Genomic DNA, 57023 nt, shown 5'->3' on the forward strand with positions numbered 1-57023 from the left:
CGTTGGTGCGCATCAGCTGTTTCATGGTCTAGACTTGGATGACGGGGCGCGATTTGTCGAGGCCGCCCGTTGGGGGTGTGATGGGATTGGATCAGGCAGTGCCTTTCGGCGCATGCCTGGCGATGGCCGCGATCGTCGTGTTCGCCACGGCGGCGCGGCTGCCGGTGCCGATGATGCCCTGACAGCCCCGGCCCGGCGTGCGGGCAGCAGTTTCCGGCGCCGGCGGCTTGACATTTCGACCGGGGCGGGATCACCGAAGGCACGCAAGATGCCTTTGCACCACCTTACTGGATCCACGATGCCGCCGCCCGATCATATCCGCGTTCTTCTGTGCACCCGCAATGGCGAGAGGTGGCTACCCGACCAGTTGGACTCGCTCGCCCGGCAGACACATCCCGACTGGTCTCTCTGGATCAGCGACGATGGCTCGACCGACCGGACGATGTCCGTGATCGATGCCTTCGACCGCGAGCACCCGGGGCGGGTGGAGCGCGTGATCCGCGGGCCAGGCAAGGGCGCCGCCGCCAATTACCTGCATCTGCTCAACCACCCCGACCTGCCCATCGGGCCGGTGGCATTGGCCGACCAGGACGATGTCTGGCGCCGCGAAAAACTTGCGCGCGCCGTCAAAGCGCTCCGTGGCGGCACGCCGGGCGAGGAGACACCCCGCGCCTATGCCGCGCGCTACCTCGTCACCGACGCAGGTCTGCAACGGCCAAGGCTCTCGGCTGGCTGGCCGCGCGGCCCCTCGCTCGCCAACGCGCTCGTGCAGAACGTGATGTCCGGTCACACGACCGCGATGAACGGCGCCGCGCTGGCGCTGGTGCGCCGCGCCGGGGCGCCGCCCGTGCCCCATCACGACTGGTGGCTTTACCTTCTGTTCGCCGCCACGGGCTGCGACATCCACCTCGACCCTGCCGGCGTTCTTTACTACCGCCAGCACGCGGAAAACCATTTCGGCGACCGCCGAGGGCGGCGGGCACGGCTGGCGCGGCTGCGGTTCATGGGGGGCGACTCGCTCGCCGCGCGCTGGTTCGCGGCCAATGTCGACGCGCTGGACGGCGTGCCGGACATGCTGACACCCGGGGCGCGGCACGCGCTGGAATCCCTCCGGCAATTCCCAACGCGGCCCGGGCTGCAGCGGCTGCGCGCGTTTCGCCGCATCGGCGTGCACCGACAGTCATGGTTGGAAACCCGGTTCATGGAGCTTGCCGTGCTGCTCGGACGCCTGTGAACGCTGCTCCGACGGCCGCGCAGCGCCGGCGCGCCGGTCCGGAGCGTCGCGATACGGGCTGTCTTCCTCGGTGGCCGACACCACGAAGCCAAGCGCGGCAAGCATCGCCCGGCACAGCGCCCCATCACTTGCCCGGTCAAAGCCATGGAACATGGGATTGGCATTGGTTTCGAGATAGACAAAGGCGCCGGTTTCGGGACAGGTCTTGAAATCGGAGGCGCACCAGTCGAGCCCCATTGCATCGTTGAGCGCGACAAGCGGGGCCGCGATCTCGCCGGGGATGTCTCGCGGTACGATCCGTGCCGCCGGGTCGGTGCGATAGTCCAGCGCCCCGGAGCGGATTTCGAACCCGACCAGCCGCGCGCCGACGCGAAAGACACGCAGATCGGGCGCAACGAGCCGTGCCTGCGCCGTGACCGCCGGCAGGGCCCGCCCGCCGGCAAGGTGCGTTTCGAGCATCCCGGCGGTCAATGGCCGGCAATAGTTGCCGCCACGAAAGGGTTTCTGGACCAGCGGTCCACCGGCCAGCGCGCGCATGAGGGCATCGCCGTCATTACCCGACAGCGTTTCCGGCACGGCCAGCCCCAGCAGTGCCGCGGCCCGCAGCGCGGCGAGCTTGTTCACGCTGCGGCTTCTTCCGAACGGATCCCGGTTGAAACAGCGAACCCGCTCCGCTCCCGCCAGCCAGCCCCGCAACACGGCGAGGTAGCCCTCGACCTGCGCGGCGTGATCGCCGCTTGTCCTCCGGTTATCGCGGTTTGCTTGCGCGCGGGCCTCTTGCCCCGTCGTGCCCGCCGGGGCTGCTCCGCTGCCTGGATGGGTGGCGAACACGTCCCCGCGCAGGAACGCGGCCGACACGGGCACTTCCGGCCCCGGCGTTGCGGTATTGGAGGAAACATACGGCCTCTTGCCTTCTTCCCTGATGACACGGCCGTGCAGCCTGAGGCCGCCCGCGCCCGCATCGCAGCTGATGGCCGGTACGTTACCGGGCGCGGCGAGACCATCGACGACCGGAATGCCGTTTTCGCGGGCGGCCCGGGCCAGGGCGGCGAGACTGGGGTCCCGCGACCCGCCGGCGAGAAGCAGCGCCATCGCGTCTAGCCCAGGTCGTACCAGCCGCCATCCGGCAGAAAGCCCGGAACTGCCTGGTCGGGCGCGTCGGCCGTGGCCCCGTGGAAATGCCCAAGTCCATCCTGCGAAAAGGCGTTGTCCTGCCAGTGCCCGTTCCCCGTGTCCGGGGAGCCGATAATGTCGCCCCATCCGTCGAGACGGGAGACCGCCCACTCATCCTCTTCGCCCACGGCCATGGTCGTGCCCGTGGAGGCGATATCGGGCGCCCCGTCGGGCGACGCAGATACGGCCGCCTGCCCGAGACCGGCATCACCGGACCCCGGGGCATCATCGTTTACCCCGATAAGATCGGCATCGTTCTGCACATGAGGTGCCGACAGCATGTCGTCCTCCTCCCCGATCGCCATTGTCGAACCGGTGAGACCGGGATCTTCGGGCACGATGCCCGGCAGGGGGGTTGGACCGGTCAAGTAGGCGGCGTCGCCACTGCCGTCTCCGGCGGCGTCGCGGCCCGTACGCGGCAGGGCATTTCCGCCCGGCCGGAATTCGAATTGATCACCCGAAATGGTTATGGAAGTCCACATGAAAGTTTCCCGTCTGATTTGCCATAGCGTCTGGACCGGTCATACCAACGATTCGTAAGAACAGTCTTAACCGGCGCTGAAGCCTACGTGCCGGCAAGGCGGCTCATCCGCGGCACGGCTGGACGGGGCCCTACGCCACGCCGCACAACACGGCATACCCGTGGGCTGGAGCCGTCGGGAAACACGGCACTTTCTGCGGTAGCTTGGCCCCGGGCGCAGCGGTTGGCCGAACCCGTTGCCGCGGCAGACGAAGGGGGCCCGAAGGCCCCCTTCATTGGTTTGCGTGATCCTTGGCCGTTGGACGAGTGCGCGCGCCACCACGACGCGCGCCTGCCCTCACTGCGCGATGGCGCCAAGGGCCCTCATGTTGATGGCACTGACATCCAGCGTGTGGCCGGGGCTGTTCGCAGGCGCCTGCATGAACACGGCGACCTTGCCATGTGTGAACCGGCTGTCCGTTTGTGCGGTGCACACGGTGGTTCCGTCCAGGGCGAACGAAAGCTCGTTCCCGCGCTTGACGATCCGAAGAACGCGCGGACTCCCGAGCGAGCGGCCGAAAAAGGCATCGCCGCAAAGAACGTTGAAATCGCCGCCGCTGTCATCGGTGCCGGACCAGCCGCCAACCTCCGCGATTTCGACCAGCGTCTGATCGCCGTCCGGTCCTTCCGCGATGCTGTAGCTGAACATGAGCCCGGAGAAGTTGCCGGCGCCGTCAGCGTAGTTGCTGATGAAAACCCCGCTCGGCCACTCCAGCGTCGAATCGGGATCCTCGCGCTTCATCATCGTGTGGATCACGAGATCGTCGGCGCAGAAGGGTGACTGGGCCATGTACCACGTATGGTTCCGCGACGCGCTGACATGCATGGCGCGTCCGACGCGCATCCAGTTGCCCAGCACCTGGGTCCAGCTGTCGACCTGTCTGTCAGTGCGGAAATCCCACCTGCGTTCGAGCACAGGGTTCTGCAAGGCCACGTTGGCGTGCGCGGCCCTGAAGCGCGGACGCGGCAGGTTGACGGCCGTCGTCGGGACCCCCTTGCACTTGAGCGCACGTTCGATCTCCTCGACCGACGCATCGGGCTTGGCCGACTTCAGGAGCGCGAAAGCCCCGGCCACGTGCGGGGTCGCCATGGACGTGCCGCTCTTGGTCGTGAGCGCGCCCCTCGTACCGTCCGCGTCGGCCGCCTCGATCGAGCTGCCCGGCGCCATGATATCCACCATTTCGTCGTGGTTCGAGAAACTGGATACATCATCGGATTTCGTCGTGCTGCCGACCGTGATGGCCGCGGGGATGCAACCCGGCGCGTCCACGCCGTCGCTGTAGCCGGCGTTACCCGATGCGATCACGGTGGCCACACCGCGGGAGCGCAGGGTATCGATAATGGGCACAAGGGGGTTGTTGCTGCATGGGCTGGACGTACCGCCACCGCCGAGGCTCATGTTTGCCGACGCGATGTTGTACCGGTTGCTCCACTTTGCGACGAACTCCAGCCCTTTCATCTGGTCCGACGAAAAGGAAAGGGCGCAGGGCGAGCTGGACCCGCAATAAGCCGTGCTGTCGAACCGGCTGAACACCTGGACCGAGACAACGTTCGACTTGCGCGCCACGCCGTCATGTCCAAGATACCGGCCCGAGGCGATGCTGGCCACATGCGTTCCGTGCCCGCAGCCATTGATGCTCGTGTCACAATCCTCGCCGGCCACGCCATTGCTGCCCCGCCGCATTTCGTCCGCGCCGTCCGGGCAGAGGGTGGACGAGGGATAGGCGGAATCGGTCGTGGAAAAGCACGCAGACGCAACCACCTTGGAATTCCCGAAACGGTCGAACATGGATGCGTGCCGCCAGCGCACGCCGGTATCAAGCACCGCGACCGCCTGGCCGGTGCCTTCGATCCCGTCGGCCCAAAGCCTCGGTGCCTTCACGAGAGACACGCTTTCATCCAGGGCGGGCGGCACGGGGATATCCTCGTGGATGGATGTCACGCCCGGCGCGGCCATGATACGCTCAAGATCTCGCGCCCCGAGTTTCGCCGCGATGTAGGGCACGGTTTCAAAACGCGTCACGTCCTCTGCGGCGGAAAGCACCGCCAGGATCTCGTCCTGGCCGGCAGCGATGGCGTCACGTTGCCCGGCGAGCTCCGGCTCGCTCAGGTTGCCTTCCGGCTGGAAGTCCACATCGAATCCAACGATCACGCGCACCGCGCCGCGGTCGCGTGCCAGCGACAGGAGCGCGTCGGGACCCGCCGCAGTTGTCGCGCCTTTTTCGTCGCCTACGTAAATCGCCGGGCCGGCCATGTCGGACCCGGATGATTGTGCGTGCGCACCCGCCATGGGAACCAGCGCCAGGCCGGCTGCCGCGGCGACGGCCCTGCACCAGCGCGCTCGCCGCGCGAGGGAGCTCGTCATAGATTGCATACTTTCAAATCCTCTCTTTCGTGCCTTGCACGGCCGCACGCTATCAGAACACGCTCCCGAAAAAAGAGGCAAAATATCGCGAAAAACCGGGGTTACGCCTCCGGTTGACGCCCCCGGGTTCGTGGCGGTTGCCTGGGCCGCAGCGGAGGGGACGCATTCGTTCCGGCCCTTTTCATGAATGCTCGCCAACCCTCCGCGGAGCGCGCCATGACATGTCCAATCCGCCCGGCCCGATGAAAAAGGGGCCCCGCAGGGCCCCCTTTCGTGTCGCTTGTTCGGGACGGTTTACTGTGCCGCGGCTCCGGCAGGGGATGCGCCTGCCTGCTGCTCGGCCGTCGCCGTGTTGCCCATGGCCGCCGACATGTCGCCGGCAACCTCGACCCCCGCGATCCCGTCACGCCCCAGCGGACGCATGATCACGCGATCGACCGTCAGCACGTGATCGGGGTCGTTTTCCGGTGCGGCCATGACCAGCGATACGTGGCCATAATCGAACCGCGAGTCGACCATCTCGTCACACACCCTGTTGCCGTCGATCCAGAACATCAGGCGCCCATCCGGCCACTTTGTGACCTGCAGGTTGCGCGGGCTGCCCAGGGCCGGCCCTGCGAACCTGTCGGTCGAGCAAAGCAACGTGGCACTGCCGGAGTCGGCCGTTCCGGAATACCCGTTGACTTCCCACAGCACCCCTTGCGTCTGGTCATCGGGGTCCACGTTGTAGGCGAACCACAGGCCCGAGAAATTGCCGGCCTCGTCGGCGTGACTGCTCAGCAGGATACCGCTGTTCCAGTACTGGGACGTGTCGGGATCCTGCCGTGCCATCACGGCATTCACGACGACCTCATCCGTGCAGAAACGCGACTCGATGAGGTGCCAGACGTTCGAGGTGTTCGCACTGACCTGCAACGCATTTCCCGCGCGCCCCCAGTTGCCCAGGATCTGCTCCCAGTAATTCAACTGCCGGTCATTCCTGAAGGTCCAGATCTCGCGCGTGAACGGTTTGCGCAGCCGGAGTTCGGCACGGTCCATGTAAATGCGCGGACGTGGCAGGTTCACATCGCTGATCCGCTTGCCCGTGCATTCGAGCGCCCGCTCGATCTCGTCGACCGTTGCGGTCGGCACCGACGATTTCAGCAGGGCGACGGCCCCGGCCACGTGCGGTGTCGCCATCGAAGTGCCGCTCAGGGTTCTGAACGCATTGCGCGCGCCGTCGGCATCAGCCGCCAGGATGGAACTGCCGGGCGCCAGCAGGTCCACCATCTCGTCATGGTTGGAAAAGCTCGACACGTCGTCGGATTTCGTGGTGCTTCCGACCGTGATGGCGGACGAGATGCAGGATGGCGAACCGACCGAGCTGTTGAACCCGTCATTGCCCGACGCGATGACCGTCGCCACCCCGCCGGAGCGCAGGTTGTCGATGATCGCGGCCTGCGGTGCCGAGTTGCACGGCGCGTCGTATTCACCGCCGCCCAGGCTCATGTTGGCCGCGGCGATGTTGTACTTGTTCCGCCAGCGATAGACGAATTCCAGCCCGGCGATCTGGTCGGAGGTCCAGCTGAGCGCGCAGGGCGTGCCGGAGCAATCGAACTCGCTGAACACCTGGATCGGCAGGATGTCCGAGCCGCGCGCCATGCCGTGGTGCCGCGGGAAATAGCCGACGGCGATGCTGCCCACATGCGTGCCGTGTCCGCAGCCGGAGATGCTGGTGTCGCAATCATGGGCCGCAAACCCGTCGGCACCCCGTTTCATGACGTCCTGGCCATTGCGGCACAGAGTCGTGGACTGAGATGTCGTGCTCGAGAAGCAGGCCGACGCGACGGCCTTGAGCCCGGTGCGATCGCGGAAGGCCCCGTGCCACCAACGCACGCCGGTATCCAGAACGGCAACCGTTTGTCCCGTCCCCTCGATGCCCTGGGCCCAAAGCCGCTTGGCATTGACCAGCGCAACACTTTCGTCGAGCGTTGGCGGGACGGCGATGTCCTCGTGGACCGAGGTGACGCCCGGCGCCGACAGCACCGCTTCGAGATCATCCGGTCCAAGCGTTGCGGCCATGTAAGGCACGGTTTCGTAACGCCGAACGGTCTCGGCGTTGGAAAGCGCGCCCAGGATCGCCTCTTGGCTGGCGGCGATCGCGTCGCGCTGCCCGGCCGCTGCGGTTTCGCTGAGATTGCCTTCGGGCTGGAAACCGACATCGAACCCGATGATGACACGCACCTCACCCCGTTCACGTGCCAGCGACATCAGCGCATCCGCGCTTGTGGCCGTCGCGGTCCGTTTTTCATCGGCAACGAACACGGCAGGGCCTGCCGCATCGGATGCGCCCGATTGCGCTTGCGCGGCCGCTACCGGCAACAGGCCCAAAGCCGCGGTTACCGCGACCGCCTTGCACCAAACATTCGGCTGCGAAACGAAATTTTTTATTCGTCGCATTAGATTAATTCCTCTTTCAATAGAAACTCCCACGGCGAAACCTTAACATAACTTTTCTTGAACGGAATAGGGATAATGCCCGGCCGCACGCTCAAAGACCGTTTTTCCATCGAGGCAGGCAGTTTCATTCAGGATACCGGGCCTGCCGATGCCGCGGCGAGGTCGGCCGTCAGTTGCCGACCATGCTTTGCATGTCGAATATCGGCAGCAGGATCGCGAGCACGATCACGAGAACCATGCCGCCCACGACGATCATCGACATCGGCTCCATCAGCACGATCACCCGCTTGCGCTCGGTCTTGAGCCACGTCTCGGCCAGCACCGCCGCGCGCTCGCTCATGGGCCCCAGCCGCGCGGATTGCTCGCCCACCTGGATGAGTTGCCGCGCGACGGGGTGCAGGAAATCCAGCCCGCGGATGGCTTGTGACAGGCTTTCGCCCCGCCGTAGCGCCTCGCCCGCGGCCAGCGCCTGGTCGCGATGATCGTCGACGGCCAGCACGGCGCTGGCATGTGACAGCGCCTCGGTCAGCGGCAGCCGGCTGTTGATGACCAGCGCGAGCGTGCGCAGATACTGCGCCGCCGCGCCCATGCGCATGAACCGCCCGAAAAGGGGCAGGCGCAGGATCATCCGGTCACGGCGGCGCCGCCAGGCCGGGATGCGCGCCGAGGCCACGGCGAACAGCACGCCGCCGCCCATTGCCGCGACGATCCACGGCCAGTCGGTCTTGATGATATCGACGATACCCAGCACCGTAACCGTGAGCGGCGGCAATGGCCGGCCGGACGCTTCGAACATCGCCACGATCTCCGGCGCGACCGTCACCATCAGGATGCCGCACACCGCGACGGCCATCAGCGTCACGAAGGCGGGGTAAAGCAGCGCAGAGGCGACCTGCGCGCGTTCGCTGGCCGAACTCTCAAGGAAATCGGCAAGCGTGTTGAAAACGGAGTCGAGTTCGCCGGTTTCCTCGGCCGCCTGCAGCGCGGCGGTGTAATAGGCAGGCAGGTCCCGGCTGCTGCGGGCGAGCGCCACGCTGAGCGGTGCTCCCTCCAGCAGCCCCGCCCGCGCCTGTGCAGCAAGGCTTTGAACCTGCCGGTTCGGAGAGGCCGACTGCACCGACTCCAGCGCCGCCTCGGCCGCGAGCCCGGCGCTCAGCAGGACCGCCATCTGCCTTGTGAATACCGAGAGCAGGTCGCGACCGATCCGGTTCTGCCGCGACCACCCCGCCCGGCCAGTGGTGCCACCCGCGCGGGCCGCCGCGCCGCCGCGCTGTTCGGTGATATCGCCGGGCAAGAGCCCCTGTTCACTGATCCGCGCCGAGGCGTCGGTGATGTCCTCTGCCACCACGATACCGCGCCTGGGACGCCCCTCCGCGGTGTAGGCGGTGTAGGAAAAGGTCTTCACGGACCGTCACCGATGACGCGCGACAGTTCGGAAAGACTGGTTTCACCGCGGACGACTTTCAGCAGGCCGCGGTGATACAGGCTGCGCGCCGCATCGGGGTTTTCCTGTTCCAGCCTGACGCGCAACCCGTACTCGGACTGGCCGGCCTCGATCCCCTCGCGCAGGTTGTCGGTGATCTCGAGCAGGTCGAAAACACCCACCCGCCCGCTGTAGCCCGTCCCGTTGCAGCCCGCGCACTGGCCCGTGTCATCGAGGTCCGGGGCGTGAAATATCCGGTCGGGAACCCCCAACCCCTCCCGGACAAAGCACGCTGCCTCCTCCGCGGTCGGGGGGGCCGGCTTGGCGCAGCTCCGACAGAGCCTGCGCAACAGGCGCTGCGCGATCACGCCGCGCAGGGTGGCCGAAACCAGATAGTTCTCCACCCCCAGCTCGCGCAGACGGACCACGGTGGCCAGCGGGTTGTTCGCGTGAACCGAGGAAAAGACGAGGTGCCCGGTGAGTGCCGCCTCTGCGGCGACCTGAGCGGTTTCGCTGTCGCGGATCTCGCCCACGAGGATCACATCCGGGTCCTGCCGCAGAACGGAGCGCAGGCCACGGGCAAAGGTCATCCCGATCTCGCTGTTGACCTGACACTGCGAGATACCGGGCAATTCGTATTCGATCGGGTCCTCGACAGTGAGGATGTTCCGCTGGCGCCGATCGGCCAGCTGCAACAGCGAATAAAGCGTTGTCGTCTTGCCGCTGCCGGTGGGACCCGTGGCGAGGATGATGCCGTTGGGCTGGGCGGCCAGCTTGTTCAGCAGCGCCTGCCGTTCCGGGTCGAGCCCGAGATCCTCGGGCGCCATCAAACCACCGGAGCGGTCCAGCAGGCGCATCACCACGCGTTCGCCGTAAGGCCCCGGCAGGGTGGAGATGCGCACATCGACGGCCTTGCCCCCCAGGCGCAGGGCGATGCGCCCGTCCTGGGGCAGGCGCGTTTCCGCGATATCGAGGCCCGCCATCACCTTGAGGCGGGACACCACGCGCCGCGCGGGCACGTCCTGCCGGTCGAACGCCTGCTGGAGCGTGCCGTCCACGCGGATGCGCGCGCGCAGCCCCTCTTCGTGCGGTTCGATGTGCAGGTCAGAGGCCGCCTGTCTCACCGCGCGGCGCAGAAGCTGGTTGACAAGCTTCACCACCGGCGCCTCCGCGGCATCCTCAAGCAGGTCGCGCGGCATCGCATCGCGGGTTTCGCCGTCGATGTCGAATTGCAGCGCGTCGGCTGCGAACTGATCGCCGCCGTGATCGTACAACCGCGCAAGGCTGTTCTGGAACCCGGCATCATCCAGGCGCGTCACCCCTAGGGGGCGGCCCGCCACCGCGCGGGCCGCGCGCAGGCCGTCCAGCGTCGGCGCCGGCCCTGTCAGCAGCTGCGCGCCATCCACCGCCACCTGGTGATCGCGGGCGAATGCGAAAGGCAGTCGCCCCGCAGGCGGGGCCGCGGGTGCCGTTTCGGTATCCGTGTTACTGTCCGACATCCGTGTTCAACCTCGGCGGCAGCGCCGGGTAGAGCCGCTCGCGCACCGCCTTGTCGATATAGGTCCGGTCAAAGGGCTGGTTGAGATCGACACCGTCGAACGGAAACCCCGTGCGCCGCGGGTCCGGCCGGACACCGGGATTGCGTGGGTCGATCTGCCGGCTGATCTGCTCGGTTCGGCGGGCGATTTCGCCGGTGACGCGTTCGGCCTCGGCGTCCGAGCGCAGAACGCGGGGACGCAGCATCACCAGCAGAACGCGTTGCGTGTCCCGCAGGGCGCGGCCACGGAACAACCCGCCGATCAACGGCAAGTTGCTCAGCCCGGGCACCCGCTGGTCCGCGGTGCGGCCGCTTTCCTCCATCAGACCGCCGAGGATGATCACCCGCCCGTCGCCGACGAGTACGTTCGAGGACAGGTTGCGCCGGGTCGTGATCTCGCCCCCGGCAGCCGAGGCAGAGCCCGTGAGGTTGGAAACCTCCTGCGTGATGGCCATGCGCACCATGTTGTCCTCGGTGATCTGGGGGCGCACCTTGAGCGTCAGCCCCACGTCACGCCGCTCGATGGTCTGGAACGGCTGTTCCGGCACGGCGCTGTCGCCGACGGTGGAGAACGAGCCGGTAACGAAAGGCACGTTCTGGGCAACGACGATCTCCGCCTCCTGGTTGTTCAGGGTCAGCACCGCGGGAGTCGACAGCAGCCGTGTATTCTGTTCGCTGGCGATCGCCGTCAGCAGCCCTGCGAAGTCGTTGTGATGCACCCCTATGATCCCGCCATCCCCGGGCGACACGATCTCTCCGGAAATCGCGGAACTGATCAGCGTGATGAGCGATGAGCGACCGTCGAGCGAAAAGGAGGTCCCCCCGCCGATGGCATCGTTGAGAATCCCGCCGAACTGCACTGACAGGTCGGAAAAATCCTCGGCCGAGATCTCGAAGATGACTGCCTCGATCAACACCTGCGCGGGCTTTTTGTCCAGCGCCATGACCGAGCGCGTGAGGCTGTCGATCTCGTCCCCCGGAGCGTTGATGAGAATTGAATTGCTTTGCGGCTCGGCCACCACGGTCACCGTGGATGCGCCCCCTTGCTGGTCACCGGAGGAAGGCAGCGACTGGCGGATCACCTCCGCCAGCTTCTCGGCCTCCGCGTAGTCAAGTTGCACGACGCGCGAAACGGTTCGCCGTTGCGGCGTGTCGAGCTTGGCGACCACCTGGCGAACCCTGTCCCGGAACCGCGCGGGACCGGAGATGACGATGCTGTTCGCCCTCTGATCCGCCGAAAGCCGCGCGCCCGCGGGCAGGATGTTGAGCGCCTCGATCACCGCGACGAGATCGGTCGCGCTGGCGTGTTCGAGGCGGATCGCCTCGATCTGGCGGTCGCGGGTGGTGGCAAGCCTGCGGATCAGCGACTCGATGCGGGCAATATTCTCCCGCCTGTCGGACAGCACCAGGAGCCCCGCCGAGTACACGGGCGTGAGAACCGCCTCCTCGGGCAAAAGCGGCAGCACGACCTCGATCACGTCGTCGAGGTTCTCGCTCTGAACCGGGATGACACGGGTTTCGAACGCGCCACCGCGCTCGGCCCCGGTGTCGGTCAGGCTGCGAGCCTGTCCGAGCGGCACGATCCGGTCGACACCGTCGCCCTCGACGATCGTCAGGTCATTGAGTTCCAGCACGTTGAGGAAGATCTCGTATATCGTGTCGGACGTCACGGGCGACGGCGCTATGACCGTCACCTCGCCAGAAACAGCCGGATCGACGATGAAATTCCGCCCCGTCTGCTTGGCCACGATCTGAACGAAGTTGCGCAATTCCACGCTGCGCAGGTCCAGTTCGATCTGGCCCCGCGCCTGCCCCGTCGCCCCGGCCAGCACCGCAACGGCCATAACCAGCACGAGCGCAATCCCCGGAAGGGTGCGTGTCGTCGGGTCTGACTGGAACCGCCGGGGCGGACGGGAGCGGAACGGCAATTTCATTTCAGGCAATCACTCGGCCACGTTGCCGTTCCGGTTGACATCGTCCGCGACATCGTCGTTCCAATCCTCTGGGATGCGGCCATTGGCCGTGATCCGCGCCTGGTCCGCACGGCCCGCGGACGCGCCGCCGACGTCTCTGCCATACTCTCCGGATACGTCCGGATCAACAGATGCGCGCGCCCGCGCCTCCATTTCCTCTACCGACACGCGCCCGCCAACCTCCGGCTCCGCGCTGTCCGCGCCCGTCGCGGAAGTGCCTGCACCGATTTCATCCCAGCCGGCATCCAACGCGCCGGACGGTTCCGGCCGCTGCCCTGCCGTCGCGCCCGCTGTATCCGGGTCTTCCCGGAAAACGATCCTGAAACGGCTGTCGCCGCGGCGGGCCAGCACGCTCTGCGACCCGATTTCCACCACGGTTTCGCCGCCCGGCAGCTTGCTGCCGACGGCGGCGACGTGTTCCTCGGCCCCGTCATGCACCAGCGCGATGCTGTCACCGTTGCCGCGGATGACACCTGTCAGCCAGTACTCGGTGCTCTCCTGCGGCTCCGGGTCCTCGAGGGGTATCTGGGGCTCGACCACCTGCTCCGGTTCCGGCTCGGGCTCCGGCTCGGGTGCCGCGGCGGGTTCGGGCTCCGGCTCGGGCATCGTGACATCGTGCTCGCCAAAGGCTGCGGCCCATGCGACCTCTTGCCCTGCCGGCTCCTGGTCCGGGTCGCGTACCGACCCGGACAGGGCGACGGGCGTCGCGGGCGTGGCAGCGAACGCCGCGGGGCTGACCGTTTCGCTGCCTTCGGGCTCGAACATCGATACCAGACGCATCCCCGCAAGACCAAGCGCGGCGAAGGACACCAGCAGCATGACCGGATTGACCCGCGCCTTTACGGCGGGTGTCGACGAGGTGCCGGAACCTGTCGAGGTACGGGTCGGGGCGTTTCCTTGCACTATGCCCCCTCTTGCATAGAAACCAATTTTTTCCTCTCGTGGACAATATCACCCGACGCGGTTAAAGTTCAATCCTCAAACGCAGAAGGAGCAACGCCATGCAGCGGCGGCAAGCGTACTCTGCCACGGGCGTTTTCGCCATGGCCATGGTGCTGATGTCCTGTGAACCGGCCGGCACGCTGCTCGGCGGCGGTCGCGCGGATGATTATCGCGTCGCCCGGCAGGCGCTGGAGACGGGCGATTACAGCCTTGCCATCACGCGTTACGAGCGTCTCCTGCAGCAGGCCGGGCCATCGGCGGGACGTCTGCAGCTGGAATATGCCCACAGCCTGCTGCGCGCCGGCGAGTACGGGGAGGCGATCTCGGTCTCGAGCGAGCTGGCGGAAAACCACAGTGGCAGTGTGCGCGCAAGCGCGCTGGCCGTTCGGGGAACGGCCCGCCACCAACTTGCCAGGGGGATGATCGCCTCCGGCGGATCGGGCGAGGAGGTACGCCGGCTGTTGGAGACGGCGCAGGCAGACCTGTCACGGTTTCTGGAAACCCACCCCAAGCTCGACGCGGCCGGCGCGATGGCCAAGCGTTCCCAGCTGATCTCCGAGGACCTGCGCGCGACGGGCTGAGCAGCCTGCCGCGCGTCAGTCGCACAATTTGCCGCTTGACGCCCCGACACAAGCACGCCCACCCGAAAGCTGCAGGCGCTTCGGGGCGATGCCGGACGCGTTGCCCTGCCCGCCCGACAATGTGAAGGTGCCGCTCTCCCGCCCACCGCGTTCGAGCGCGGTGCCGCCGTTCGGCTTCACCCGGGCCGCCCGGGCCTGGGCATCCTTGCCCTGCCGCGCCGCGGCCGTCCTGCGGTCACTCATGTAATCCGCCGCGGCAGATTCCAGCATCGCCTGTTTCTCCGCCCCCGTTACCGGCACGGCGGCGCTGCCGATCCCTTGCAAGGGCTCGTCCAGCATGGCGTTCAGCCCGTCATAGTCGATCGCGGCCAGCAGTCCGGGCAGGTCGGCGTGGGGCGCGTCCGCATAAACGCCGATCGCCACCTCGTCGCCGATGAAGGCCTGCAGCATGAGCGGGCCATCCGGCGCCGTCCCCTGCCCCGTCCCGGGCTCGGCCATGCGAAAGAACATCACGCCATCGACGATATCGTAGCCCGACAGATACATGCGGTCGACGCTGACACCCGGCGCTACAAATGCCGTTGCGCGGCCGGTCCGCCCGACTTCCGGGTCGTAAACCGCCGACAACCGGACCCGGTCCTCGCCGCGGACATACTCGAAAACCTGCGCATCGGCCGCCTTGCGGGCCGCCTTCATCCGGTCCTTGAAGGCCCGTTTTTCCAATAGTGTCATGCCGGCCGTGATCTCGGCATCGCGGGAGGTGTCACGCTCCCAAGCCTGCCGTTGCCATCCCGCCGGGTCCTCGGGCAGGTGGCTGCGCGCCGGCCGGGATTGCCGCCGTGCCTTGTCGATGGCGTCGAGGGTGGCAGTGACCCGCCCCGGGTACCCGCCGACATATGCCGACAGGGAAAATTCACCGGGATTGGACCCGTTGGCCTTGGACTGAACGACGTAATCGGCCCCGGCAACCGCGGCGGCGGCCGCGACGACAAAGCCCAGGGCGTACGGGTTGAACATGGCGACACTCCGGCTCGGGCACGGTCCTGGCGAGGATGAAGCCGGTTTGCGGCGAAAATCGGGACGGCGCGCGGCGATCCGAAGGCCGGCAGTTTCACTCGCCCACGGCCACGCCTTCGCGGCGCGGGTCCGCCCCGCCCTCCAGCCGCTCTCCGAGCGAGATCGCGTGCAGCCCCGAATTCAGCAGGCGCCGGTTCACCTCGAACCCCCGCCGCGCAAGCCCCGCGACAAGCGCGTCATCAACCTTTCCGGCCTCGACGTCGTAGGGCCCGTACCGGTTTACGAGATGGGGCAGCTCCAACGCCGCCTGCACGTTCATGCCCCAGTCGAGATGCGCGATGAGGGTCTTGGCCACGTAGCCGATGATCCGGCTGCCGCCGGGCGATCCGACGATCAGCACCGGCGCGCCGTCCTTCATCACGATGGTGGGCGACATGGAGGAGCGGGGCCGTTTGCCCGGTTCGACTCGGTTGGCCACGGGGCGCCCGTCGCGATGGCTGCGGAAAGAGAAATCCGTCAACTCGTTGTTCAGCAGGAACCCCCGCACCATGAGCCGGGAGCCGAAGCCGTTCTCGATCGTGGTGGTCATGGACAGGGCGTTGCCGTAGCCGTCCACGATGGAGATGTGCGAGGTCGACGGGAACTCGATCGCCGCGCCATCGGCCCAGTTCAGCGCGTGGTCGAATTCCGGCTCGCCGGGCCGCGCCGCAGGCAACGCCGTGTCGCGGCGCAGCAGTTCCGCCCGATCGGCGAGGTAATCGCTCTCGATCAAACCCTCCACCGGCACCGGCACGAAATCGCTGTCGGCCATGTAGCGGCCCCGATCGGCAAAGGCGAGGCGGCTGGCATCCCCGATGAGCCGCCACGCCTCGACGCTTTGGGGCCCCATGGAGGCAATGTCGAAGGGCGCGAGCATCCCGAGGATCTGCCCCACCGTCAGCGCGCCGGATGACGGTGGCCCCATCCCGCACACCTCGTGGCCGCGATAGGGCGCGCAGACCGGCGCGCGCTCCTTCACCCTGTATATCGCGAGATCCACCCCGGACATCACGCCCGGGTTTCCGGGGGCGTTGCGAACCGTTTGCACGATGTCGCGCGCTATGGCGCCGGTATAGAACGGCTCGGGCCCCTGCCGGGCCAGTATCCGCAGCGTTTCGGCGTAGGCCGGGTTGCGCAGGGTCTGGCCCACCTCCGGCAGGTTGCCGCGGGGAAAGAAGTATTCCCGCGTGGGCGTGAAACGTGTCAGCCGGATCGCGTCGGCCGCCACCATGGTCGCCAGCCGGGGCGAGACGGCAAACCCGTCTTCGGCAAGCCGCACCGCGTCGTCGAAAAGCCCCGCCCACCCGGCCCGGCCCCACCGGTCGTGCGCAGCCTTGAGAAGCGCCGGCGTGCCCGGCACGCCGACCGACCGGCCGCCCACCACCGCATCGAAGAAGTCCAGCGGCGCGCCCGTCTCGTCCTGGAAAAGCGTCGGCGTGGCTGCCAGCGGCGCCGTTTCGCGCCCGTCCAGCGTGGTCAGCTTGCCGCTCTTGCCGTCGTACCAGACAAGGAACGCGCCGCCGCCGAGGCCCGAGCTCTGCGGCTCGACGAGACCGAGCACCGCCTGCACGGCGACCATGGCATCGGCGGCGGTGCCGCCTGCGCGCAGCACCCGTGCACCGGCCCTGACGGCATGGGGGTTGGCGGCGGCCACCATCCAGTCATCGGCGGCGACAGGTTTCCCCGCCGCCTTTGCCGACAGCGCCTCTTGCGTGGCCGGCGAAACCGCCAGTGCACCGGCTCCCGCCCCCTCGGGCGCCACGCTGTCAGCGGCCTGCTGCGCCAGGGCGGGCCATGCCATCACGACCAGCAAGAGACCAAGCAGATGCTGTTTCATGAAAGCTCCCCTCCGGTCTTGACCACTGGGCAGCCGTGGACCCCGCGAACGAGCGCCCCGCCTGTGGCGATGCGCCCCGCGTTCAGGCCGTTCGGATGCCCACGCACCGCGGGCCGACCCCGTGTGAGGCCCGCCACGGCAGATACCGATAGGGCCGGACGCGGCCCGGAAAACAGCGCGAGGACCCGGTGCATCCCACCCCCTTGCGTCGGCAGCGGGAAAAGTGTGCCCCACGCGGGCCGACCGCGTCCAGTTCAATATCGCAGAACGGGTTTATTCCTGTATCGACGACAGGTAATCCACAAGGGCCAGTATGCGCCCGCGCACGACCAGCTCCATTGCCTCCGGCGGTTCGCTCGCTGCTTCGGCGGTGTCGGCCGATGCCATGTAGCGATCTCCCCAGATCGGCATGCTCGCCCCGTGCGCACGAATGATCTTGCGCCCGTCGATCATCCAGACGGTGTACTCGTAGGGAAACGTGCCGTTCTGCCGTTCGGCCAGCCGCGTCAGGTCAGGTGTGTGGATGTTCAGCAGATCCGCCAAGGGGCCGTCGCCCTTGGCGGATTCGCCGTGACACCCCGCGCAGGCAACCATGTATTCCTGACGGCCGATGTCGTTTTCCTCCTGCGCCGCGGCGGCGGTGGCCGCCACCCCGGCCGCAAGCGCGACTGCAAACAGGGACGAGATATTCACGGTGTTCCTCCTCGAACAGCAGGCGCCGCGCAGGGCGGCTCGTCCGGGAAGGATAACGGAGGCGGTGCGGGGCGCATTGACGCGCGTTAACGAAACCGCACCGCTCCCCGACCGTCACAGCATCGAGGGCACCACCTGGTCGGGCGGGCGGTGGCCGTCGTCGAAGGTCTTGATGTTCAGCAGCACCTTCTCGCCCATCTCGATCCGCCCCTCGTGGGTGGCAGACCCCATATGCGGCAGTAGCACCACGTTGCGCAGCTCGCGCAGGCGCGGGTTGATGCCGGTGCCGTGCTCGTACACGTCCAGTCCCGCCCCCGCGATCTCGCCGGCGCGCAGCATCCGCGTGAGCGCGTTCTCGTCTATCACCTCCCCGCGCGAGGTGTTCACGATCACCGCATCGGGCTTCATCAGCTTCAGCCGGCGCGCATTCATGAGGTGGAAGGTCGAGGGCGTGTGCGGACAATTGATGCTGATCACGTCCATCCGTGCGACCATCTGGTCAAGGCTCTCCCAGTACTTGGCGCCCAGCTCCTGCTCGACCTCTTCGCGCAGGCGATGGCGATTGTGGTAATGGACCTGCATGCCGAAGGCCGCCGCGCGACGGGCCACGGCCTGTCCGATGCGTCCCATCCCGAGGATTCCCAGCCGACGGCCGGCAACGCGCCCGCCCAGAAGCGCGGTGGGCGACCAGCCGTCCCACTCTCCCGTCTGCATTACCGCCAGCCCCTCGGGAATCCGGCGCAGAACCGCGAGGATGAGCGCCATGGTCATGTCCGCCGTGTCGTCCGTCAGCACGCCGGGCGTGTTGGATACCAGTATCCCCCGCTGCCGGGCGGTGTGGACATCGATGTGGTCCACCCCGGCCCCGTAATTGGCGATGAGCTTGAGCCGGTCACCAGCCTGCGCGATCAGCCCGGCATCGATGCGATCGGTGATGGTGGGCACCAGCACATCCGCGCGCTTCATGGCCTCGGCCAGCTCCTCGGGGCTCATCGGGCTGTCGTCCTCGCGCAGCGTCACGTCGAACAGCTCGCTCATCCGCTGCTCGACGACATCGGGCAAGCGTCGCGTAACGACAACACTCAGGCGGGCAGATGGCATGAAGCTCCTCCTTCGACTTCCAAACGCTGCGCTTCGGTGTCAGAGTGGCGCATGACCGGACGGGGCACAAGAACCCCTTTGCCAAGTCAGAGCAGGAAACGAGGACATGCCGATACGAAGGGCGTTGACGGGCGTCTGCGCAGCATTCGCGCTGTCGGCGGCAGCCGCGGCGCAGGACCGCGGGCCCGTGACGAACCTGCCGCTGCCGCGTTTCGTTTCGATGAAGGCGCCGGAGGGCAACGTGCGCCGCGGGCCCAGCCTGACGCACCGCATCGACTGGGTTTTCAAGCAGGAGAACATTCCGCTGGAGATCACCGCCGAGCACGGCCACTGGCGCCGGGTCCGCGACCTCGACGGGGCCGGCGGATGGATGCACTACTCGCTGCTGTCCGGCGTGCGCACCGCCATCGCCGACGAGGACATGCTCCCCCTGCACGCAACGCAGGATGGACAATCACCGGTGATCGCGCGGTTGGAACTGGGCGTTGTCGCCGACATCGAGTCCTGCACGCGCGACTGGTGCCGGCTATCGGTTGCAGGCTACGAAGGCTGGGCACGAAAGAGCGGTATCTGGGGGGTCCGTGACAACGAGCTGCTTGACTAGGGCGATTTGCCGATCGCTGCGAAAAATTTGCGTTTCCGGGCTTGAACACCCCGGACTGTCACAGTAATTAGCGCGGCACCGTTGGGGTGTAGCCAAGTGGTAAGGCAGCGGTTTTTGGTACCGTGTACCGCAGGTTCGAATCCTGCCACCCCAGCCATTCGATTCCGGCAAGCTTGGTGACGCAGGTCTGACGTGATGCCGGCCCTCGTGGCGTCACGGGGCGCATGACCCCGCCATCCGGAGCTCTTCGAACAGCGCCCGTGCGCGCCGGGCAAGGCCCGTGTCGATCTTCTCTTCCACATCGTATTGCGCCATGGGCCTGACAAGCTTTGCAGCGGCCGCGGATGCCCTGCCGTCGGCCGCGAGGTCGAGGTGATCGAAAAGCTGCGCGACGGGCGCCGTGGCGCAAAAGCGCTGCATGTCCACGAAGGTCACCCCCCGCTGGCCGGCAATATGACGATAGGCGCAGAGCCAGTAGGCGATCCAGTAGTCCAGCGACCCGGGGCTGTAGGTGCCAAGGATATCTTCCATGCCGGGAAACAGGATCGGACGGTGAAGCTTGCCGAACTCGAAATGGCCGATGTCGCGCATGTACGCCTCTGCGAACGCGCTCTGACCGTGCATGTCGAGAAAGCGCAGGTGCTGGTTGCGCAGCGATATCGCGTGATCGAGCGGCGGCCTGAACGGCACGAGGACGTGACCGTCGCCGAAGGCGGATTCGAGCGCCGGAAGCCGCGCGATATTGGCGTTGTTCTTGGACACGTATCGGCGGGCCGCGCCGCCCTGCGCCTCACGCGAGGCGATGAGGCGGCGAATGAATTCCGCCAGGGGGCCGCTGAAATCATCCGCGCTGTCCGGCCACAGCCGGATGCCGCGCGCCGTGTAGTGTTCGGGCGCATGCGCCAGCCAGAAGACCTCCTCGAACGCCTCGGGGCTGTCGGCATCGACGAAAACGCCGTCCGAATGGGCGCGCTCGCGCCGTTCCAGCTGAACCCGGAACCGCCCCGAAAGCTTGCGCCAGACGAGCGGCGATAGCACGAACGGCATGTCGCGGTAGGAATGTGTCACCACGTCGGGATGACGCGACAGGATTTCCAGCAGCAGCGTCGTGCCCGCCCGCGGCAGCGCCGTCACGAACACCGGGGCATCGACCGGCGCCCGGGCGATCCGGTCACGGTAGATACGTGTCTCGAGGTCCCGCAAGAGCCGCGGCCCCGGGCCTCCGCCGAAGGCGACCCTGTGCACCAGACGGTCCACGGCACCGTAAGCGGGGCCCTGCATCGCGCTCATCCCTGCAGCCTGCGGCGCGTCACTTCCACCACGCCAAGCCCCAGAACCGTGACCACGAGAATGACCGGGTCGAGGGAAAGCGCGACGACCGCGCCGGCATCCAGCCCGAAAACATGGCCAGCGGCCAGTATCGGCGCGGCGGCAAGGCCCGCCACGACCAGCAACCGGCCGACGAGATCCAACTTCCGCCCAAGGGCGCGCAGCGCGGCCTGCCGGATCCGCGCCTCCTTGGTGCGGTCGCTCAACGCGGTGTCGGTCATCACCCGGGACGACGCGTGCAACAGCTCCATGAGCACACGGGTCCGCGCGACGACGCCAAGGCGCGTGAAGGCCGCGTAGAACAGCGCGCAGGCCATGGCATAGACCGCCCAGATCATTCGCGCCGGCCCCCCCGCGCGTCATCCTCCGGGTCACGGCCCGTCCGCACGAAAACCCGTTTCAGGGGATACCACAGGAACCCCACGATCATGAGCATGAGAACGCCAAGGAAGGCCAGAACCGACCCGATCGCGCTGAGCCCGGCACCGGGCCCCACATAGGCCGCTGCCGGGCCGGCCTGAAGCGCCGCGATCGTCATGACCACGGTGGCGGCGAAAGGTTTGGAATTCATGTCAATTCTCCTTGCAAGTCCAGTCTTTCACGTCGAAGTAATCGGGCCCGAAGCGCATGCTGACCTCGATCAGCGAAGCGACCTCGTCGTCATAGGGCAGCCGGTAATCCCAGACCACGCGGCCCGCGGGGGTGGTCTCGAAGACACGGCCGGCCAAGCTCTCGGTAATCAGGACGTTGCCGTTGCCGAGCCGCTGGTGCGCGCCCATGATCACCGAATAAAAGCTGTCATCGTCGCCGACGGGATGCAGGACATCCGTCTGCCCGGTCGCCGGGTCGAAGGATACGATCTGGCTGGTGTCGACTGTGGGATCGAGGCCCCGATACCGGTTGTTGAATATCTCGATGGTGCCGTCGGGCATGATATCGGGGTCGTGCTGACGCACCCACGGGCCCTGCCGGTGCCATTTCAGCCGCCCGTCGTCGCGATCGAGGATCGCCAGCATGTGCATGTCACGCAGCGACACCAGGATATCCCCCGGCTCCACCGCCGCGATCTTGGCGGCAAGGGCAGGAGTGACGATCTCGATGTCGTTGAGATGCGTGGGATCCGCCGGAACCTCCTTCCGCGAGGCATAGAGCGCGTGTTCCAGCCCGGCGTCGTGGATGGCCGCCAGCACCGAGAATTCCTTCTCGACCTCGCCCTTGGCATTCACCAGCAGAACCGAGTTGTTGTAGTTCTTGCCCGTCCCGACCAGTTGCCGGGCGGTCTCCTCAGGTCCCGTGTCCGCTGGAAACAGCTGCGCGGGCGTGTCGTGCACCGGGATGTGGGAGGGAACCCAGAACTTGCCGCCAGGGGCCGGCGTGACGGAATGGTGCGTCATGCGGTCCACCGTCCAGACCGGGCGCGAGCACCGGTCCAGCAGGACCGCTCCCAGATCGCTGACATTCACCAGCACCGAGCCGTCCGCGCGCGGCCAGAAGCCCTGCGTATGGTAGTTGTGCCGGGATTTCGGGATGTTGGCCGCGGGCACGACATGGTCGGGATCGGGCCAGATGTCGAAGAAATCCACGCGCCAGCGGTGAATCTCGTTGCCCTCCATGTCCACCATACGGATCTGCGCGCCACCGGGAAGAAGCCCCTGCACCAGTGTCACGCCGTCCTGCGCGACGCCGGCCTCGTGGGTGACGACCCCCTCGCCCTCGTAGACCGTCGGCTGAAGGATGCCCGGCCTGGAGCGGACGATATCAGCCGCCAGCGTCATTGCCTTGACGGCGTGATCCTTGACCGCAGGGAACGGCGCGGCGCCGAACGCCGACAGCAGGCCACCCAGAAAGAACACCGCCACGAAAAACGCCGTCTTTTCGACGGACGGGACGGCGAACCGCGGCTTGCGGGCCTGGCGTGTCTCTTTCCGGGCGATGACGATCCTCCTCCTTGCCGTGCCGGACATGGGTGGCCCGGCAGCGCCGTGTTCCCTCTGTTGCCGACGGTGGCCACTGAAACGGATGATTTTATGGCACCTTCATGATGTTTTTCGTGACCCGGCGCCGGCGGGGTCTTGCCCGCCGGTGTCTAACGGTTTCCGCGGGCACGGCGGCACGGGCGGCCGCGCCGCCGTGCCCGTGCCGCGTCACGTCTTGGCGATCCTGTAGATTGCCGGGATGACAAGCACGGTCAGCGCCGTCGAGGACAGCAGCCCGAACAGCAGCGAGATCGCGAGCCCCTGGAAAATCGGGTCCGCAAGGATGACGGCGGCGCCGATCATCGCGGCGATGGCCGTCAGCAGGATCGGCTTGAACCGCGTGGCCCCGGCCTGCACGAGAATGTCGACCGTCACCCTGCGCTCGGGATCGGCATGGCGGATGAAATCGGCCAGAAGGATCGAGTTGCGCACGATGATGCCCGCAAGCGCGATGAAACCGATCATCGAGGTCGCCGAGAAGGGCGTGGAGAAAAGCCAGTGGCCCCCCATGATGCCAAGGAACGTCAACGGCACGGGCGTGAGGATCACCAGCGGCAGCCGGAAACTGCCGAACTGGGCCACGACGAGAATGTAGATACCCAGAAGCGCCACGGCAAAGGCCGCCCCCATGTCGCGAAAGGTCACGTAGGTGACCTCCCATTCGCCATCCCACAAGAGTGTCGGCGTCGCGGTGCTGGCGGGCTGCCCATGCAGACGGATCGCCGGCTTGGTGTCTCCCGGCCATTCGGTTGCCTCCAGCAGCCCGGCCACGTCCAGCATGCCGTAGAGCGGGGCCTCGAAATCGCCGGCGAGCTCGCCGGTCACCATGATCACGTCATAGCCGTTGTGGCGGAAGATCGGGTAGGAGGCCCGTTCCGCGCGGATCGAGACGACGTCTCCCAGTTCGACCACGCCGCGGCCGCCGGGCAGCGCGTTGGCCGGAACCGGGGTCGACAGGGCCGCAGCATCCATCACGCGTTCGGATTTCGGCCGCGCCACGGTGATCGGAATGGGCCGCCTGCCCTCGCCGCGGTGCGAATAGCCAACGGTGAGCGTGCCGTTGAGCAGGCGCAACGTCTCCAGCGCATCGGCCTCCTGCACGCGGAAGAAATCGAGATCCGTCGGACGCAGCTCGGCCCGCAGGCGCCGCGGCGGCGCGCCTTGGCTGTCATCCACATCGACCACGTAAGGGACCGCCTCGAACGCGTCGCGCACCTTGCGCGCCACCTTGCGGCGGGTCTCGGCATCCGGCCCGTAGACCTCGGCCAGCAGCGTGGAAATGACCGGCGGCCCCGGCGGCGGCTCGACCACCTTGACGACCGTGCCTTTCGGAAACTCTTGCCGCGCCAGCGTCTGCCGCAGTTGGAGCGCGATATCGTGGCTGGTGCGCTCGCGTGCGCCCTTGGGCCGCAGGTTGAGTTGAACGTCCCCGAGCTCGGAACTCTGGCGAAGGTAGTAGTGGCGCACAAGACCGTTGAAATCGAAGGCCGAGGCGGTGCCGGCATGTGTCTGGGCGGAAACCACCTCGGGCAGTTGCATTGCCGCGCGAGCGGCCCGTTGCAGCGCCGCGTCTGTATCCTCGACGCTGGAGCCTTCGGGCAGGTCGATCACCACCGATAGCTGCGACTTGTTGTCGAACGGCAGCAGCTTGACAGTGACATCCTTGGTGTAGAGCAGCCCGAGCGAGGCGAAGGAGAGCACCGCCACGACGACCAGGAAAAGGGCGCTTCGCGCCTTGCTCTTGAGAAGCGGGCGGGCGACGGCGGCATAGAGCCGGCCAAGCCGTCCGCCGGGCGCTCCGCCGCCCCCGCCATGTTGGAGCGGCGCGCGGCCCGCGACCTTGAGCATCAGCCACGGCGTGATCATCACCGCGACGAAGAATGAAAAGATCATCGCCGCGGAGGCATTGGCGGGGATCGGGCTCATGTAGGGGCCCATCAGCCCCGAGACGAAAAGCATCGGCAGAAGCGCCACCACCACGGTGAGCGTGGCGACGATGGTGGGGTTACCCACCTCGGCCACGGCCGAGATCGCGGCTGTCGTGCGGCTCTGGTTCTTGCGGGCCTCGCCCCAGTGCCGGGCGATGTTCTCGATCACGACGATGGCATCGTCGACGAGGATGCCGATCGAAAAGATCAGGGCGAATAGCGAGACACGGTTGAGCGTGTAGCCCATGACCCATGCCGCGAAAAGCGTGAGCAGGATGGTGACGGGGATGACGATGGCCACGACCAGCGCCTCGCGCCAGCCGATCGCGACAAGCACCAGCGCGACGATGGAAACGGTGGCCAGCCCGAGATGGAACAGCAGCTCGTTGGCCTTCTCGTTCGCCGTTTCGCCGTAGTCGCGCGTGACCTCGACCGCCACGCTGTCGGGGATGACATGGCCTTGCATCTCGTGCAGCCGGTGCAGGATTTCCTCGGCCACCGAAACGGCATTGGCGCCGGCCCGCTTGGCCAGGGCCAGGGTGACGGCCGGCCGGCGCTCGATGCCGCCGCCGGCGCCGCGGACGAGCGTGGCGACGTGCCGCTCGTCCGTTCCCGACACGAAACCCACCTCGGCCACGTCGCGCACATACACGGTGCGCCCGTCGCGCGCCGTCAGTTCGAGATTGCCGATTTCCGCAGGTGTCGAAAGTGTTTCCCCGATCACGAGGTCGACCTGGTCACCCCGGTCGCGCAGATCCCCGGCCGGCGCGGCGCTGTTGGCGCCGCGGACCTTGCCGGCAAGCTGTTGCAACGTGATCCCGTAGAGCGCCAGCCGCGCCGGGTCCGGCGCGATGCGCAACACCTCTTCCTCGGCCCCCACAAGGTATGTCAGGCCGACATCCTCTATCCGGGTCATCCGGGTCTCTACCTCGCGGGCGATGCGGGTCAGGTCGGCGGCGGTAACGGCCCCCTGCCCCGCCGATGGGCTGAAGGTAAGCGTTGCAATCGCCACGTCGTCGATGCCGCGCCCCACGACATGCGGCTCCGGAATCCCGACCGGGATCCGGTCCATGTTGGCGAGTATCCTGTCGCGCACACGCAGTACCGCGATGTCCGATGACACCCCCACCTCGAAGCGTGCGGTGACCATCACCCTGTCGTCACGGCTCTCGGAATAGACGTGTTCGACCTGGTCGATGCCCTTGACGATGTTTTCCAGAGGCTCGGTCACCAGCTTGACCGCGTCCTGCGCCCTCAGGCCATCGGCGCGCACGTGAATATCGACAAGCGGAACGGATATCTGCGGCTCTTCCTCGCGCGGCAGGCTGACCAGCGCCATGAGGCCCACGGCCAGCGCCGCGATCAGCAGCAGCGGCGTCAAGGCCGAGCCGATGAAGGCACGTGTCAGGTTACCGGCAAGGCCCAAGGGCCCGTCGGCCCCCGGGCCCTTGTCGTCGTCAGACTCACTCATGCGCGGTCACCACCGTTTCGCCGGGCTGCAGACCGCTGAGGATTTCCCGCATCCCGATGCCGTCGCGGGTCACCGTCCGGCCCGGCACCACGACACGGCGCACCGGGCCCTCGGTGCCGGTCACGGTGACGAAATCGAGCCCGCCCTCGCGCGACAACGCCGCCTGCGGCACAAGGATCGTCTCGCGCGTGCCTATCGGCAACCGGACCGGCACGCGCCGCCCGACGAACCGCGAGTCGAGCCCGCCAACTTCGACGTCGGCCTGCACCCGGCCGCCCTCGATCTGCGGGTATAGCTTGGCGAGGACGCCCGTGCGGGCCCCTCCGCCATTGCCGATCTCGATCCGGTCGCCCTCGGCCAGATCGGCGGCGAACCGTTCAGGCACCGCGAGCCGAAGGAAAACGCCGCCGCCGCCGATCTCGGCCACGGCCTCGCCGGCCGTGACGACCGACCCCGGTGAGACCGGCACCGAAAGGACGATGCCGGTCTCGGGCGCGGTGACCTCACCGTCATCGATACGCTGCTGAACAACGGATCGCTCGGCCTTTGCACCGGAGATTTCGCCTTCCAGGACACTGACGGCCGTCTGCAACTCCTCGAGCCGCTGGTTGGTGATCACGCCCCGCTCGAACAGCTTTTCGCCGCGCGCCAGATCCGAACGCGCCGTCTCTTGCCGCGACCGGAGCGCGTCGAGCCGGGCGTCGAGCGCGTCGAGCTCGTACCCGAGCTTGGCATCCTCGATCATCGCAAGCGTTTCGCCGGCTTTCACCTCGTCACCCTCGGTGATGGACAGGGTTGCGACCGTCCCGCCGATGCGTGCGCGTGCCGGAACGCGATCCCGCGTCTCGACCTGTCCGAAGACGGGTTTCCATTCCGTTACCGTTTGCACGGACACCTCGAAGGTCTCCGAACTCGCCGCCTGCGCCAGCAGCAGCGGCAGGAGCGTCAAAAGGATTCGCATCGCGGGCCTCGACATGTTTGCACCCTCACGAAACAGGCTATTGCCGTTTTTCCACGCGCTCCTTGATTTATCACAAGCCGCCGCGGCGGCCGGGATACGATGGAGTTGGCAGAGCATACAGGCGCTGCCGGAACGGGCAAAACATGATTTCCGCGACCGATCGGTCATCCGCGGCACGCCGAACAGGACCGACCGATGCGGCAAGCGCATCGCCCTGCGCGCAACGCGCCGCGCGCCGATGGTCCACAAAATTGAACAATACTGCCCGAAAAATACCATTTTTCGGAGTAAGGCTGATCTTGAAGGGACAAATGCGTCTTGTTTTCGAAAGGTCGGCTCGATGAAAATACTTGTGGTGGACGACGAGCGGCTTTTTCTGGAGTTTCTCGTCGAAAACCTGAAGCATATGGGCTTTCGCGACATATCCGTCGCGATGTCCGGGCAGGAGGCGCTGCGCGCCATCGCGTCGGAGCCCGAACCGTTCGACTGTTTTCTGCTGGACATCAAGATGCCGGGAATGAACGGCATAGAGCTGTGCGCGGAAATCCGCAACATGGCCCAGTACCGGCTGGCCCCGATCATCATGGTCACCTCGGTCGACGCAAAGACACACATGCAGGACGCCTTCGAGGCGGGCGCGACCGATTACCTCGAAAAACCGATAGAGGTCATCACGCTCCAGTTCCGGATCCAGGTGGCGATGATGCTGGTGGAAACCGTGTCGAGCGCGGTCGAGGACCGGACGGCCCTGCGCACGTCGCTGAGCGTCTCGCCCGATTGCAACCAGCTGACCATCGGCACGCGCGTGACCTTTTCCGAGGTCGGCTGCATGCGCGATTACTACCAGCTTGAAAACAGGCTTCTCAGGCTGGGTGACGGGCAATTCCCGATGACGCTGCTTTCGATCGAGATCAACGGCATCGAGGAGCTCGAAGATCGCTTGAGCCGGGACGAGTTCCTGTCGGTCATCTACGCGGTCAGCCGGATCCTCGGCAGCACGCTGCCATCGCGCAGTACCACGTTGTCCTATGTCGGCTACGGCAAGTTCCTGTGCCTCGTTTTCGTGCGCAACCAGATCGTTCCGAGGTTGCTGCAGGCGCGGATTCGCGACAGCTTTTCCGAGGTTGTCGCCAACCACGACGTCATCGCGGACATCGCCCCCTCTCTGGATGTGCGCGCCCTGTCTTCGCGCCGGATCCTGTCACCCGAGCATGCGCTGGGGCTGATCCGTGAGTACGTGAGAGAGCTGGGCTCGGCGCAGGACATGATCCTGCCCCCCATTGCCGACACTGCCAACAAGATCTTCGCCAAGCTCAACGACGGGGGATGACGCCGCGCCGTCGTCCGCGTTTGGGCCGATTGCGTGCGTGCCTACGTTCGCTCTGACGGGATCGCTCATTACAGGCCGATCCGGCCGGGCGGCGGGTCAGCCGGCGGTCATTTCATCCCATATCCGGCGAAGCTGATCCGGCAGCGCGATCGGGTCGAACGGCTTGACGATCACCATCGCGCCGAAATCGGCCTTCAAGGGTTCCACGTCGGTATTCGCGGCCTTCGCGGTCACGAAAACCACGGGCGTCTGCGCGAACGCCGCCATCTCGCGAAGCCGTGTCACGGTTTCACGGCCATCCATGCCAGGCATCATGACATCCATCAGGAACATGTCCGGCCCGAATGACTCGGCCATCCGGAGCGCATCCTCGCCGGAGCTGCACTGCAAGAGCTCGAAACCGCCGACCGCCTCCAGCGACATCTTGGCGATTTCCCGGATGTCCGGGTCATCCTCGGCGTGAAGGATCTTGTTGAGGCCGGCTTCAGGCTTGGCCGTTGAGATGTTCAGCGCGTCGTCATTCATGGTTAGAACCCTTGCTTCGGTCTGGCAATCGGCCATCGGCGGGGACGCCGCGCGCCTTGGATCAGGCCGCCCGCGGACGTATCATCCCGGTGCGCACAGGCAGATCGATGTAGAATGTCGTCCCCTTGCCCGTCTCCGAGCGGAAATCGACGCTGCCGCCGTGGCTTTCGACGATGGCCTTGACGATGGTAAGCCCCAGCCCGGTGCCGTTGAGCTTGCCGTTGCCGTGCGCCCCGACCTGCGTGAACGGATCGAACAGGGTGGCCCGGGCGGACTCGGGGATACCCGGCCCCTTGTCTGTGATCGAGATGCGCACCTTTTCCCCCACGAGGTCAGCGGCGATCTCGACGCAGTCTTCCTCGTTGGAATATTTGGCCGCGTTCGACAGAAGGTTGGCAAGCACCTGCTGCAGCCGGCCGGGATCGCCATGGGTGTGGAGCGGCGTCTCCGCCAGGTCGGCGTGCAGCTTGACACCCAGCCCCGCGGCATAGTCCCGGTTGCTTTCGATCGCGTCGTCGATCAGCGCGCGCACGTCCACGCTCTCCATGTGGAATTCCATCTTGCCCGCCTCGAGCTTGCCGAAATCGAGCATGTCGTTGACCAGCCGCAAGAGCCGTTCGCTGTTCTTCTCGGCGATGTGCATCATAGATTGCACACCCGGTTCGAGATTGCCGGCCGCGCCGGAGGTGAGAAGCTGGATCGCGCCCTTGATGGATGTGAGCGGCGTGCGCAGTTCGTGTGTCATCATCATCATGAAGTTCCGCCGGATCTCTTCGGCCTGGCGGCGTTCTGAGATGTCACGCAGGACCACGACGCAGCGTTTCTGATGGTCGGCCGTCTCGACGTTCTGGAGGTTGGCTTCCATGATCTTGCCGTCGCAATTCACCTCGAACCGCGCGGTGCTGTCCGGCGCGCTCGAAAGGTGCGCGCGGCAGGCGCGAACCAGCTCCCCGCCGTAATCTTTCGACGCCTTCTTGTGCGCGCGCGACCGGTTTTCCGTCTCGTCGAGCCCGAAGCGACGCACGGCGGTGCCGTTCATGTAAACGATCCTGCACGTCGCGGGATCGATCATGAAAACCTCGTCCGGCAAGAGTTCGAGGCAACGGATCAGCTGCTGTTCCTCCTCGCCGACGCGCTGCTCGGTCATGTCGGTAGCCAGCCAGACGGTCTTGAAGTGCCGCCCGCGCTCGTCGGACATCGGCACGGCGGTGGCGTCGAGGATTCGCACACCGCCATCCTTGTCCAGAACCTTGACATCCCCGTTCCAGACCCGGCCGCTGCTCGTCTGCTGCAAGGCCGCATCCGCCCGCTTGCCCTCGCCATGGTCCAGCATGCTGGCAAGGCTGCGGCCCTCGATCTCGGCCGCGACATGCCCGAGCGTGGTGGTGAAATTCTCGTTCACGGCGATGACCTTTCCCTTGCGGTCGGTCGTCACGGCGATGGAGTGCGCGTTCAACGCCTGTTCGCGAAATGCCAGCTCAAGCTCCTGCCCTTCGAGCATCTTTTCCCGCAGGCGCAACGTCTCGGCCCCGCGCTTGTAGGACACGATGAACAACGCCGTGACAAGCAGCCAGATCGTCGCCTCGACAGCGGACTGCGTGGCGATTCCGCCCCCGAGGGCGACCTCCCGGCCGTTATGCGCGAACGCCACCAGGCCCAGACCGATGACTGCCCCTCCAAAGATTGCCGAAAATGTCACCGGTCTGTTCATATTCGATCACCCTGAAAAAGATAATGCTTGGGAAGGAAATCCAAATTCTTTAGATCTTAACATACCCTGTATGTGTGGAAGTATATGCAGATGAGGGTACAAGTTCGGTAAGAACTTGAAAAAAGTGTGATCGGCGCCCGAAAAACCGGCCGCCGGACGGTCAGGCGGCCTTGTCCGCATTGCTGCTTTCGCCGGGCGACTGGTCACCCTTTGCCGCCGGCAGCGTGAAGGTAAAGGTGCTCCCCGCACCCGGTGTGCTCTCGACGGTCATCTTGCCCCCTAGCACCTCGACAAGCCTGCGGGAAATCGTCAGGCCAAGACCGGTGCCTCCCTTGGCGCGCGTCGCCGACCCGTCGAGCTGGCTGAACTGGTCGAAGATCGCCGCCTGCTCGCTTTCTGGAATGCCGCAGCCGCTGTCCTCGACATGGATGGCGACGGTGTCGCGCCCGCTTTCCGTGCGGATTGCGACATGCCCCTCCTCGGTGAACTTCAGCGCGTTGCCGACGAGGTTGATCAGGATCTGGCGCAGCCGCAGGTCGTCGGCGATGACGGTTTCACCGTTGGTCTGGAAGGTGAGATTCAGCGATTTCTGCCGCGCCTGGTTGGTGAACTGGTCGATGACCGAGGCGATGACGGTTTCCAGGCAGATGGTCTCGCGCTCGATCTTCAGCTTGCCCGAGTCGATCTTGGCAAGGTCGAGCATCTCGTTGATAAGGTTGAGCAAACAGTTGCCCGAGTCGCCCATCTTGCCGGCGTACCGGGCGACCTCGGCCTTGATGTTCTCAAGATGCTTCATGCCGGTTTCAGCGGTCAGGGTGCCAGCAGCGGCCTCGGCCTCGAACGCCTTGACCGATGTCAGCATCGCGGGCTGCGCGAGGAAGGCATTGTAACCCAGTACGACGGTCAGCGGCGTGCGCAGCTCGTGGCTCATCACGTGCAGGAACTCCGTCTTCGCGAGGCTCGCGGCGCGCGCCTTTCGCAGCGAGTCGTAAAGCACCGAGATGTCAGACCCAACTCCGCGATAGCCTGCAAACGCGCCGTTGTCGTCGAAGACCGGCACACCGCTGATACGCACCCATTTCTCGTCCTCGGTGGCCCCGCTGGCGCGGTAGACGAAATCCCGGAACGGCGCGCGTGCGGCCAGCTTGGTCTCAAGCAGCTTCCAGTCCGCGCTTTCCCAGACCTCGGGCTTGTCGGCAAAGGCCTCCTCTCGGGTCCTGCCAAGGAGCGCCTCGGGCTTGTCGGCAAGGTTGCGCGCGAACCCTTCCGAGAAATAGGTGAACCGCAGATCGGCATCCATTTCCCAGATCCAGTCCTTGCTGAGATCGGCGACGTGTTCGAAGCGTGCTTTCGCCCTGTCGCGCTCTTCCAGCGCCTTGCGCAGCTTTTCGTTGGATGCCTCGAGTTCCGCCTGCTGCTGCTTCAGCTCGGTCACGTCCACCCGGATGCCCACGCGCCCGCCATCCGTTGTCGGACGATTGTAGGAACGCACCCAACGGCCATTCTGAAGCTGATATTCCCATTCGTACCGGCCGGCCGCGAATTTCCGGTTCAATTCCGCCAGCCACTCGTCCTCGCGGCCCACGGCATCGGGGTATTCGCCGTTGGCAAGGGCATGTTTCAGGACTTCGCTGGTATGCGCGCCGACCTTCACCGCCGGGGCGCTCTTTTCGTAGAGTTCGCAATACATGTCGTTAAACATGACCACGCGGTCATTCTCGTCCAGCAACCAGAAGCCGGCGGGCATCGCGTTGATCGCGTCCCGCAGGCGCTGTTCGGCCCGCTCGGCCCGTTCGCGGTTGCGAACCTGCTCGGTGATGTCGATCCGCAAGCCGACCCGGCCACCGTCGGGCGTGGCATGTTCCAGCACCCGGATGCGGCGGCCGTCGTCCAGTTTCTGCTCGATCGTCGTACTGGCGGCCCGGTGCGCCCTCAGCCGCTCGGCCAGCCATTCCTCCTCGCGGCCCACGGCCTCGGCATACTGGCCGTTCTCCAGGCCGTAGCGCAGGATATCCTCGAACCGGGCCCCGGGCACCATGGACTCCGCGCTCGCGCCGTAGAGCTCCTTGTACTTGTCGTTGCAAAGCACGAGCCGGTCGTCACTGTCGAAAAGAACGAAACCGTCGGGCAGCGTCTCGACCGCCAGTTCAAGTTGCTGCTGTGCGCGGTCCCGCGCCAGGCGCTGCCCGCGAAGTTCGTGGAACACCCGCACGGCGAGGAACGCGATGACGATGATGGCGACGTAATCGGGCCAAGGCATGACATATCCCGCACCCCATCCCTCTGGTGGCGCCACCGCCAGTTCGAGATCGGTGCCCGAAACCGCGATGCCGGCAACCACCGGATCCTTTTCGAAAACCGCGCCGTCACCGACGACACCACCGTCCGAAGCGCGGGAGGCCAGCCCCAGAAGAAAAGCGCGGTCCTGCCCCGTCATGCTGCTGGCTTGGCGGGAAAGATCCTGCAAGACCGCGCCCGCGTCGATCACCACGGCAACCATACGTGGCGTGCCACCGCGCGCCGTGACATCCCCCACGAACTTGACCGGCATCCTGACGATCAGGCCCGTCTTGCCCTGCAACAGCTCGACAGGCCCCTGTATCTCGGCCTCGCCGGTCTTGTAGACGCGTTCCACCACAGGGTACTGCCGCTCGACATCACGAATGTCGCTGCCGACAAGATGCCGGTTTTCCTCGAACGGATGCACGAGGGTGAGCACGGTTCCCTCCAGCAGTGCCAGATTCAGGATCTTGTCCTCCCGCTGCGCGAACTTGCCGGCCAGCCGGGAAAACCGCTCCTGCCCGATTGCACCGTCCAGCTCCAGCGCGGTGGCGAGGGCACGCGCCCTGAGCTGATGATCCACGAGCCCCAGCTCGAGTTGCTGGCGCAAATTCTCGGCCACCGCCCGGGCCTCTGCCCGCTCGGCCTCTAGGTACTCCTCGCGGCTGTCCGTCTCCAGAAGGTAGATCACGACACCGAGCACGGCAGCCACACCGACACACACCAAGAGCGTCGTTCTGATCAGGTGGGTCCGGTCCCGTGGGTTGTTTTTCTGCCCGCGCAATGGTTTTTACCTGTTTTCATCCATTCTGGGTTGTATTTTGTGGACCATAAATCACCTTTTCGGCGTATCGCGCAGGGTTTCGTGGCGGGCGACAAATCCGTCACAGTTCGAGCGTCGCCTCAAGCCGGTCGAGAAGGTCGTCCAGCGTTTCGATCGCGGCATCCATCTCGGCTTGGCTCCATGTCCCCGAGGAAAGCCGATCCCAGACATGTTCGGTTTGTACGGCGGCGGCTCCGACCTCCGCGAAACCGAGGCTGGGCGCGAGCCCGGCGATCCCGTGCGCCGCATCGCGAATGGACTGCGCCGCGGCGAGCCTGTCCGCCCCGTCGCGCACCTGCGCCAGCGCCGCCTCGAAAAACAGGATCCGCGAATCCACGTCCTCGGTGAACTTCACCCGCAACGCGGCAATCGAACGCTCCATCTCGGCGGGCATGCAGCCCGCCCCCATATCACCCGGCATGACGATACCCTCCCTTGCGCCCGGCGGCCTCGGCACCCCGGCGGGGTTCGGGGCTCGCGGCATCAATGGCCTTGTAGATCAGCGCGGTCGGATCGTCGAAAGGCATCAGGCCGGCCGATTGCGGCGGGCCGACCTTGACCGCCGGCATCGGCACGTCCGTTCCGCGCAGGAGGTTCAGACGTTGCGAAATCCGGTCATTGATCCGCAGTTCCAGCTCCGCGGTGTCCACCGGCGTGGCGCGGGACATGATGGCGCAGAAATCCCCGTTGCCCGCATAGCTCAACAGCGTGCTGGCGTCGTGCAGGCTCTCGCGGATCGCGACGGCCACCTCGCCCAGTATGTCGACGAAATCCTGCCCGTCGGTGCGCCCGTGGATCACGCCGGCGTTCTCGATGTGCAGCCCGATGGACGCGCAAGAGAATACGCGCATCTTGCCGAGCCGCAGCAGGTAGTTCTCCATGCTTGAGACGGGCATCACGCCGCCGGCCTCTTCCAGCTCGACGGGCTCGCCAAGCGCGATGCGCCCATGCCCGCCCGACGTGGCCTCTCCCAGCTGCTTCATGAGCTGCGACGCATCGCCGCGCGCCGTTACCAGCGCCTCGACCATGCCCATCCGCGCCTCGACCTCCATGTGGTCTATCGGCTTGTTGACGTAGTCGTTGGCGCCCGCCCGGAAGGCGCGGTCAACGAAGGTCTTTTCCTTCATCGAGGTGATCATGACGATCGGCGTTACCGCGTAATCCGGCATGGCCCGGATCCTGCCGCACAGTTCGATGCCGTCCATCCCCGGCATGCGGATGTCGAGCAAGAAACAGTCGAACGGCGCGGCGCTTTCCTCTATGGCCTGCAGGGCCCCGGCGGCCGAACCGACAGGATGCACGTCGTGATACCCCAACGCGCCCAGATGCCCGGCAATGAGTTCCAGGAACAACGGCTCGTCGTCTGCCACGAGGATCTTCATTCTTTCGCCTCCGACCGGGTCGCACCGGGCATCATTCCATTCGCGGTTGCACCACCTTCATCCGAGAATGTGGCGAATTAATGGATGTTGTATTGAATTTTGTAACGGGTTGGTGCGACGCGGCGCCGCCAACGGCCGCGCCGCCATGTCATGTCACGGCTTCACCCATCGGTGCATCACGTCCGCGCCGACCCGGTGGCACGCGGCAAGCTGGAAACGCTCCGCCTCTTCAAGGGCGGAGATGCCCATTGCGCCCACCGACGGCAGCCCCTCGGCCCCCAGCCCGACGCCCGCGGTAAAGACAACGAGTTCGTCCACCGCCCCCCCGGCCAGCAGCGAGGCGGCAAGCGCGCCGCCACCTTCGCAGAAAACCCGCGTCAGCCCCTGCCCGCCGAGCGCGTCCAGCACCGCGCCGAGGCAGATATGCCCCCCCTGCAGCGCGCAGGGCAGAAGCACGGCCCCGAGATCGGTCCATGCGCGGACACGGTCCTGGTCGGCATCCGCCCCGTGGCATATCCAGACCGGCACATCGCGTGCCGTGCGCGCCAACCGGCTCTCGCGCGGCAGATCGAGCCGCCGGGAAACGACGACCCGCACCGGCTGGCGCACCTCGCCGAACCCGCGCACCGTCAGCATCGGATCGTCGGCGCGCGCGGTCCCGGCGCCGACCATCACCGCGTCATGACGGTTGCGCAGGGCATGCACCGCGCGCCGCGCCTCGGGCCCCGTGATCCACTGGCTCTGGCCGCTTGCCGTGGCGATCCGCCCGTCGAAGGAGGTGGCGAGCTTGAGCGTCACCCACGGCCGTCCGGCCTCGACCTTGCGGAAAAACCCGGCGAGATCCGCCCGTGCCTCGGCGGCGAGCACGCCGGTGGTGACCTCCACGCCGGCAGACCGGAGCATGGCAATCCCCTTGCCCGACACGCGTGGATCGCTGTCCTGCAAGGGCACCACAACCCGCGCGATGCCTGCCTCTATCAACGCCTTGGCGCAGGGCGGGGTCTGCCCGTGATGGGCGCAGGGTTCGAGCGTGACATAGGCCGTGGCGCCACGGGCGGTGCTGCCCGCCCGATCGAGTGCAACGCGTTCGGCGTGGGGCCGCCCCCCCGGCCGGGTGTGCCCCCGCCCGACGATCCGCCCGTCCCTGACGATAACGCAGCCAACGGCAGGGTTCGGCCAGCATTTCCCCTGCGCGCGCCGCCCGAGCGACAGGGCAAGCGCCATATGGCGGTCATCCGCCTCCGTCACTTGTCCACGGGTACGTCTTCGACCGCGTCGGGGCGCAACTCGCTCACGAACCTGTCGAAATCATCCGCCGCCTGGAAGTTCTTGTAAACGCTGGCAAACCGCACATAGGCGACCGTGTCGATCCGGGCGAGGCTCTCCATCACGATCTCGCCCACCGTCTTGGAGGGGATGTCGGTCTCGCCGAGGCTTTCCAGCCGCCTCACGATGCCCGAGATCATCTGCTCGACGCGCTCGGGTTCCACCGGGCGTTTCTGCAGCGCGATCCGGATCGAACGCTCCAGCTTGTCACGGTCGAAATCCTCGCGCCGGCCGTTCGATTTCACCACCACGAGGTCGCGCAGCTGCACCCGTTCGTACGTCGTGAACCGCCCCCCGCAAGCCGGGCAAAACCGCCGGCGGCGGATCGAAACGTGATCCTCGGCCGGTCGTGAATCCTTCACCTGCGTGTCAATGTTTCCGCAAAACGGGCACCGCATCGCCCCAGCCCCTTTCTTGTCTGCCTCGCACGCTTATGGGTCTCGTGCCCATTTGCACACATCCACTATAGGACAGCCGCAAGGTTTTGGGTAGAGGGGAAATTGCGCACCAATATGAAGGTGTTCGCCCGCCGGGGTTGTCAAACCCGATCCAGACCGCACCTTGGGAAAGAACGTCAAGGCACGCTGAAAGGAGGTTTCATGACCGGCAAGGTCCTATTCATCACAGGTGCGTCCACGGGCATCGGCGCCGCCACGGCGAAGGCTGCCGCGGAGAGCGGCTGGCGCGTGGCGCTGTTCGCCCGCAGCGGGGAAAAACTCGACGCTCTCGTGTCTGAGATCGGCGAGGACAGGGCGCTCGCCGTGCCGGGCGATGTCACCGTCATGGACGATCTGGCAAACGCCATCGACAGGACGGTCCGGCATTTCGGACAGCTCGATGCCTGCTTTGCCAATGCCGGTCGCGGCCTCGATACCGCGGGGGTGGAAAACGGCGACCCCGAGGAATGGCACGCCATGCTCGACATCAACATCAACGGGCTTCTTCTGACGGTGAAGGCCGCCTACCCGGAACTCAGGAAAACGCGGGGCCATGCCGTTCTGACCGGCTCTGCCGCGGGCAAGCGGCACATCCGGGGATCGGTCTACGGGGCGTCGAAATGGTTCGTGCAGGGATTCGCGGGCAACCTGTCGGAGGAGATGTCGGAATGGGGCGGGCGCTGCACCGTGATCTGCCCCGGAATGGTCGACACGCCCTTCTTCGACGAACCCAAGCCCGACAAGCTCCGGCCCGAGGACGTGGCGCGCGGCGTCGTCTACGCCCTCGACCAGCCGGAACGTGCGGATGTGCGCGAAGTCTTCATCATGCCCACGGGCTGACATCAGCCAAGATGCGCCGCGACCTGCCGCGTGCGCGGCGCGTCGCGATGCTCGAAGACGTAAATGCCCTGCCATGTGCCCAGCCACATCCGCCCGCCCGTCACGGGGACCTGCAGGCTGACGGGCATCATCGTGGCCCTGATATGCGAGGGCATGTCGTCAGGCCCCTCTTGCGTGTGGGTGAGATAGCTCATCGACGGGTCAGTTGCGCGCGGGACAAGCCGGGCAAAAAACGCGGCAAGATCGGCCTGAACCGCCGGGTCGGCGTTTTCCTGGATCAACAGGCTGGCCGAGGTATGCCGGATAAACAGCGTCAGCAGCCCGTCGCCCGCGGTGGCGCCGCGCAGCCATGCCGCGACCTCGCCGGTGATCTCGTGAAGCCCCTGCCCGAAGGTGGCGATCTCGAAAGTTGTCTGCATGGCTCCCGGTGCTCCCTATCGACGGCATGACCCGAAGGCTAGCACGCCGGGCGGGCGCGGCGGAACGCCGGATTGAGCCTTTACCCCCGCCCCGCACTGCGGCAAGAGACCGGGATGCTCACGATCCTGCTCACGGGTCTATTGCCCAGCGTTCTGCTGGTGGCACTCGGTGGCGCGGTCCGCAACCGGTTGACCGGAACCGCCTGGGCCGGGCTCGACCGGCTGAATTTCGAGCTCCTGTTCCCGGCACTGATCTTCACCACCGCCGCCAGCCGCCCGATCGAGCCCGCCAGCCTGCTGGTGGTCGGGCCGCTGGTCTGGTCGGTGCTGGGTCTGGGGCTGGCGCTGGGCTGGCTGGCACGGCCCTTCGGGCCCGAGCGGTTCCTCGATTTCGCGGGCGGCTGGCAGACGGCATGGCGGTTCAACACGGCGCTCGGCTTCGTGGTGGTGCAGGCCCTGCCCTCGGCCGATGCGGGGCTTTACGCCATCACGATCGGGATGGCGATTCCGATGGCCAACATCTTTGCCGTCACGGCCCTGTCGCGTGGCGAGGGTCTTACGGCCGCGGCCGGGCTGCGGCGGATCCTGCTCAACCCCTTCCTGCTGGCCAGCCTCGCGGGGGTGGCCGTTGGCGTGACGGGTCTTGCCCTGCCCGGCCCTGTCCTCGCGCCGGTGGCGCTGCTGGCCCAGGCCGCGATCCCGGTGGCGCTGATCTCCATCGGCGCGACGCTGAAGTGGCATGCGCTGGCACGGCTCGACCGGTTCACCGGCATCATCGTGACGACCAAGCTGGTCGCCCTGCCGCTCTTCGTCACGTTTTGCGCGGTGTTGCTGGGCATCAGCGCGCCCATAGTTCCGGTGCTGATCGTCTTTGCAGCCCTGCCCACCGCCTCGGCCGCGCACGTGCTGGCGGCGGGGTTCGGCGCGGACCGGCAGCTGGCGGCCACGCTCATCGCGCAATCCACCATCCTCAGCGCGGCGACGCTGCCCGTTTGGATGACCGTGGCGGAATGGATGGCGGGGCGGTAACCGCCGCCTAGCGGCCCCGCTCGAACATCGTATCGCCCTGTTCGTCGATCAGGTGCTTGGCCTTGCGGGTGGACTCCGCGGTGGCGGTGTCCCTGTCGGCCATCGTGTCTGCGCGGACAAGCTGATGCACCTTCACCTCGCCCTCCACCTCGCGCTCGATCCGCGCGGCGATGCGCCAGTGCGTGCCGTCCCGAACCGGATCGGCGTAAATGTCATAGCCCTTGTAATGCTCGGGCTCCTGCTGCTTGTCCGGCTCGCTTGCCGACCCGCCACCGAAAAGGCGTGAAAAAAGAGACATCGGTATTATCCACCCGTCGTTTCGTCAACCCTAGAGAACGGTGCGCCCGGGATGCCGAAGGTGTCAAGCCGCCACCCAGATCGCGCGTTGGCGCGGCCCGCCAAATGACGCGATGACCGCACAGGATTTCCCGCGCATCCGCCGCGCCGGATGCGCCCGCAGTTTCCGTTACTGGTCCAGGAAACTCCGCAGCTTCCGCGACCGGCTGGGATGCTTCAGCTTGCGCAGCGCCTTGGCCTCGATCTGGCGGATGCGCTCGCGGGTGACGCTGAACTGCTGGCCCACCTCCTCGAGCGTGTGGTCGGTGTTCATGCCGATGCCGAAGCGCATGCGCAGCACCCGTTCCTCGCGCGGGGTGAGCGAGGACAGCACCCGCGTGGTGGTTTCCTTGAGATTGTCCTGGATGGCGGAATCCAGCGGCAGGATCACGTTCTTGTCCTCGATGAAATCGCCCAGCTGGCTGTCCTCCTCGTCCCCGATCGGGGTCTCGAGGCTGATCGGCTCCTTGGCGATCTTCATCACCTTGCGCACCTTGTCCAGCGGCATCTGCAGCTTGTCCGCCAGCTCCTCGGGCGTGGGCTCGCGGCCGATCTCGTGCAGCATCTGCCGGCCCGTGCGCACCAGCTTGTTGATGGTCTCTATCATGTGCACGGGGATGCGGATGGTGCGCGCCTGGTCGGCGATGGAGCGCGTGATCGCCTGCCGGATCCACCACGTGGCATAGGTCGAAAACTTGTAGCCGCGGCGGTACTCGAACTTGTCCACGGCCTTCATCAGGCCGATGTTACCCTCCTGGATGAGGTCGAGGAACTGCAGCCCGCGATTGGTGTATTTCTTGGCGATCGAGATCACCAGCCGCAGGTTGGCCTCGACCATCTCCTTCTTGGCGACGCGCGCCTCCTTCTCGCCCTTCTGGACCTGCGCGACGATGCGGCGGAACTCGCTGATATCCAGCCCGACATACTGGCCCACCTGCGCCATGTCGGCGCGCAGCTCGGCCACCTTCTCGGGGTGGCGTTCGATGAAGGTCTGCCAGCCGCGGCCCGGCTTCTGAGCCATGTCTTCCAGCCAGTTGGGGTCGAGCTCGCGCCCGCGGTACTCCTCGATGAATTCCTTGCGGTTGATGCGGGCCTGATCGGCCAGCTTCACCATGGCGCTGTCGATCTGCATGATCCGGCGGTTGATGCCGTAGAGCTGGTCGATCAACGCCTCGATGCGGTTGTTGTGCAGGTGCAGCGAGTTCACCAGCTCCACGATTTCCGAACGCAACTGCTGGTAGCGCGCCTCCTGCTCGGAGGAGAAGGAACCATCCTCGTTCAGCGTGGCCGAGATGCGGCTGTCCTGCATCTCGCTGAGCTTTTCGTAGTCGTCGGCGATACGGTCGAGCGTTTCGAGCACCTTGGGCTTGAGCGCGGCCTCCATCGCCGCGAGGCTCATGTTGGCCTGGTCCTCTTCCTCGTCCTCCTCCTCGCGCTGGATCGGGTTGCCGTCGGCGTCAAGCTCGGGCTCGGCCTCCTTTTCCTTCTTCTCGCCCTGCTCGGACGCGGCGCCGGGGGCCGAGGCGAGGTTCGCGGCCTCCGCCAGCGGCTCGGCGTCCTCCAGCCCCTCGCCCATCTGGCCGGAAAACGTGGTCTCAAGGTCGATCACGTCGCGCAGCAGGATGTCCTCTCCCAGCAGTTCGTCGCGCCAGATCGTGATGGCCTGGAAGGTCAGCGGGCTCTCGCACAGCCCCGCGATCATGGTGTTCCGGCCGGCCTCGATCCGCTTGGCGATGGCAATCTCGCCCTCGCGGGAGAGCAACTCGACCGACCCCATTTCGCGCAGGTACATGCGCACAGGGTCGTCGGTGCGGTCGAGCTTTTCCTCCTTGCCGCCGCCGAGCGCGACATCGCCCTTCTTGCCGATCTCGGCCACGGCCGTGGTTTTCTGTTCTTCCTCCTCGGCTTCTTCGTCCTCGATGATGTTGATGCCCATCTCCGAGAGCATCGACATCACGTCCTCGATCTGTTCGCTCGACACCTGGTCCGGCGGCAGCACCTTGTTCAGCTGATCGTAGGTGATGAACCCCTTCTCACGCGCCTCCGCGATCATTTTCTTGACCGCGGCCTGGCTCATGTCGAGCGAGATCTCAGCCTCCTGCTCCTCGGGCTTCTGGTCGTCGGTGTCCTTGGCGGCCATGAACTTCTCCTGAACGGTGACGGGTGATTCGGGTTCGCCCGAATCATTAGCGTGATACGGCGATTCGCACACCCTTTACCCTGATTTTGTTACTGATTCGCCCCTGCATGTCACCTCGTGCGGTCCTTTTGGAACCCGATCGTGGCCAGCAGTGCCTCGAACGCGTCTCTCTCGGCCCGGCTGACGGGCGCTCCGTTTTCTCCCAGCTCGAACTCCGTCTGGTCCTCGCGAAAACTGCGCTCCGCCGTCTGGCGGGTGCGCGCGGCCTCGCTCAGACGGTAGGTCACTGTCTCGTCTGCCATCCCCGCGATGTCCTGCGATGCCTCTGCAACCTCGGCCCTGAGCCCCAACTCGGCGCCAAGCTTGGCCAGTTCCTCGGCCACGGTCTGGCGCGCGGTCTCGATGTCGCCGGCACGCCGCACTCCGGGTGCCAGCGCGACATGGGGACGTGCGCAGAGGTTGTCAACTGTGTCCGCGCCCATGTCTTCGGCGATGCGGGCCCGCAAGCTGTCCGCGCCGGCATGTCCGTGCCGCAACAGCAGGTCGCGCAACCGCGCATGCTCGGGCGCGGTGCAGGGCATGGACTCGAGCTGGTCCTCGAATTCCTCCATCACCTCCGGCGTCAGGATCAGCGTGGCGAGGATGACCGCCTCGCGCAGCTGCGTCTGCACGTCGTCGCCGGCCGCTGCCAGCAGCGAGGCGCGCGTTGCCGCGCGCACCGGTTCCGGCGCGGTCCAACGGGTCTTGCGCGGCCCTGCTTGCCCGTCCCCGGTGGCGCGGGGATTGAACAGCTGCCAGCGCAGTTCCTTGACGGCCTGCCCGTAGTGATGGCGGATCGACGGGTCGCGGATGCGCGCGATCTGCTCGCGCAGGGCCTTGTCGAGCGCCGCCCGCCGCTCGGGGCTGTCGAACGCCCGCCCCTGCGTCTCGCGCCGCCACAGTAGCTGAACCATCGGCAGGGCCTGATCGAGCACCGCCTGCACGGCCGGCGCGCCCTCGCCTCGCAGCAGGTCATCGGGATCCTGCCCCTCGGGCATGAGCGCGAACCGCAGCGACTTGCCCGCCTCCAGCAGCGGCAGCGCGAGGTCGATCACCCGGTAGGCCGCGCGCAGGCCCGCCTGGTCGCCATCCAGCGCGATGACGGGTTCGTCGGCCATGCGCCAGAGCAGTTGCAGCTGATGTTCGGTGACCGCCGTGCCAAGGGGGGCAACGCTGGCGCCAAATCCCGCCTCGCTCAGCGCGATCACGTCCATGTAGCCCTCGGCCACGATCAGCGGCTGGCCTTTGCCGGCTGCCTCGCGCGCGGGGGCGTGATTGTAGAGCGTGCGCGACTTGTCGAAAAGCTCGGTTTCGGGCGAATTCAGGTACTTGGCGCTTGCGTCGGAGGCCATCGCCCGGCCGCCGAAAGCAATGCAGCGGCCCCGCGTGTCACGGATGGGGAAGATGATCCGGTCCCGGAAGGTGTCGTAGGGCCGTCCCCCCTTCTGCGAGGGCTTGGCAAGCCCGCAATCGAGGATCTTCTGCGCCTCCACGCCCTTTCCGGTCAGGTGATCCCACATCCCCTGCCACGCATCCGGCGCGAATCCGATCTCGAACCGCTCCAGCGCCGCCTCCTCCAGCCCTCTGCCGGCCAGATAGTCGCGCGCCGCGGCGCCCGCGCCGGTTTTCAGCTGCATTCGGAAATGGCGCACGGCCATTTCCATAATCTCGGCCAGTTCGCCGCGGCGATCCGCCACTTGCTGCGCCTGCGGATCGCGTTCGGGCATCTGCATCCCGGCCTCCGAGGCGAGGATTCGCACCGCCTCGATGAAATCCACGTTCTCGGTCTCTCGGACGAAGCTGATGGCATCACCCTTGGCGTGACAGCCGAAGCAATAGTAAAACCCCTTGCGGTCATCGACGTGGAAACTGGCCGTCTTTTCCTGGTGAAAAGGGCACGGCGCCCACATGTCGCCCTTGCCCTGGTTGGATTTGCGCGTATCCCACATGACCTTGCGGCCGACCACCTGCGCAAGCGACAGGCGCGTGCGCAACTCGTCAAGGAATCCGGGGGGCAGGCTCATCCGGCAAATATGGGGCAAAGCCCGGCCGCCGCCAAGGGGGATTACCGTTCATACCGCAGGCACTGCGCCTTGAAATCCTCGGCCAGCCGCGGGGTCAGCGCGGCACGGTCGACGCCGAAAACCCAGTCGACCAGCGGCCCGACAGTCGGCACGTAAAGGCTTTCGACCGCATCCCTCCCGCCTGTCAGCCGGGCCTTGACGGCATCGGCCGTCTGGCCGTTGCGCCGCGCGCTCACCGCAAGCGCCACGATGTCGCCCGTAGCGCGGCAGCTTTCCTGCCGGGCCTGCTGCGCCGGTGCGGGCCCGGCGAGGGCCATGCACATCCCGGCAATAATGATCGCATGTCGCATGACGCGCCTCCTTGATGCGCCATGAGGCTGTCAGGGTCCGGCCCGCGCGGCAACCCCGTTCATCGCGGTGCGCAGGTCGTGCACCAGCGTCGCGCCGAAGGCACGGAATACCATGATCTGGTAGGCGCTGTCGCCCACTTGCGTCAGCGAGGCCGGCATGTGCTGCAGGTCGGTCCGCGCGGTGTGCCCCCGTTTGAAAACGCCCGGCCGCAGGTCGATCGGCGTGAGCCTTGCCAGCACGGCCCGGGCATCGCGCCCCTCCAGCCGCACGCAGGCCCACGCGTCCGTCTGGTCGGCAAGCGCCGCGTTGCGGGCCAGCGACGGGTCCGGCGCCGGCCCCGCCAGAAGGATCAGGTCCCGCCCGAACCATATCGCGCGGGCCCCTTCCCTGCCCGTGGCGCGGTTCGGCGCGGGGGCGGCCATGCCATGCGCCCGCTCAAGATCCTCCGACAGAGCCCCGGCACACCCCGCGAACGGCGCCAGCGTGGTCAGGTGCCCCGGCGCGACCTCGCGCAGGGTGGTATGCCCGAGCGTCAGCGGCGCCATCCCGTCAAGCGGCGACTTGGCCTGCAATTCAACCACGGATCCGCTCTCCTTCCTTGTCGTACTGCACCGGGTCCTGCACCTCGCAAAGGGTCGACGACCCCTTGAGATGGCAAACCATGCGCACCCGCTCTCCGTGCCGGGCGCGGCCGTTCCTGAGAAAGCCCAACCCCAGCATGTGACCAAACGTCGGCGAGAAAGCGACCGAGGTAATGTAACCCTGGTCGTTGACGCGCAGGGCCTCGTCCCCCTCGTTGAACAGGTGCGCCCCGGCGACGAGTTCCTTCACCGCGCCCACGGGCTTGAGCCCCACCAGTTGCTCGCGATCCGCGTCCACCAGGCCGGGGCGTGCGGCGGCGGCCTTGCCGATGCAGTCCTTGCTGGCGCTCACCATCCGGCCCATCCCGATGTCGAAGGCGGTCGTGCGGCCGTGGATCTCGGCATGGGTGATGAAACCCTTCTCGATCCGCAGCACGTTGAGCGCCTCCATGCCGTAGGGCCCGCCCCCCATGGTCTCGGCCCGCGCGGCCAGTTCCCGGAAGAGCGCATCGCCATAGCGTGCGGGCACCGCCACCTCGTAGGCGTGTTCGCCCGAGAACGAAATGCGGAAGAGCCGCCCGGCCACGCCGCCGATGCTGATCGGCCCGCAGGACATGAACGGCCAGCTTTCGCCGTCGATTGGCGTGTCGAGAAGCCCGTTCAGCAAGGCGCGCGACTTGGGCCCGGCCACGGCGAACTGCGCCCACTGCTCGGTGACCGACACGAAGCGGACGTCCCACCCCGGCACGAGGCACTGGCTCACGAACTCCAGGTGCCGCATGACCTGCCCGGCGGCGGCGGTCGTCGTGGTCATCAGGTAGTGCTGGTCCCCCAGCCGCGCCGTGGTGCCGTCATCCATGACATGGCCATCCTCGCGCAGCATCAGGCCATATCGCGCGCGGCCCATCTTGAGCGTCGAGAAGGTGTTGGCATAGACGAGATCCAGGAAACGGGCCGCATCCGGCCCCTGAATGTCGATCTTGCCCAGCGTCGACACATCGGCCACGCCGACCGCCTCGCGCACCATCGTCACCTCGCGGTCGCAGGATTGCCGCCAGTGCGTCTCGCCCCGCCGCGGGAAATAGCTGGGTCGGTACCACAGCCCCGCCTCGATCATCGGCGCGCCGCGTTCCACGCTCGCGGCGTGCGAGGTGGTCAGGCGTTCGGGGGCAAACCCCTTGCCCTGCCCGCCCGCGCCCATCGCGGCGATGGCCACCGGGACATAGGGCGGGCGAAAGGTGGTTGTGCCGGTTTCGGGAATTCCGCTGCCATTGGCCTCGGCCAGCACCGCCAGCGCCGCCACGTTGGAGTTCTTGCCCTGATCGGGCGCCATGCCCTGCGTGGTATAGCGTTTCATGTGCTCCACGGAGCGGAAGTTCTCCCGCGCGGCGAGCGCCACGTCCTTGACCGTCACGTCGTTCTGGAAGTCCAGCCACGCCCGTCCCTTGCCGGGGACGCTCCACAGCGGGCTGATGTCGTAGGCGCTGTCCTCGGCACCGGGGATGTCGACCTGCCGCGCCTTGCGCCCCAGCTCGCCGAGCGCCGCACGCGCTGCCTCGGCCCCGCCCTCCAGACAGGCGCGCGTGGAGAAGTCGCCGCGCGCCGCGCCCGCGGCCACCAGCCCGGGCACCGCGCCATCGCGCGGCACGAAGGCCGCGATGTCGGGGTCCCAGACGGGGCGGCCGTTCATGTGGCAGGTCAGGTGCACCGACGGGTTCCAGCCGCCCGAGACGGCCAGCCCGTCCGTCCTGATCCGGTCGGTGCCCGAGGCCGTGGCAACGGTGATCGCTTCCACCCCGTGCCGGCCCTGCGTGTCGCAAACCTGCGCACCGGCCAGGAACGGCACGTCGAGATCGCAGCTCGCGTGATGGCGGGCGTCGATCAACGCGCTGACATGCACCCCGGCCTCCAGCAGGTCGGCGGCGGTGCGGTGCGCGTCGTCATTGTTGCCGAACACCGCCACGCTGCGCCCCGGGCTGACGCACCAGCGGTTGGCATAGGCCCGCACGGCGGAGGCCGTCATGATGCCGGGGCGGTCGTTGTTGCGAAAGGCGATCGGCCGCTCCAGCGCGCCCGCCGCCAGCACGGCGCGCTTCGCCACGATCCGCCAGAAACATTCCCGCGGCGCGCCCTCCTTGGCCAGCGCCGCCGGCGCAAGCCTCTCCAGCGCGCCGTAGGTGCCATGGTCGTAGGCACCGGTGACCGTTGTGCGCGTCATCAGCCGGACATTGTCCATCGCGGCGAGTTCGGCCGCCACCTCCGCCGCCCAGACCCGGCCGGGCACGCCGTCCACCTCGATCGTCTCGGCATTGAGCCGCCCGCCGGGGCGGGTGTCCTCGTCGGCGAGGATCACGTCCGCGCCGGACCGCGCGGCGGCAAGCGCGGCCATCAGCCCCGCGGGACCCGCGCCAATCACCAGCAGGTCGCAATGCGCCCAGGCCTTTTCGTAGCGGTCGGCATTGGGCTGGCCCGACAGCGCCCCAAGCCCCGCCGCCCGGCGGATGAGCGGCTCGTACACCCGTTCCCAGAAGGCCCGCGGCCACATGAAGGTCTTGTAATAGAACCCCGCCCCAAGGAACGGCGCCGCCAGGTCGTTGAACGCCAGCAGGTCGAGCCCGAGCGACGGCCAGCGGTTCTGGCTGCGCGCGCTCAGCCCCTCGAAGAGCTCCTGCGTGGTGGCCCGGACATTGGGTTCCAACCCCGCGCCGTGGCCGGTGGATACCAGCGCGTTCGGCTCTTCGCTGCCCGCCGTCAGCACGCCGCGCGGCCGGTGATACTTGAACGACCGCCCCAACACGCGGACGCCGTTGGCCATCAGCGCCGAGGCCAGCGTGTCACCCTCGAAACCTTCGTAGCGGCGCCCGTCGAAGGTAAAGCCGATCCGCCGGGTCCGGTCGATCAGCCCCTCGCCCGCGATCCTCATGCACTGCCCTCCTTCGCCTTGGCGGCCAGTTCCGTTCCGAGCACCTCATGCGTCCGCGTGTCACGCGTCACCACGATCCAGGCCGCGCAACCGCTCTCGTGATACCACAGGTCCCGCATCTGCCCCGCCGGGTTGTCGCGCAGGTGGATGTAGGCGTGCCACACCTCCGGCGGGGCATCCGCGTCCGGGCGCTCCAGCGCCACGGCGTCGCCCATGTAGTAGAACTCGCGGCGGTCCCTTTCACCGCAGACCGGGCAGGTGATCCTCACCTTGGGCCTCCTTGCCCCGTCGCGGGCTTCATCTTGCCGGAAATACTCATGATCCTGTCCTCCGCCGATGCGCCGTCAGTGCAGGTTGTGCTGCATGCCGGTGCCTTCCTCGTCCATCAGGTCGTGACCGGTGCGGAACCGGTCCAGCCGGAAGCGCGCTGCCGGCTCGTGATGGTGGCCGGTGGCCACCAGATGCGCCATCGAGTAGCCAGAGCCCGGCACCGCCTTGAACCCGCCGTAGCACCATCCGCAATTGAGGTAGAGCCCCTCGGTCTCCGTCTTGTCGATGATCGGCGAGCCGTCGGGCGACATGTCCATGATGCCGCCCCAGCTGCGCAGCACGCGCGCCTTGCCGATCATCGGCATCAGGGTCATGCCGGCCTCCATGACATGTTCGACCATGGGCAGGTTGCCCCGCGCGGCGTAGGAGGCATAGAAATCGAGGTCGCCGCCGAAGACCAGCCCGCCCTTGTCCGACTGGCTGATGTAGAAATGGCCCATGCCGAAGCTCACAACGTGGTCGATGCAGGGCTTGAGTCCCTCGGTCACGAAGGCCTGCAGCACGTGCGATTCGATCGGCAGGCGCATCCCCGCCATCGCGGCCACCTGGCTGGACCGGCCGGCCACCACGATCGCCACCTTTCCGGCCCGGATCGCGCCGCGGGTGGTCTGCACGCCGCGCACCCGCCCCCGCTCTATGTCGATGCCGGTCACCTCGCAGTTCTGAACGATGTCCACGCCGCGCGCGCTGGCCCCGCGGGCATAACCCCACGCGACGGCGTCATGCCGCGCCGTCCCCGCGCGCCGCTGCAGCAGCCCGCCGTAGATGGGAAAGCGCGCCTGCTCGTAGTCGAGATAGGGCAGGATGCGCTTGAGCTGGGGAACCGAAAGCAGCTCGGCGTCGTCGCCCTGGTTTCGGATCGCGTTGCCCCGCCGGATCGCCGCGTCGCGCTGCGCATCCGAGTGGAACAGCCCGATCTGCCCGCGCTGCGAATGCATGACGTTGTAGTTGAGCTCTTCCTCCAATCCTTCCCAAAGCTTCAGAGAGTGGCTGTAGAACTCGGAGTTGCCCGGCAGGAAATAGTTGGCGCGCACGATCGTGGTGTTGCGTCCGACATTGCCGCCGCCCAGCCATCCCTTCTCCAGCACCGCGACATTCGTGATGCCGTGGTTGCGGGCGAGGTAATAGGCAGTGGCCAGCCCGTGACCGCCGCCGCCGATGATCACGACGTCGTATTCCGGCCGCGGCGCGGCATCGGCCCAGTGTGCCTGCCAGCCCTTGTTGCCGGTCAGACCCTCCTTCAGGACGCGCAGACCCGAAAAGCGCATGCTTTCTCTCCCCAGCGGTTTTCAGGACGTAATCAACTCCCGCCACCCATGGCAATGGTGCGGGCCGCGCCGCCCCAAGTTTTCCGCCGGATTCCCGCCCGGCAGCGACATGGCCTTGACCCATGGCAATGACAATCCGCCCGGCACCGGCCAGCATGCCGAGGCAAGGAGTCCGACATGGCGACACGTGTGATCTGCTATTCCCTGACCGGGGCCACGCGCACCGTGTGTCTGCGCGTGGCCGATCACGCCGGCGCGGAGTTGCATCAAATCCGCGCACCCCGCGTGCGTGCCGGCATGTGGGGCATGCTTCGCTGGGGGGTCGGCACGCTGCTTGGCCACGCTACCCCGGTCATCGGCCCCGACACGTGCTGGAGGGCCGGGGATACCGTGATCCTCGGGGCGCCTGTCTGGGCGGGGCGCGTCGCCGTTCCGATGGTGGAATGGCTGCGCGCCCAGCCACCGCTGCCGCCCAAGGTCGGGCTGGTGATGACCAGCGGACAGACGAGGCTGCCCGGTGCCGCGTTCGACCGTTTCGCCGCGGTTGCCGGCGTTGCCGCCGCCGCCACGCTTCACGTCTGCGAAAGGGACGCGCGGGCACGGCGTTTCGACGACCGGATCAAGATTTTCCTCGACCGGCTGGAGGAGACGGACCTGCCTACAGCCCGAGCGCCCGGTAGCTCGCCGCCACCTTGTTGATCGCCACGAGGTAGGCCGCCGTGCGCAGGTCATCCACGTCGTCGCGCGAGTGCCAGACCTCGCTGATCTGCTGGTAGGCCTGCCGCATCGTGTCGTCCAGCCCGGAGCGTACAAGCTCCAGCTCGTCGGCGCCGCGCATGTACTTGCGCTTGAAATCGGGCGACATGCCCCACGCGTCGCCCAGATGCTCGTCGAGCTTTTCCAGCTCCCGCACGATCAGCTCGTGGCGTGCCTCCTCCTGCCGGCGGCCCATGCGGCCGAAACGGATATGGCTGAGGTTCTTGACCCATTCGAAATAGGACACGGTAACACCGCCGGCATTGGCGTACATGTCGGGGATGATGACGGTTCCCTTCTTGCGCAGGATCTCGTCGGCACCGGCCGTGATCGGGCCGTTGGCGGCCTCGATGATCAGGGGTGCCTTGATACGCTCGGCATTCTCAAGGTTGATCACCCCCTCGAGCGCCGCGGGGATCAGGATGTCGCAATCCTCCTCGAGGTATTTCGACCCGTCCCGCACGTACTGGCCGGTGGGGTAGCCGTCGACGCCGCCGTGACGGCCGATCCAGTTGCGCAGGTCGTCCACGTCGAGGCCGTTTTCGTCGAACAGCCCCCCGTCGCGCTCGATCACGCCGGTGATGGTGCAGCCATCCTCCTCTGCAAGGAACTTCGCCGCGTGGTAACCGACGTTGCCGAGGCCCTGGACGATCACGCGCTTGCCGTCGAGCGAGCCCTTCATCCCCGCCTTCTTGACGTCCTCGGGGTGACGGAAGAACTCGCGCAGCGCAAACTGCACGCCACGGCCCGTCGCCTCGGTCCGTCCCGCGATCCCGCCGGCGTTCACCGGCTTGCCGGTGACGCAGGCGCGCGCGTTGATGTCCGTCGTGTTCATGCGGCGATACTGGTCGGCGATCCACGCCATCTCGCGCTCGCTCGTGCCCATGTCAGGGGCCGGCACGTTCTGCGAGGGATGGATGAGATCCCGCTTGGCCAGCTCGTAGGCAAAGCGGCGGGTGATCTGCTCCATCTCGTGTTCGTCCCATTCGCGCGGGTCGATGTGCAACCCGCCCTTGGACCCGCCGAACGGCGCCTCCACGATCGCGCACTTGTAGGTCATCAGCGCCGCAAGCGCCTCCACCTCGTCCTGGTTCACGCCCATGGCGAACCGGATACCGCCCTTGACCGGCTCCATGTGCTCGGAATGGACGCTGCGGTAGCCGGTAAAGGTATGGATCTGGCCACGCAGGCGCACGCCGAAACGCACGGTATAGGTTGCGTTGCAGACCCTTATCTTTTCTTCCAGCCCGGGCGGCAGATCCATCAGCGCGACCGCGCGGTTGAACATCAGATCCACGCTTTCGCGGAACGTCGGCTCCTTCCTGGGGCTGGCCATTTCACGTCTCCTCCCTGTTGCAGTGGCGCCCGGCTTCTTGTTTCCGGCGGGTCGCCCCCGCATGGTTACCGGATGCACCCGAATTGTCCACCCGTGCCGTGCCGTCATGACCGCCGCGCCCGATTGGCGTGGGAGAGTGAAACAATACCGCCGGCCGCGCGACTTCGTTTCCCGACAAGTTACTGACAAGGCGGATTTATTCCCACTTTTGCCCAAATTATGCCATGTTGGCGTCTCATAAGACAGCTTGGGTAAGCCGGTTGGGGGCGATCGTTCCCGTTTGAGGTTTGATCATGAACGGAGACAAAGAAATCGCGCACGGGGCGTCGGGCTTCGGTCATGACGACACGCATCGGCAAGCCACGCCCCGCCGGGGCCTGCGGCACCGCCTGCAACGCTTCGCGGACGAAGATGACGGCGCCGCCGTCATCCTGACACTGTTTTGTTTCATCGCCATGGTGCTGATGGCCGGGCTCGGCATCGACACCATGCGCCACGAGATGGAGCGCACCAGGCTTCAGGCGACGCTCGACAGTGCCGTTCTCGCCGGCGCCGGCGCACCGCGGGGCACCTCCGTCACCGACATCAAGGGCATCGTCGAGGACTATTTCGGCAAGCAGGGCATGGCCAGCTACCTGCATGCCATCGATACCGACGGACAGGGCGGCGACGACGATATCGTGACATCGCTGAACTCCACCCGCGTCTACGCCGAGGCCAGCATGTCCATCGACACCTACCTGATGAAGCTGTCAGGAGTGGAAACACTGAGCGCCGCTGGGAAATCCGAGGCGCAGGTTCGCCAGCCCAAGCTCGAAATCGTTCTTGTGCTCGATGTTTCCGGCTCGATGTACGGCACCAAGCTGGCCAATCTCAAATCGGCGGCCAAGGAATTCGTGTCGACGATCCTGGGATCCTCGGCAAGCGGCAACACGGTGATCTCCGTCGTTCCCTTCAGCTGGTCGGCCACGCCGTCATGGACCGTCTTCGACACGCTGGCGGTCGACCGCACCCACAACTACTCGACCTGCCTGAAGTTCAAGGACAACGACTACAACCATGCCACGCTGACCTCCGGGGCGTCATCCCTGAGCGAGGGCATCCCCGTCGATCACATGATCTATACCTCCGTTTACGGCACGTTCGACAACCTCAACGATGCCTGGCGGTCGTGCTACACCGACGACTACATGGAGATCCTGCCCTACTCGATCAGCGAGAGCGCCCTGCACGCCAAGATCGATTCCCTGCAGGCCAACGGCAACACCAGCGGACACCAGGGCATAAACTGGGGGTCGGCCCTGCTCGACCCGACGTTCCGCAAGGTTTCGGGCAACCTCATCACCAGCGGAGAGATCGATTCATCGCTGACGAACGTGCCCGCCGATTACGACGAGCCCGAAACGCTGAAGGTCGTCGTGATGATGGGCGACGGGGCAAACACGACATCGTATTTCTTCGACCAGAGCAACCCCAAATACCGCGGCAAGCACTCCGACCTGTTTCTTGTCAAATACCAGGACCGGCTGTTCAAGTACGCCTACCACATCTACAAGCAGCAACGCCGGAGCTACGACGAATCGAAGTGCTCCAACAAGAAATGGGAATGCGTCTACGAGGCCTACGGCCCCGAGGAGTCGGTCTATTACCTGCGCTACTCGGGCGGCGGCTGGTACTACAGCATCGAGGACGCCCAGTGGATCACGGACACCGAGTTCAACTCGCTGGACGAGACGCTGCCCGGCTACATCTCGACCGAGCAACTGTCGTGGGAGATGGCCTGGGGTCTGATCACGCCCGATTACTACGGCGACGTCACCGGTGACTGGGGCCCGTGGAACGATTTTGTGGGTTCCGAATACGAAACCGGGACCGAGAAGGACATGCACATGAAGAACGTGTGCACCGCGACGAAAACGAATGGCGTCGTGGTCTATTCGATCGGGTTCGAGGTCCCCTCGGGCGGCCGTGCTGAAAGGGTGCTGACCGACTGCGCGTCGTCGCCCAATCACTATTACCCCGCATCGACAACCGACATCGGCGCGGCGTTCAGCTCCATCGCGTCGAACGTCCAGAACCTGAGGTTGACGCAATGACACGGGCCGCGCTGTTTGCCTTCAGGGATTTCCTGCGGGACGAAAGCGGCAGCTCGACGGTCGAGTTCGTGCTGACGGTCCCGCTCTACCTGACACTGCTTGTCATGTCGATCGAGCTTGGGTTCATCACACTGCGGCACACCTTGCTGGAGCGGGGTCTGGACATGGCCGTGCGCGACGTGCGGCTCGGCACCGGCACGGCCCCCCAGCATGACGAGATCAAGCAGATCATTTGCGACAACGCCATGATGATACGCGATTGCACCCAGAACCTTCAGCTCGAGATGCGCCCGGCAGACATCCGCAACTTCTCGTCGCTGGACACCACGGCCGACTGCACCGACGCCGCCGAACCCACCAAGCCCGTTCGGGAATTCACCCCCGGCCAGCAGAACCAGCTGATGCTGCTGCGCGCCTGCCTGAAATACAACCCGCTGTTTCCCAGCGCGGCGCTTGGCAGCGCCCTGAAAACCGATCTGAACGGACAGGCCGCGGTCGTGTCGATGACCGCCTTCGTGCAGGAGCCGGTCTGACATGCTGTGGCTCCGGTTCAAGCACCTGATCGCCTCGTTCCGCGAGGACACGCGCGGCTCTTTCCTGGTGGAATCCGTCATCGCGCTGCCGCTGCTCTTCTGGACGCTCGCCGCCACCTACGAATTCTTCGAGGTTCACCGCTACAAGAGCGTCCGCGAGAAAGCGACCTATACCATCGCCGACATGCTGTCGCGCGAGCAGAGCGTCGTGACCGACATCTACATCGACAACGCCAAGATCCTGTTCGACGACGTCGCCAACGACGACGGCGTGAACCAGCTGCGGGTCTCGGTGATCCGTTACCTCGCCGCCGACGACCAGTACGAGGTCGCTTGGTCCGAGGTGCGCGGCACCGGCGGCATGGCGGCGCTGCAGGACGCGGACGTTGCCACCGCACACGACCAACTGCCGGCAATGTCCAATGGCGAGGAGGTGATCCTCGTCGAAAGCCGGTCGAGCTACGACCCCAGTTTCGATGTCGGCCTCAGCGACGGAATAAACATCAGCACGCGCGTTTTCACGAGCCTCCGCTTCGCGCCGCAGCTTTGCTTCGACGTCTGCACGTCGGGCTGATCCGCGACCGTCAACGCTCCATCAGCAGGGCTGTCAGCGTGTCGGCCATCGCCTTGCCCTGGGCGCCCGGCGTCACCCCGCCGATCCCCACGCGCCGCCCGATCCGCCACCACAGACCCGGCCGCCAGCGCCCCGGAGCCGCCGATTTCAGCCGCAGGATGAACCCGTTCGACGGCTTGAAGGCAAAGACCCCGCGATCGACCGACTCGATCTGTTCCAGCGGCGCGATCACTTCGCCGTCGGTGCTGCGCAGCCCCGCACGCGTGAGTTCCACGGCCTGCGCCGTGGCCCGCCGCATGAGGTCCGCCCCCCAGAGCGAAAGCGCCCCGACCAGCACGAGGAACGCTTGCCAGACCGGCGCGGCGGGCGGGCGCATCATCGCAAGATAGATCAGGATCACGCCCAAAAGGGCCAGCATCGCCACCCCGAGCCCCCGGCGCATGGCCGAGGCCCGCACGATGGCCAGCACCTCGTCATCCATGCCTGTCCTCCCTTCGCAACTCGTTCCCTGCAAGCGGCCGAACACCCCCGGCCCCTGTCCGCGCCGGCAGCGCGGCCCTGTCTATACCGGCCCGGGGCGAAGGACCAGAGGCGCCAGCGCATGGACCCGTTCACAACGGCCCGACGCCTGCGTGTCACGAACCCGAACCACACCAATAGCGAGAAAGATTTTGAAAATTTTGCCAAATAACGGCAAACTGGTCGAGTGCGCAATTTTTGTTCGCATGCGTAACCACATTTGCAAGGAGATTATAAAATGAAAATCAAGGGTCTTTGCCTGACCGCTTTCAGCCTGCTTTTTGCCGCCGCTGCACAAGCGCAGACCGTTGAATATCGGGGGGTGGGATATTTGAACGCCAAAACCACCGAATGCACGGATGTCGGGTATACCGACGTCAGTTTCGCCAGTTACCGCTACCGCCCCGCCAATGTGGGCGACAACGACGGTCAGGCCAGGCTTTCGGTGTTTTTCGAGACCTTCGCGGTCAACATGACCCTCGAGGGGGAGCTGACCGCCGCGCCGGAAAAATACAGGGGTACGGCGCTGAGCGCGTTCAGCAACAATTTCAGGGGCATTATCAGGCAGCGCAATCAACGCCCCAACACGATTGATCCCTCGACAGAGTTCGTGAAGATGACGGGCATCATCCGCAACTTCGGCGGCACCGTCCGCTGTGTCATGGTTTTCAGCGCGGACATGGCGCGTCGCTGACGCGCTTACCGGCCCCACCTTGCACCCTTGCCGTGCCGCCGCCGAGAGGCGTGCGGCATGACCTTGGTCCGCATGGCTGCACGCATCGGCTTGCTTGGACAGGAGGCCCCGCAGGACGCACCGCGGCCGCTCAGGCGCGGACCGCCTTGCGCACCATGTCCCAGTAAAGCGCCTGCACCTCCTCCAGAGACAGGCGCCCGCCCTCGCGGAACCATGTGTTCACCCCGGTCAGCATGGCGATGATCGCCATCGCCGCGACGCGGGTATCGGCCACGTCGAAGCTCCCGCGCGCCACCCCGCTGCGCAGGATGTCCTCCAGCCGCTGTTCGTAGGCGCGCCTGAGCCCCTCGATCACCGCGAAGTTCTCGGGGCTGAGGTTGCGCAACTCCATATAGGCGATGAACACCTCGTCGGGTCGCTCGGCGTGAAACCGGATATGGAAATGGGTGAAGTCCTTCAGTGCCGGGAGCGGGCGCGACCGCCGGGGTAGCGCGTCGTGCGCCGCGAGCAGTTCGTCGAGATGGGTTTTCATCAAATCGAAAAGCAGCGTCTGCTTGTCCTGTGTATAGTTGTAAAGCGCGCCTGCCTGCACCCCGACCTCCGCCGCGATCTGGCGCATGGAAACAGCGGCATAGCCGTGCTTGGCAAAGAGCCGCAGCGCCGCCTCGCGCATCTTGGGGCCGGTTATTCCGGAATGGGATCCCTGCGTTCTCGCCATCCGGCAAGCATTAACTGAACAGTCGTTCATATCAATGCCCGGCTTGCCCCCGGCCCGGTGAAAGTGGCAAGAGGGGAACAGTCCCGCCCTGGAAGGTCCCGCGAATGGCCCTGTGCCGCATCATCCCGTCTTTGCTCGCCGCAGCCCTTGCAGGCTGCGGACCGTTCCCCGAGGTCGACACAGCCGAGCAAAGCGATGCGCCGGCTGCGAGCTATCCGGCGCTCATGCCGGTCGAGACGCTGCGCGCGGCGGCGTCACGCCCACCCGCCGGTGACACGCGCACACGCGTCGCCGCAGCCGGCGAGCCGGCCCCGGCAGCCGGAATGAACGACCGCGCGGCCCGGCTCCGGGCCCGCGCCGCGCGCCTGCGTGGCGGTGCGGTGCTCGACAAGGACGACAAGAAGCGCCTCGGCAAGTCGGTCGATATCGGCGAAAACGGCGACTGAGCCGCGCCAGCCCCGTCATCCCTTGCCAAAACCCGCGTTGCAAGCCAGCGCCCCAGCCTTTACACGAGCGGGCAACGCGACTGTCAGAGTGATCGGAGAGCCCCATGACCACCC

Annotated in this window: 50 protein-coding genes and 1 tRNA gene (1 of these 51 running past the window's edge); 14 read left to right on the plus strand and 37 right to left on the minus strand. The window is 66.4% G+C overall.

Annotated features, from left to right (window positions below; all coding sequences use genetic code 11):
- Positions 1 to 298 precede the first annotated feature (298 nt).
- Positions 299 to 1234, plus strand: a complete 936-nt coding sequence (locus ACH13J_RS11340) for a glycosyltransferase (RefSeq protein ID WP_397543448.1) — start codon at positions 299 to 301, stop codon at positions 1232 to 1234.
- Here the strand turns inward: ACH13J_RS11340 and ACH13J_RS11345 are convergent.
- From ACH13J_RS11345 to ACH13J_RS11380, 8 genes are all read right to left on the minus strand, one after another.
- Positions 1181 to 2326, minus strand: a complete 1146-nt coding sequence (locus ACH13J_RS11345; RefSeq protein ID WP_397543449.1) for an ATP-grasp domain-containing protein — start codon at positions 2324 to 2326, stop codon at positions 1181 to 1183. The genes ACH13J_RS11340 and ACH13J_RS11345 overlap by 54 nt on opposite strands.
- A gap of 5 nt (positions 2327 to 2331) precedes the next feature.
- Positions 2332 to 2889 carry a hypothetical protein gene (locus ACH13J_RS11350; protein WP_397543450.1) on the minus strand — a complete coding sequence of 186 codons (558 nt, stop codon included), beginning with the start codon at positions 2887 to 2889 and terminating at the stop codon, positions 2332 to 2334.
- 336 nt (positions 2890 to 3225) lie between these two features.
- On the minus strand, positions 3226 to 5292 hold the full coding sequence (locus tag ACH13J_RS11355) for a S8 family serine peptidase (RefSeq protein WP_397543451.1): 2067 nt from the start codon (positions 5290 to 5292) through the stop codon (positions 3226 to 3228).
- Positions 5293 to 5586: 294 nt separating this feature from the next.
- The gene (locus ACH13J_RS11360) at positions 5587 to 7542 is read right to left on the minus strand and encodes a S8 family serine peptidase (RefSeq protein ID WP_397543452.1); all 1956 of its coding nucleotides are present in this window, start codon (positions 7540 to 7542) and stop codon (positions 5587 to 5589) included.
- Positions 7543 to 7900: 358 nt separating this feature from the next.
- On the minus strand, positions 7901 to 9136 hold the full coding sequence (locus ACH13J_RS11365; RefSeq protein ID WP_397543453.1) for a type II secretion system F family protein: 1236 nt from the start codon (positions 9134 to 9136) through the stop codon (positions 7901 to 7903).
- Positions 9133 to 10653, minus strand: coding sequence for an ATPase, T2SS/T4P/T4SS family (locus ACH13J_RS11370; RefSeq protein WP_397543454.1), 1521 nt, complete (start codon positions 10651 to 10653; stop codon positions 9133 to 9135). Before ACH13J_RS11370 ends, ACH13J_RS11365 begins: the two co-directional genes overlap by 4 nt.
- Positions 10640 to 12535 (minus strand): type II secretion system secretin GspD, encoded by a 1896-nt coding sequence (gspD, locus tag ACH13J_RS11375; RefSeq protein WP_397543500.1) that lies wholly within the window; start codon positions 12533 to 12535, stop codon positions 10640 to 10642. The genes ACH13J_RS11370 and gspD overlap by 14 nt, the downstream gene beginning before the upstream one ends.
- Positions 12536 to 12634: 99 nt before the next feature.
- Positions 12635 to 13567, minus strand: coding sequence for a hypothetical protein (locus ACH13J_RS11380; RefSeq protein ID WP_397543455.1), 933 nt, complete (start codon positions 13565 to 13567; stop codon positions 12635 to 12637).
- A gap of 98 nt (positions 13568 to 13665) precedes the next feature.
- Between ACH13J_RS11380 and ACH13J_RS11385 the strand changes: the two genes are divergently transcribed.
- Positions 13666 to 14187, plus strand: coding sequence for a hypothetical protein (locus ACH13J_RS11385; RefSeq protein WP_397543456.1), 522 nt, complete (start codon positions 13666 to 13668; stop codon positions 14185 to 14187).
- Between the two features lie 15 nt (positions 14188 to 14202).
- Here ACH13J_RS11385 and ACH13J_RS11390 read toward each other — a convergent pair whose 3' ends face one another.
- From ACH13J_RS11390 to ACH13J_RS11405, 4 genes are all read right to left on the minus strand, one after another.
- Complete coding sequence (locus tag ACH13J_RS11390; protein WP_397543457.1) at positions 14203 to 15204, minus strand: hypothetical protein; 1002 nt, start codon at positions 15202 to 15204, stop codon at positions 14203 to 14205.
- A gap of 94 nt (positions 15205 to 15298) precedes the next feature.
- Positions 15299 to 17080 carry a gamma-glutamyltransferase gene (ggt, locus tag ACH13J_RS11395; protein ID WP_397543458.1) on the minus strand — a complete coding sequence of 594 codons (1782 nt, stop codon included), beginning with the start codon at positions 17078 to 17080 and terminating at the stop codon, positions 15299 to 15301.
- Between the two features lie 273 nt (positions 17081 to 17353).
- Positions 17354 to 17773, minus strand: coding sequence for a c-type cytochrome (locus ACH13J_RS11400; RefSeq protein WP_397543459.1), 420 nt, complete (start codon positions 17771 to 17773; stop codon positions 17354 to 17356).
- A gap of 114 nt (positions 17774 to 17887) precedes the next feature.
- A complete protein-coding gene (locus tag ACH13J_RS11405; protein ID WP_397543460.1) occupies positions 17888 to 18874 on the minus strand; it encodes an NAD(P)-dependent oxidoreductase in 987 nt (328 codons plus the stop codon).
- A 106-nt stretch (positions 18875 to 18980) separates the two neighbouring features.
- Here ACH13J_RS11405 and ACH13J_RS11410 point away from each other — a divergent pair, with 106 nt between their 5' ends.
- The gene (locus ACH13J_RS11410; protein WP_397543461.1) at positions 18981 to 19478 is read left to right on the plus strand and encodes an SH3 domain-containing protein; all 498 of its coding nucleotides are present in this window, start codon (positions 18981 to 18983) and stop codon (positions 19476 to 19478) included.
- Between the two features lie 82 nt (positions 19479 to 19560).
- Positions 19561 to 19635: transfer RNA gene (locus ACH13J_RS11415), tRNA-Gln, on the plus strand.
- Positions 19636 to 19691: 56 nt separating this feature from the next.
- Here the strand turns inward: ACH13J_RS11415 and ACH13J_RS11420 are convergent.
- From ACH13J_RS11420 to ACH13J_RS11445, 6 genes are all read right to left on the minus strand, one after another.
- Positions 19692 to 20768 carry a sulfotransferase gene (locus tag ACH13J_RS11420; RefSeq protein WP_397543462.1) on the minus strand — a complete coding sequence of 359 codons (1077 nt, stop codon included), beginning with the start codon at positions 20766 to 20768 and terminating at the stop codon, positions 19692 to 19694.
- Positions 20765 to 21145: a hypothetical protein gene (locus tag ACH13J_RS11425; RefSeq protein ID WP_397543463.1), complete on the minus strand. Its 381-nt coding sequence runs from the start codon at positions 21143 to 21145 to the stop codon at positions 20765 to 20767. The genes ACH13J_RS11420 and ACH13J_RS11425 overlap by 4 nt, the downstream gene beginning before the upstream one ends.
- Positions 21142 to 21378 carry a hypothetical protein gene (locus ACH13J_RS11430; RefSeq protein ID WP_397543464.1) on the minus strand — a complete coding sequence of 79 codons (237 nt, stop codon included), beginning with the start codon at positions 21376 to 21378 and terminating at the stop codon, positions 21142 to 21144. The genes ACH13J_RS11425 and ACH13J_RS11430 overlap by 4 nt, the downstream gene beginning before the upstream one ends.
- 1 nt (position 21379) lies before the next feature.
- Positions 21380 to 22771, minus strand: coding sequence for an arylsulfotransferase family protein (locus ACH13J_RS11435; protein ID WP_397543465.1), 1392 nt, complete (start codon positions 22769 to 22771; stop codon positions 21380 to 21382).
- A gap of 180 nt (positions 22772 to 22951) precedes the next feature.
- Positions 22952 to 26182 (minus strand): efflux RND transporter permease subunit, encoded by a 3231-nt coding sequence (locus ACH13J_RS11440; protein WP_397543466.1) that lies wholly within the window; start codon positions 26180 to 26182, stop codon positions 22952 to 22954.
- Entirely contained in the window at positions 26175 to 27158 is a 984-nt protein-coding gene (locus tag ACH13J_RS11445; RefSeq protein ID WP_397543467.1) for an efflux RND transporter periplasmic adaptor subunit, read from the minus strand. Before ACH13J_RS11445 ends, ACH13J_RS11440 begins: the two co-directional genes overlap by 8 nt.
- A 325-nt stretch (positions 27159 to 27483) precedes the next feature.
- Here ACH13J_RS11445 and ACH13J_RS11450 point away from each other — a divergent pair, with 325 nt between their 5' ends.
- The gene (locus tag ACH13J_RS11450; protein WP_397543468.1) at positions 27484 to 28473 is read left to right on the plus strand and encodes a response regulator; all 990 of its coding nucleotides are present in this window, start codon (positions 27484 to 27486) and stop codon (positions 28471 to 28473) included.
- Between the two features lie 96 nt (positions 28474 to 28569).
- Here ACH13J_RS11450 and ACH13J_RS11455 read toward each other — a convergent pair whose 3' ends face one another.
- The 7 genes from ACH13J_RS11455 to nrdR all read right to left on the minus strand — a co-directional run bounded on the left by ACH13J_RS11455 (position 28570) and on the right by nrdR (position 36918).
- Positions 28570 to 28998, minus strand: coding sequence for a response regulator (locus ACH13J_RS11455; RefSeq protein ID WP_397543469.1), 429 nt, complete (start codon positions 28996 to 28998; stop codon positions 28570 to 28572).
- 61 nt (positions 28999 to 29059) lie between these two features.
- Entirely contained in the window at positions 29060 to 30697 is a 1638-nt protein-coding gene (locus ACH13J_RS11460) for a sensor histidine kinase (RefSeq protein WP_397543470.1), read from the minus strand.
- Between the two features lie 172 nt (positions 30698 to 30869).
- On the minus strand, positions 30870 to 33773 hold the full coding sequence (locus ACH13J_RS11465) for a sensor histidine kinase (RefSeq protein ID WP_397543471.1): 2904 nt from the start codon (positions 33771 to 33773) through the stop codon (positions 30870 to 30872).
- A gap of 100 nt (positions 33774 to 33873) precedes the next feature.
- Entirely contained in the window at positions 33874 to 34233 is a 360-nt protein-coding gene (locus ACH13J_RS11470) for an Hpt domain-containing protein (protein WP_397543472.1), read from the minus strand.
- Entirely contained in the window at positions 34223 to 35194 is a 972-nt protein-coding gene (locus ACH13J_RS11475) for a response regulator (RefSeq protein ID WP_397543473.1), read from the minus strand. The genes ACH13J_RS11470 and ACH13J_RS11475 overlap by 11 nt, the downstream gene beginning before the upstream one ends.
- Before the next feature lie 153 nt (positions 35195 to 35347).
- Entirely contained in the window at positions 35348 to 36418 is a 1071-nt protein-coding gene (ribD, locus tag ACH13J_RS11480; protein WP_397543474.1) for a bifunctional diaminohydroxyphosphoribosylaminopyrimidine deaminase/5-amino-6-(5-phosphoribosylamino)uracil reductase RibD, read from the minus strand.
- A gap of 20 nt (positions 36419 to 36438) precedes the next feature.
- Complete coding sequence (gene nrdR, locus ACH13J_RS11485; RefSeq protein ID WP_397543475.1) at positions 36439 to 36918, minus strand: transcriptional regulator NrdR; 480 nt, start codon at positions 36916 to 36918, stop codon at positions 36439 to 36441.
- Between the two features lie 201 nt (positions 36919 to 37119).
- On the opposite strand from nrdR, the gene ACH13J_RS11490 reads away from it, so the two are divergent.
- On the plus strand, positions 37120 to 37797 hold the full coding sequence (locus tag ACH13J_RS11490) for an SDR family NAD(P)-dependent oxidoreductase (RefSeq protein WP_397543476.1): 678 nt from the start codon (positions 37120 to 37122) through the stop codon (positions 37795 to 37797).
- Positions 37798 to 37799: 2 nt separating this feature from the next.
- Here ACH13J_RS11490 and ACH13J_RS11495 read toward each other — a convergent pair whose 3' ends face one another.
- Complete coding sequence (locus ACH13J_RS11495; protein ID WP_397543477.1) at positions 37800 to 38216, minus strand: secondary thiamine-phosphate synthase enzyme YjbQ; 417 nt, start codon at positions 38214 to 38216, stop codon at positions 37800 to 37802.
- 72 nt (positions 38217 to 38288) lie between these two features.
- On the opposite strand from ACH13J_RS11495, the gene ACH13J_RS11500 reads away from it, so the two are divergent.
- Positions 38289 to 39245 (plus strand): AEC family transporter, encoded by a 957-nt coding sequence (locus tag ACH13J_RS11500; RefSeq protein WP_397543478.1) that lies wholly within the window; start codon positions 38289 to 38291, stop codon positions 39243 to 39245.
- Positions 39246 to 39252: 7 nt separating this feature from the next.
- On the opposite strand, the gene ACH13J_RS11505 is transcribed toward ACH13J_RS11500, so the two are convergent.
- From ACH13J_RS11505 to ACH13J_RS11540, 8 genes are all read right to left on the minus strand, one after another.
- Positions 39253 to 39543, minus strand: a complete 291-nt coding sequence (locus tag ACH13J_RS11505) for an HlyU family transcriptional regulator (RefSeq protein ID WP_397543479.1) — start codon at positions 39541 to 39543, stop codon at positions 39253 to 39255.
- Positions 39544 to 39711: 168 nt separating this feature from the next.
- Entirely contained in the window at positions 39712 to 41721 is a 2010-nt protein-coding gene (rpoD, locus tag ACH13J_RS11510) for an RNA polymerase sigma factor RpoD (protein WP_397543480.1), read from the minus strand.
- A 110-nt stretch (positions 41722 to 41831) separates the two neighbouring features.
- Positions 41832 to 43784, minus strand: coding sequence for a DNA primase (gene dnaG, locus ACH13J_RS11515; RefSeq protein ID WP_397543481.1), 1953 nt, complete (start codon positions 43782 to 43784; stop codon positions 41832 to 41834).
- A gap of 41 nt (positions 43785 to 43825) precedes the next feature.
- Positions 43826 to 44134 carry a hypothetical protein gene (locus ACH13J_RS11520; protein ID WP_397543482.1) on the minus strand — a complete coding sequence of 103 codons (309 nt, stop codon included), beginning with the start codon at positions 44132 to 44134 and terminating at the stop codon, positions 43826 to 43828.
- Between the two features lie 30 nt (positions 44135 to 44164).
- Entirely contained in the window at positions 44165 to 44716 is a 552-nt protein-coding gene (locus ACH13J_RS11525; protein WP_397543483.1) for a sarcosine oxidase subunit gamma, read from the minus strand.
- Positions 44709 to 47639, minus strand: coding sequence for a sarcosine oxidase subunit alpha family protein (locus ACH13J_RS11530; RefSeq protein WP_397543484.1), 2931 nt, complete (start codon positions 47637 to 47639; stop codon positions 44709 to 44711). The genes ACH13J_RS11525 and ACH13J_RS11530 overlap by 8 nt, the downstream gene beginning before the upstream one ends.
- On the minus strand, positions 47636 to 47908 hold the full coding sequence (locus ACH13J_RS11535) for a sarcosine oxidase subunit delta (RefSeq protein WP_397543485.1): 273 nt from the start codon (positions 47906 to 47908) through the stop codon (positions 47636 to 47638). Before ACH13J_RS11535 ends, ACH13J_RS11530 begins: the two co-directional genes overlap by 4 nt.
- A 75-nt stretch (positions 47909 to 47983) precedes the next feature.
- Positions 47984 to 49237 carry a sarcosine oxidase subunit beta family protein gene (locus tag ACH13J_RS11540; protein ID WP_397543486.1) on the minus strand — a complete coding sequence of 418 codons (1254 nt, stop codon included), beginning with the start codon at positions 49235 to 49237 and terminating at the stop codon, positions 47984 to 47986.
- Positions 49238 to 49414: 177 nt separating this feature from the next.
- Here ACH13J_RS11540 and ACH13J_RS11545 point away from each other — a divergent pair, with 177 nt between their 5' ends.
- Positions 49415 to 49936: a hypothetical protein gene (locus ACH13J_RS11545; protein ID WP_397543487.1), complete on the plus strand. Its 522-nt coding sequence runs from the start codon at positions 49415 to 49417 to the stop codon at positions 49934 to 49936.
- Here ACH13J_RS11545 and ACH13J_RS11550 read toward each other — a convergent pair.
- The gene (locus tag ACH13J_RS11550; RefSeq protein WP_397543488.1) at positions 49896 to 51329 is read right to left on the minus strand and encodes a Glu/Leu/Phe/Val dehydrogenase dimerization domain-containing protein; all 1434 of its coding nucleotides are present in this window, start codon (positions 51327 to 51329) and stop codon (positions 49896 to 49898) included. The genes ACH13J_RS11545 and ACH13J_RS11550 overlap by 41 nt on opposite strands.
- Positions 51330 to 51622: 293 nt before the next feature.
- Between ACH13J_RS11550 and ACH13J_RS11555 the strand changes: the two genes are divergently transcribed.
- The 3 genes from ACH13J_RS11555 to ACH13J_RS11565 are packed head-to-tail and all read left to right on the plus strand — an operon-like array spanning position 51623 to position 54532.
- Entirely contained in the window at positions 51623 to 53425 is a 1803-nt protein-coding gene (locus ACH13J_RS11555; protein ID WP_397543489.1) for a pilus assembly protein TadG-related protein, read from the plus strand.
- On the plus strand, positions 53422 to 53958 hold the full coding sequence (locus tag ACH13J_RS11560; protein WP_397543490.1) for a TadE/TadG family type IV pilus assembly protein: 537 nt from the start codon (positions 53422 to 53424) through the stop codon (positions 53956 to 53958). Before ACH13J_RS11555 ends, ACH13J_RS11560 begins: the two co-directional genes overlap by 4 nt.
- 1 nt (position 53959) lies before the next feature.
- A complete protein-coding gene (locus tag ACH13J_RS11565) occupies positions 53960 to 54532 on the plus strand; it encodes a TadE/TadG family type IV pilus assembly protein (RefSeq protein WP_397543491.1) in 573 nt (190 codons plus the stop codon).
- 10 nt (positions 54533 to 54542) lie between these two features.
- Here the strand turns inward: ACH13J_RS11565 and ACH13J_RS11570 are convergent, their stop codons facing one another.
- Positions 54543 to 55013 carry a hypothetical protein gene (locus ACH13J_RS11570; protein WP_397543492.1) on the minus strand — a complete coding sequence of 157 codons (471 nt, stop codon included), beginning with the start codon at positions 55011 to 55013 and terminating at the stop codon, positions 54543 to 54545.
- A gap of 276 nt (positions 55014 to 55289) precedes the next feature.
- Between ACH13J_RS11570 and ACH13J_RS11575 the strand changes: the two genes are divergently transcribed.
- Positions 55290 to 55745 carry a hypothetical protein gene (locus tag ACH13J_RS11575; protein WP_397543493.1) on the plus strand — a complete coding sequence of 152 codons (456 nt, stop codon included), beginning with the start codon at positions 55290 to 55292 and terminating at the stop codon, positions 55743 to 55745.
- 130 nt (positions 55746 to 55875) lie between these two features.
- On the opposite strand, the gene ACH13J_RS11580 is transcribed toward ACH13J_RS11575, so the two are convergent.
- Positions 55876 to 56463, minus strand: coding sequence for a TetR family transcriptional regulator (locus ACH13J_RS11580; protein ID WP_397543494.1), 588 nt, complete (start codon positions 56461 to 56463; stop codon positions 55876 to 55878).
- Positions 56464 to 56567: 104 nt separating this feature from the next.
- Between ACH13J_RS11580 and ACH13J_RS11585 the strand changes: the two genes are divergently transcribed.
- Together ACH13J_RS11585 and ACH13J_RS11590 are read left to right on the plus strand one after the other, a co-directional pair.
- Positions 56568 to 56909, plus strand: coding sequence for a hypothetical protein (locus ACH13J_RS11585; protein ID WP_397543495.1), 342 nt, complete (start codon positions 56568 to 56570; stop codon positions 56907 to 56909).
- A 104-nt stretch (positions 56910 to 57013) separates the two neighbouring features.
- Positions 57014 to 57023, plus strand: the 5' portion of a protein-coding gene (locus tag ACH13J_RS11590; protein WP_397543496.1) for a homoserine dehydrogenase. 1277 nt of this gene lie beyond the right edge of the window; only the first 10 of its 1287 coding nucleotides appear in the window; the start codon lies at positions 57014 to 57016; the stop codon falls past the right edge of the window.

This window comes from Roseovarius salis, assembly GCF_044472985.1.
GTDB classification, from domain to species: Bacteria; Pseudomonadota; Alphaproteobacteria; order Rhodobacterales; family Rhodobacteraceae; genus Roseovarius; species Roseovarius salis.

Excerpts from the sequence above, each read along its gene's own strand:
- ACH13J_RS11440 (WP_397543466.1), bottom strand. The coding sequence starts at position 26,182 with ATGAGTGAGTCTGACGACGACAAGGGCCCGGGGGCCGACGGGCCCTTG.
- ACH13J_RS11405 (WP_397543460.1), bottom strand. The coding sequence starts at position 18,874 with ATGCCATCTGCCCGCCTGAGTGTTGTCGTTACGCGACGCTTGCCCGAT.
- ACH13J_RS11580 (WP_397543494.1), bottom strand. The coding sequence starts at position 56,463 with ATGGCGAGAACGCAGGGATCCCATTCCGGAATAACCGGCCCCAAGATG.
- ACH13J_RS11350 (WP_397543450.1), bottom strand. The coding sequence starts at position 2,889 with ATGTGGACTTCCATAACCATTTCGGGTGATCAATTCGAATTCCGGCCG.
- ACH13J_RS11420 (WP_397543462.1), bottom strand. The coding sequence starts at position 20,768 with ATGAGCGCGATGCAGGGCCCCGCTTACGGTGCCGTGGACCGTCTGGTG.
- ribD (WP_397543474.1), bottom strand. The coding sequence starts at position 36,418 with ATGGCGCTTGCCCTGTCGCTCGGGCGGCGCGCGCAGGGGAAATGCTGG.
- ACH13J_RS11550 (WP_397543488.1), bottom strand. The coding sequence starts at position 51,329 with ATGGCCAGCCCCAGGAAGGAGCCGACGTTCCGCGAAAGCGTGGATCTG.
- ACH13J_RS11475 (WP_397543473.1), bottom strand. The coding sequence starts at position 35,194 with ATGAAGATCCTCGTGGCAGACGACGAGCCGTTGTTCCTGGAACTCATT.
- ggt (WP_397543458.1), bottom strand. The coding sequence starts at position 17,080 with ATGAAACAGCATCTGCTTGGTCTCTTGCTGGTCGTGATGGCATGGCCC.
- ACH13J_RS11470 (WP_397543472.1), bottom strand. The coding sequence starts at position 34,233 with ATGCCGGGTGATATGGGGGCGGGCTGCATGCCCGCCGAGATGGAGCGT.
- ACH13J_RS11345 (WP_397543449.1), bottom strand. The coding sequence starts at position 2,326 with ATGGCGCTGCTTCTCGCCGGCGGGTCGCGGGACCCCAGTCTCGCCGCC.
- ACH13J_RS11355 (WP_397543451.1), bottom strand. The coding sequence starts at position 5,292 with ATGACGAGCTCCCTCGCGCGGCGAGCGCGCTGGTGCAGGGCCGTCGCC.
- ACH13J_RS11570 (WP_397543492.1), bottom strand. The coding sequence starts at position 55,013 with ATGGATGACGAGGTGCTGGCCATCGTGCGGGCCTCGGCCATGCGCCGG.
- ACH13J_RS11425 (WP_397543463.1), bottom strand. The coding sequence starts at position 21,145 with ATGATCTGGGCGGTCTATGCCATGGCCTGCGCGCTGTTCTACGCGGCC.
- ACH13J_RS11435 (WP_397543465.1), bottom strand. The coding sequence starts at position 22,771 with ATGTCCGGCACGGCAAGGAGGAGGATCGTCATCGCCCGGAAAGAGACA.
- ACH13J_RS11410 (WP_397543461.1), top strand. The coding sequence starts at position 18,981 with ATGCCGATACGAAGGGCGTTGACGGGCGTCTGCGCAGCATTCGCGCTG.
- ACH13J_RS11585 (WP_397543495.1), top strand. The coding sequence starts at position 56,568 with ATGGCCCTGTGCCGCATCATCCCGTCTTTGCTCGCCGCAGCCCTTGCA.
- ACH13J_RS11370 (WP_397543454.1), bottom strand. The coding sequence starts at position 10,653 with ATGTCGGACAGTAACACGGATACCGAAACGGCACCCGCGGCCCCGCCT.
- ACH13J_RS11575 (WP_397543493.1), top strand. The coding sequence starts at position 55,290 with ATGAAAATCAAGGGTCTTTGCCTGACCGCTTTCAGCCTGCTTTTTGCC.
- ACH13J_RS11555 (WP_397543489.1), top strand. The coding sequence starts at position 51,623 with ATGAACGGAGACAAAGAAATCGCGCACGGGGCGTCGGGCTTCGGTCAT.
- ACH13J_RS11495 (WP_397543477.1), bottom strand. The coding sequence starts at position 38,216 with ATGCAGACAACTTTCGAGATCGCCACCTTCGGGCAGGGGCTTCACGAG.
- ACH13J_RS11560 (WP_397543490.1), top strand. The coding sequence starts at position 53,422 with ATGACACGGGCCGCGCTGTTTGCCTTCAGGGATTTCCTGCGGGACGAA.
- ACH13J_RS11340 (WP_397543448.1), top strand. The coding sequence starts at position 299 with ATGCCGCCGCCCGATCATATCCGCGTTCTTCTGTGCACCCGCAATGGC.
- ACH13J_RS11565 (WP_397543491.1), top strand. The coding sequence starts at position 53,960 with ATGCTGTGGCTCCGGTTCAAGCACCTGATCGCCTCGTTCCGCGAGGAC.
- ACH13J_RS11540 (WP_397543486.1), bottom strand. The coding sequence starts at position 49,237 with ATGCGCTTTTCGGGTCTGCGCGTCCTGAAGGAGGGTCTGACCGGCAAC.
- ACH13J_RS11455 (WP_397543469.1), bottom strand. The coding sequence starts at position 28,998 with ATGAATGACGACGCGCTGAACATCTCAACGGCCAAGCCTGAAGCCGGC.
- ACH13J_RS11490 (WP_397543476.1), top strand. The coding sequence starts at position 37,120 with ATGACCGGCAAGGTCCTATTCATCACAGGTGCGTCCACGGGCATCGGC.
- ACH13J_RS11520 (WP_397543482.1), bottom strand. The coding sequence starts at position 44,134 with ATGCGACATGCGATCATTATTGCCGGGATGTGCATGGCCCTCGCCGGG.
- ACH13J_RS11385 (WP_397543456.1), top strand. The coding sequence starts at position 13,666 with ATGCAGCGGCGGCAAGCGTACTCTGCCACGGGCGTTTTCGCCATGGCC.
- ACH13J_RS11450 (WP_397543468.1), top strand. The coding sequence starts at position 27,484 with ATGAAAATACTTGTGGTGGACGACGAGCGGCTTTTTCTGGAGTTTCTC.
- gspD (WP_397543500.1), bottom strand. The coding sequence starts at position 12,535 with ATGGCCGTTGCGGTGCTGGCCGGGGCGACGGGGCAGGCGCGGGGCCAG.
- nrdR (WP_397543475.1), bottom strand. The coding sequence starts at position 36,918 with ATGCGGTGCCCGTTTTGCGGAAACATTGACACGCAGGTGAAGGATTCA.
- dnaG (WP_397543481.1), bottom strand. The coding sequence starts at position 43,784 with ATGAGCCTGCCCCCCGGATTCCTTGACGAGTTGCGCACGCGCCTGTCG.
- ACH13J_RS11390 (WP_397543457.1), bottom strand. The coding sequence starts at position 15,204 with ATGTTCAACCCGTACGCCCTGGGCTTTGTCGTCGCGGCCGCCGCCGCG.
- ACH13J_RS11360 (WP_397543452.1), bottom strand. The coding sequence starts at position 7,542 with ATGTCGCTGGCACGTGAACGGGGTGAGGTGCGTGTCATCATCGGGTTC.
- rpoD (WP_397543480.1), bottom strand. The coding sequence starts at position 41,721 with ATGGCCGCCAAGGACACCGACGACCAGAAGCCCGAGGAGCAGGAGGCT.
- ACH13J_RS11505 (WP_397543479.1), bottom strand. The coding sequence starts at position 39,543 with ATGTCTCTTTTTTCACGCCTTTTCGGTGGCGGGTCGGCAAGCGAGCCG.
- ACH13J_RS11530 (WP_397543484.1), bottom strand. The coding sequence starts at position 47,639 with ATGAGGATCGCGGGCGAGGGGCTGATCGACCGGACCCGGCGGATCGGC.
- ACH13J_RS11545 (WP_397543487.1), top strand. The coding sequence starts at position 49,415 with ATGGCGACACGTGTGATCTGCTATTCCCTGACCGGGGCCACGCGCACC.
- ACH13J_RS11445 (WP_397543467.1), bottom strand. The coding sequence starts at position 27,158 with ATGTCGAGGCCCGCGATGCGAATCCTTTTGACGCTCCTGCCGCTGCTG.
- ACH13J_RS11430 (WP_397543464.1), bottom strand. The coding sequence starts at position 21,378 with ATGAATTCCAAACCTTTCGCCGCCACCGTGGTCATGACGATCGCGGCG.